Origin of the sequence: Arthrobacter sp. GMC3 (assembly GCF_002929305.1) — a bacterium.
In the GTDB taxonomy this organism is placed as follows: Bacteria; Actinomycetota; Actinomycetes; order Actinomycetales; family Micrococcaceae; genus Specibacter.
Window position 1 is genome coordinate 56,542 of sequence record NZ_PJIO01000009.1, and the last position, 56,514, is coordinate 113,055.

Here is a 56,514-nt window from a genome sequence, read left to right on the forward strand (position 1 = left end):
GAACGCCATTGCCGCACATTTCAGACAACGAACCGTCGCCATTGCGGTAGTCCATGAACCATTCGGCGTCGGGATTCCCGGCCAACACGGCCTGCCCCTCGGGCAGGTGCTTGGAGCGGACGGCACGGATCAGTCCGTCCCCGCCAATGCCACGGCGCCGATCGCACAGGTACGCCACCTGCTCCGGGCTGATCTGGTGGTCACCGTCGGGATCGGCCACCAAAACAAAATCGTTGCCGGTGCCGTGGCCTTTGGAGAAGCGCAGGCCTACGAGAGAGGCGTGGGTGTCAGTCATGGTTTAACCCTAAGGCAAAGTGACTCCAACGCAGGCCCGGGCCTTTTAGGGTGTCAGTGTGTGCCGGACAAGTTCCGCCGCGGCGTCACCAATATCAGGTTGAGCCCAGTCCAGCCAGTGAACGCGGGGATCGGCGTTGAACCAGGTCACCTGCCGTCGCGCGAACTGCCGCGTACCCACGATGGTCTCCTCCGTGGCCCGGGCCATCGTTGACTCGCCGTCAATGACCCGCAGGAACTGCTGGTAGCCCAGCGCCTTCTGCGCCGTACGGCCTTCGCGAAGACCTTCCGGGAGCAGCGCCTGGACCTCCTCTACCAACCCCCCGGCAACCATGCCGTGAACGCGGGCCGCAAGCCTCTGGTGCAGTTCTGCACGGTCCCCGTTGATGCCTATCTGAACGGTTGGCTGGACATACTTGCGTTCTGGCATGAAAGAGCTGAAGGGCCTTCCCGTCAGCTCGTGCACTTCCAGGGCCCGGACCACCCGTTTGCCGTCGCTGATGCGCGCAGCTGAAACCGGGTCCACCTGTGCCAGCCGGACGGCCAGGTGTCCCAGTCCGTGATGTTCCAACTCATCTTCCAAGCGTGCCCGGATACCCGGGTCCGTGCCTGGAAACTCCAAAACATCAACGGCGGCGCGCACGTACAGGCCCGAGCCGCCGACCAGGATGGGCAGCTTCCCGCGAGCCTGAATGTCGGCGATGGCGGCCCGGGCCAGGTCCTGGAACTGCGCAACTGTGGTGTCCTGGCGTACCGTGAGAAAGTCCATCAGGTGGTGGGCAATCCCGCGCCGCTCACCGACGGGCAGCTTGGCGGTGCCGATGTCCATGCCGCGATAGAACTGCATGGAGTCTGCGTTGACGGCTTCACCGTTGAAGCGTTCGGCCAGCTGGAGGGCCAGCTCGGATTTTCCGGATCCGGTGGGGCCGACGACGGCGACGACCGGCAGCGCCGAGCGCTCCCGGGACTCAGGAGTCGCAGTGCTCACGCCGTGCGCACGGGCAGCGTGGGCATTCCCAAGGACACACCCTTCGTCCCGCCGGTGGCCGTACCCGGCGTTGGAACACCGCACGACGCGGCCTGCGCCAGGTCCCAGGCGTCGCCTGCACGGGAGCGGCGTACTTCAATCTCGCCAACGCTGGCAGGGTCCGCCACGAGGTGGAAGGCCGCAGCACCGGTGACAGTCACGGTGACAAGATCGCCGGGGCGTGGCGTTGTGACACCTTCCGGAACGCTGAAGTGGACCAGGCGCTGGTCCCGGGCCCGGCCCGAGAGCCTGTGCGTCTGCGCAGCCTTGCGTCCTGACTGCGCGGTGACCATGACTTCCACCTGGCGCCCCACCTGCAGCGCGTTCTCCTCGGCGGAAATCCTGTCCTGCAATGCGGTCAGTCGCAAGAAGCGCTCCTGCACCACTTCCTTGGGGAGTTGGTCGGGCAAATCTGCTGCCGGGGTGCCCGGTCGCTTGGAGTACTGGTAGGTGAAGGCCGTGGCGAAGCGAGAGGCCTCGACGACGTCGAGCGTCGCCTGGAAATCCTCCTCAGTTTCACCCGGAAAGCCGACAATGATATCTGTGGAGATGGCAGCCTGCGGAATCTGTTCGCGAACCTTCTCCAAAATGCCCAGGAACTTTGCCGAGCGGTAGGAGCGGCGCATGTCCTTGAGGACTTTGTCCGATCCCGACTGCAATGGCATGTGCAACTGGGGCATGACGTTGGGAGTCTCCGCCATGGCGGCAATGACGTCGTCGGTGAACGCCGCCGGGTGAGGACTGGTGAAACGAACGCGTTCCAGCCCCTCAATGGCACCGCAAGCCCGCAGTAGCTTGCCAAAGGCGAGCCTGTCACCAAACTCCACACCGTAGGAATTCACGTTCTGACCCAACAGCGTCACCTCAATGGCGCCGTCGTCCACCAATGCCTGGACCTCCGCCAGGATCTCTCCCGGGCGGCGGTCGCGTTCCTTCCCTCGCAGGGAGGGCACAATGCAGAAGGTGCAGGTGTTGTTGCATCCCACGGAGATACTGACCCAGCCTGCGTACACGGAGTCCCGCTTGGTGGGCAGAGTGGAGGGGAAAACCTCAAGGGATTCCAGGATTTCCATCTGCGCGTCTGCGTTGTGCCGGGCGCGTTCCAGCAACACAGGCAGGGCCCCCACGTTGTGGGTGCCAAAAACCACATCGACCCAGGGGGCACGCTTTTGGACTGTCTCCCGGTCCTTCTGCGCCAGGCAGCCGCCCACGGCAATCTGCATGCCGGGGTTGCTTTCCTTGATGTGCGCAAGCATGCCCAGGTTTCCGTAAAGCTTGTTGTCGGCGTTTTCGCGGACCGCACACGTGTTGATGACAATGACGTCGGGAATGGCACCGGTGAGCACCGCGTCGCCCGAGGCATCCGTGAGGGGCTCCTGATCGATTGAGTCAACCGGAACCATGCCGGCAGCCTCCAGCAGCCCTGCCATGCGCTCGGAGTCGTGGACGTTCATCTGGCAGCCGTAGGTGCGCACCTCATAGCTGCGGGGCCGGCCGGTCAGGGAGGTTGCGGAAATATCAACGCTGTCTTGGGTCAGGGTCACCCACCCAGCTTAAGACCTGCGCGGAGTATCCACTAAACCGGTGCGAGGACGGCCGAGCGGAACATGGCAGGCCGGGTCTAGTACCAGCCCACGGCTTCCGAATGCGCCCAGGCGCCGCACGGGGAACTGTAGCGGTTTTTGATGTAGCCCAGGCCCCATTCGATCTGGGTGCGGTAGTTTGTCAACCAGTCGCTGCCCGCCGTGGCGTACTTCTCTGCCGGAAGTGACTGGGCAATCCCATAGGCGCCGCTGTAAGGGTTGGTGGCCGTGGTTAGCCAGTTGGATTCGCGGTTCCACAGCTGAACCAGGCAGGAGAACTGTCCCTGGTCCCAACCGTAAGCACCCAGTCGGCCTGCCGCGTAGGCCTGCGCGCCGGCCGGGTCGTTGACCGCCCCGCCGGGGATGACCGGCAGCACGACATCTGGTGGGGTGGTGGTGCCGCCGCCGGGATTGGGAATGGTGGGCGTGCCCGGGTTGGGAACGGGGTTCGGCGCTGCGGCCTGATCTTGTTCAGCCTTGCGCCGGGCAGCTTCGTCGGCCGCCGCCTTTTCCTTGGCGGCTTGGGCCACATTGTAGGCAGCCAACGCTGTTTGACCTTGGCGGTATTGGTTCTCCACTTCCGCCGTGGTGTTGTTTAGGGACGCCAGCTGCGCGACGAGCGTGTTGCTTTGCTCCGCTGTTGATGCCACTTGCTGTGTAACGGCGGTTTGTGCCGCCACGGCCGTATCCAGTCCGGTTTTCGCTTCGGCGGCCAATCTGTTGCGCTCACCCTGCGCGGCCTGCAGGCTCTTGGTCAGGGCCGAGGCTACCGCTTGGGCACTCTCGGCCTTGGTCTGCTTAGCCGCTGCCTGGGCGCCTACGATGTGCAAAAGATCCAAGCCGTCAAGGGACTCTTGAGAGCCAAGTGCCGAAATTGATGCCAGGACGCCCAAATTGGTTCCGCCGGACTTGTAGCTTTGCACGGCTACCGCCACGGCTTCCTGGCGATACTTGGCACCCTCCTTGGCCGCCCGCTCCGCCTGGGCAGAAAGGACGTCGACCTGGGCCGTGACGGCATCAAGCTGACGCTCGGTTAGGGCGTAACTGGCCCCCGCGGCAACGGCGGCGTTGCCTAAAAGTCCGGCCTGGTTTTCCAAACCGTCCAGCAGGCCATTGATCTTGGCAACCTGCGCCTGAGTTGCCGCCACGTTGCCCTTGGCCGACTGGACGTCAGACCAGCTGGGGAAACCCTTGGGCGGTCCATCATCTGCAAGCACGGGCGATGCGCCCGGGCCCGAGATCACCACGAACCCAACGGCGACGGCAGCGGCCGCGGCGCGGAGTGCGTAGCGTGAAAGAGTAGTCATAGGTGGCTAGCATAACGCGAACACCCGCTATTCCAAGCCAGGCTCATCTGATAGGGCGTCGTCAATAACCTGCCCAACCACCTGGTAGGCCAGATTGGGGCTGTAGCCTTTGCGCGCCAGCATGGCCACCCAGCGGCGGGTGTACTTCTCCCGCTCATCCCTGTCGGCCAGGTTTTTGCAGGCCCCCAGCTTTCGACGAACCAGAGTTCTGGCGCCATCGTTTTCATCGTCATCGCTGACCTGGGCCAAAGCGTCTTCGATCAGCTCCGGGGCAATTCCCTTCTCCGCCAGTTCGCGTTTAAGGGCACCCCGGGCCAGTGACTTGTTTCTGGCCCGGCTGCGCACCCACAAGTGGGCAAATTCGGCGTCGTCGATGAGACGTATTTCTTCGAAGCGGTCAAGGACCGATTCGATGACGTCTTCGGGGATATCGCGTTCGGCCAGCTTTTGCGCCAGCTGGTGCCGGCTCTTGGGTGAATTAGTCAGCTGGCGCAGGATAATGCTCCGGGCCACCGACGCCGGGTTGGCGTCGGGGTCCAGATCCTTCACGGTTCTCCTGGCGTTCATGGCGCGCTGTTAGAAACCGTCGACAGCTTTGAGCTTGGGAGCCTTTTCCTCTTCAGCTGCAGGCGTGAGGCCGACACCCAACTTGGCCTTGATCAGGCGTTCGAGCTCATCAGCCAGCTCAGGATTGTCCTTGAGGAACCGGCGGGAATTCTCCATGCCCTGGCCCAGCTGGTCGCCGTCGTAGGTGTACCACGAGCCCGACTTCTTGATAATGCCGTGCTCCACGCCCATGTCGATGATGCCACCTTCGCGGGAAATCCCGACACCGTAGATGATGTCGAACTCGGCGATCTTGAACGGCGGCGCCATCTTGTTTTTGACAACCTTGGCCTTGGTGCGGTTACCGACTGCCTCGGCACCTTCCTTCAGCGTCTGGATGCGCCGCACGTCAATGCGGATGGAGGCGTAGAACTTCAATGCCTTACCGCCTGTAGTGGTTTCCGGGCTACCGAAGAACACACCGATCTTTTCACGCAGCTGGTTGATGAAGATGGCTGTGGTCTTGGTCTGGCTCAGACGTCCTGTGATCTTACGCAGCGCCTGGCTCATCAAACGGGCCTGCAGACCCACGTGGCTGTCACCCATGTCGCCTTCAATTTCGGCACGGGGCACCAGAGCGGCGACGGAGTCAATGACAATGACGTCCAGGGATCCCGAGCCAATCAGCATGTCCATGATCTCCAGCGCCTGCTCGCCGGTATCCGGCTGAGAGACCAGGAGAGCGTCAACATCCACGCCCAGCTTGGCCGCGTAGTCGGGATCAAGGGCATGCTCGGCGTCGATGAACGCCGCGATTCCGCCAAGCTTCTGCGCGCTGGCAACGGCGTGCAGGGCCAAGGTGGTCTTACCGGATGATTCCGGACCGTAGATCTCCACGACTCGGCCGCGGGGCAACCCGCCAATGCCAAGGGCGACGTCTAGGGCGATGGAGCCGGTGGGAATGACTTCAATGGGCGCGCGGACGTCATCGCCCAATCGCATCACCGAACCCTTGCCGAACTGCTTGTCGATCTGGGCCAGTGCTGCTGCTAGCGCCTTTTCACGGTCTGCGGGAGCGGCCATGATTCACCTCGGTCTTTCATCTGTGCCGATTTTCGGCTCCATCAGCAACGCGGCTTGCGTTGCAAACGGTTAATGGTCTGTTGCGTTCTGTTGTTGCGACGGATCAGGCGGGGCCTTTCTCCGTTACTTCAAACGCTAGTTCAAGGCTCTGACATTGTCTGTGACGATGCCTGCCTGCGGAGCAAAATGTGGACAACTATTTTTGCTCCATCATGGTTGCCTTACATCAATTCTAGATCGAATCGAATAGATATTCGAACTTCCGTGTGGCGTGTCGGCAAGCTGACTTAGTTCTTCGGGGGAATATCCCGCCCCAGTCGTCTACCAGCGGGAACATCTTGCATCTCGCACACTGCCAGCCAGATCTCTCGGGGCTCGTAGCCGGCACTCAAGGCGTTGGCGGCTGTATTTCCACCCACTCCTTTAAGGACAAGGTCCCGGGCCAGCACGCGGGAATACCCGGCACTAAATTCATCATCCATCAATCGCCAAAACTCGCTTACTCGCACCCTCCCATTCTCTCACGGCTAACACCTTGAGAGGGTGTGGGCGACCTAGACTGGAGTCATGAACCAAGCCCCAGTACCTCCCGCCGCCGACGTTCCGGCCGTTTCCGATGAAACAAAAGTCGCCATTGAAGATCTGGAGCTCCAGCTTGGTTTCCTGTGGCGCCGGGCACGGTCCCTGAATCACGCCTTAACCCGTAGCGTGCACCCTGACCTGGAGCCGGCAGCCTACGGGCTCTTGTCGATCTTGATGAATCGTGGCGGGATGCGGTTGACGGAGCTGGCCAAGTTCATTGGTGTCGGCAAGCCCTCGGTGAGCCGTCAAATCACCTTCTTGGAAGGCCTGGGCATGGTCAGTAAAGTCTCCGATCCCACGGACGGCCGCGCTCAGTTGATCGAGCTGACACCGACAGGGATGGACAAAATGCGCGCCGTCCACACCAGCCGCCAGGAAGCATTCCACAGCTTGCTCTCCCACTGGGACACGGCGGAGCTCACCACGCTGGCAACTCTGATCGCCAAACTCAACGGCGACAGTCAAGAGGGCCCGAACTGACCGCCAGCATCGAAGGCCAGGGGGTGGGAACACAAAAGTGGATCCGCACCGCTTCGAATGGGATCCACTTTTGTGCTCGGCTCGCTTCAGGTCGCCGAAAAAATCGTTAGGGCCCGACCCTAGTGATTGCTAGCATCGGGCGGCATTGGAAGCAGGGCTTAGAAAGCGTTGGACATTAGGCCCTTGCGCAATTCATCGGAGAGTTCCTCGTTGAGGTCGCGACCATAGCGCGCCGCAAACTCCTGGGGAACAGTGTCCGGGACAGCCACGCCCTCGGCAATGGCCAAACGGTCGCTGACTTCACGAAGCATTATTGACAAAGGAACATCAAGCGCTGAACAAATGGAGGACAGCAACTCCGAAGAGGCTTCCTTCTGTCCACGCTCTACTTCGCTCAAGTAGCCCAGTGAGACGCGTGCATTGTGTGAGACTTCGCGGAGTGTGCGGCCTTGGCGCTGACGCACATCTCGAAGAACGTCGCCAATCTCGTGGCGTAATACCACCATCTTGCGCTCCTTCGGCTGATGTTTCGCCTCATCTGCCAAACCCACATCCCGCCAGCGCACTACGCCGTTTACGGATACGGGTTGTTTCACCATCGGAATCGTCTTGCTCCTCGTTACGTCGGTACATCCTTTTCGGCTGATCCGAAAAGGCTACGCCCACTTGGTGTTCTTATCCTAAGCCGATCACCAAGCATTGGGCTCACTATGACTAACTATCGGGTCACAATTTTTGTTCCCGGGCCGCATTGACAACTTGCTTAAGCAGCGCAAGTGCCTCATCCGTTGCCTGCTGGCGGATCATGGCCCGGTCGCCGCCAAAGTGATATTCGTAGGCCTGGACGGCCCCGTCAAAGGCTACACCGAGGTACACGTGCCCGACGTCTTTTCCTTGGTGCGGCAGCGGCCCGGCCACTCCAGTGGTGGAAATGCCCACCCGGGACCCCGTGATCCGGCAGGCACCCAGGGCCATGGCACAGGCTACCTGCGCGTCAACGGCGCCGTGTTCTTCCAGCAACTCAACCGGAACGCCGAGCGCCTGGATCTTGACGGAATTTTGGTAGGCGATCACGCCTCCGTTGAACATCCCCGATGCCCCGGGAATCTCAACGATGGACGCTGCCAGCTGGCCGCCGGTCAGCGACTCCGCGGTGGACACAGTCAACCCCGCTTTAGTGGCATCGGCCACCAGTTCTTCCAAGTCCATTCCAGGAACGCCCATGTGGTGGCTAAACCGTTCGGTTCCGACGCCCGGCGCTGCGCAGTTGCAGGGCCTTGATGACGTAGTCGACGCCGGTGACAACAGTGACCGCCAGGGCTATCAGCATGATGATCAACGCCACCACCGATAGCCACGGCAGGGCGGGAGTCACCGGGAGCAGGTAGACAAAGATGGCGAGCGTTTGCAGGACGGTCTTGAGCTTTCCACCCTTGGAGGCGGCCATGACACCGTAGCGGATCACGACGAAACGCAGCAAGGTGATGCCAATTTCGCGGACCAGCATCACAATAGTGACCCACCACCACAACTCCCCGACCGCCGAGAGCATGATCAGGGCCGAGCCGATCAGCAACTTATCGGCGATCGGGTCCGCGATCTTGCCGAAGCTGGTGATGAGCCCGCGCGCCCTGGCAATGTCGCCGTCGAGCTTGTCCGTGTAAATGGCCACCACAAAGACGACGACCGCCGCCCAACGCCACCAGCTGTACGCCCCGCCGTCGAGCAGGAAGAACCAGATAAAGAAGGGCACCAGCACGATCCGCAGCATGGTCAGGGCATTGGGCAGGTTCCAATTGGACGGGCTGGGAGCGGTGGGACTTGGCGCCACGGAATCATTCACAGTGCAAGGCTATCTGCAATTGTTGCCGCGAGGGTGCCGGCGGTGGTTAGCGTCCGGTCAGTGACCATGCGTCCTCACCGCCGTCCTCATCATCGTTGGGGGTGTCGGCTCCGTCGTAGTAGTTCACGGCCTCGGTCCTGTTGGCCAGGTCCTCCGCCACCAAATCGCCGCCCCAGCCGTGGTTGGCGTTGGCGTTTTCGGCCAGGGCCGCGGCAATGGTGCTCTCCGTGGAACTTTCGACGGCGTCCCCGCCGGCCTCCACGGGGCCGTCACCGCGAATCGCGGCCAGTGTTGCTGCGAGGTCGTCGGGCTTGACCAGCACGTCCCGGGCCTTGGAACCTTCCGAGGGTCCCACGACGCCGCGAGACTCGAGCAGGTCCATGAGCCGGCCGGCCTTGGCGAAGCCAACGCGGAGCTTGCGCTGGAGCATGGAGGTGGAACCGAACTGCGTGGTGACCACCAGTTCGGTGGCCTGTAGCAGGACGTCGAGGTCGTCGCCGATGTCGTCCTCGATGACCTTCTTGGGGGCCTCAGCCGCGACGTCTGTTCGGTAGGTGGCCTTGAGCTGGCCCTTGACGTGGTCAACGACCCGTTTGATCTCGGCCTCCGTCACCCAGGCGCCCTGGACGCGGATGGGTTTGGACTTGCCCATGGGCAGGAATAGTGCGTCACCTTGGCCCAGGAGCTTTTCGGCACCGGGCTGGTCGAGCACCACGCGGGAGTCCGTGACGGAGGAGGTGGCGAACGCCATGCGGGAGGGCACGTTGGCCTTGATCAATCCAGTCACCACGTCCACGGAGGGCCGCTGGGTGGCAAGGACAAGGTGGATACCTGCGGCGCGGGCCAACTGGGTAATGCGGACAATGGAATCTTCCACATCACGCGGGGCCACCATCATCAGGTCGGCGAGCTCATCGACGATCACCAACAAGTACGGGTAGGCCCGAACCACGCGCTTGGAGCCCTCGGGCGGGTGCACCTTGCCGGCCTTGACTGCCTTGTTGAACTCGTCAATATGCTTGAAACCGTAGTTGGCGAGGTCGTCGTAGCGCTGGTCCATTTCCCGCACCACCCACTGCAACGCCTCGGCGGCCTTCTTGGGGTTGGTAATGATGGGCGTGATCAGGTGCGGGACACCCTCATACGCGGTCAATTCAACGCGTTTGGGGTCAACCATGACCATGCGCACTTCATCGGGGGTGGAGCGCATCAGGATCGAGACGATCATGGAGTTCACGAAGGACGACTTACCGGCACCGGTGGCACCTGCCACCAGAAGGTGGGGCATCTTAGCCAGGTTGGCGACAACGAAGCCACCCTCCACGTCCTTGCCCACACCCATGACCATGGGGTGGTCGGTGCGTCGGGCGTTGGCCGAGCGCAGCACGTCGCCCAGGACCACGATTTCCTTGTCCGCGTTGGGGATCTCAATACCGATGGCGCTCTTGCCGGGAATGGGGCTCAGGATACGCACATCCGAGGACGCGACGGCGTAGGAGATGTTTTTGCTCAGCGCCGTCACCCGCTCCACCTTGGTGCCGGGGGCCAGCTCGATCTCGTACCGGGTCACGGTGGGTCCGCGGCTAAAGCCCGTCACGGCGGCGTCAACATTGAACTGCTGCAGGGTGTCTGTCAGGGCAGCCACAATGGCATCGTTGGCCTCGGTAGCTTCCTTCCCTGGGGGGCCAGCCGGCAGGAAGTCCGATTCGGGCAGTGTGTAGGTGACATCGCCGGAGAGCTGGAGCTGTTCGGACCGGGCGGGGATCGGTGCCGGCGGGCCCACAGGCGGGGCGGGGATGTACGCGGTGGCGGTGTCGTCACTACCGGTTGCCAGGGAACGCGCGCCGACCACACCGATGGCTTCGGTCACGGGGCTGTTGTCCGGGACGTCGTACAGTTCGCTCGTGGTGGGCAGTCCCTGACGTGCCTTGATCGCATCCGCGGCCAGTTCGTCGCGCGTGGGTCGCCGGACCCCCGGCGGCAGGGACGGGGCGGCCGACGACGCGGGCCCGCCCTCGTCGTCGAACATGTCAACAAGGGCCGTCTCGAACGCCGGATCGCCTTCGTAGCCAGGCTCAAGGGCCTCCTCGGCCTCCTTCTTGCGGCCCAGCCGCCCGCGGGGCTTCTTAGGCGCTGCGGCAGCCTTCTCGGCGGCCTTCTCAAGATCGTAAAGGTAGCTCTGGTCATGCCCGTTGGCGTCCAGTTCGCGCTGTTCGGGGCTCTCCCCCACTAGCTGGTCATACAGGCTACGCACTCGCGCAGGGATACGCCGCAGCGGGGTGGCGGTCAGGATAAGGATGCTGAAAAAGGCCAGCACGCTGTAGAGGACGACGGCGAGGACCGGGCTGGCCGCTGCCACCAGACCTCCGGCGATCATGCCGACCATGCCCCCGGCCCGGCTGACGCCGGCAAATCCGTCGGAGGCGTCGGGCATTCCCCCGGCCACATGGGCTAGGGAGCAGCCGGCCAGGATCATCAGGGCGAAGCCGATGGCCACCCGGTTGTTGCTGCGAACATTGGTGGGCTGGCGGAAAACCAGGATGGAAAAGATCAGCAGCATGGGTGGCAGCATGGCGGAAAACCAGCCAAAGGTGCCTTCGAAGACGCCGTGCACGCCTGTGGCCAGCCAACCGTTCAGACCCCACCATTCAAAGGTGGCAATGACGGTGGCGAGCAGAATGAAGAAGAGGCCGCTACCGTCGCGACGGTCCTCGGCGGGGAGGTCGCTGACGTCCGTGCCCATGCGGCGCACGGCCCCGCCCACCAGGTGTCCCAGGCCTTGCCAGGCCCCGGCCAGCATGCGCACCGGCCAGATCAGGTGAGCATCCGGTGCCGGTGCTGGTTGTTTGCTGCGGGGGCTCGTCGTTGTGGCGGACTTCGCAGGGCGCGCCGAAGCGCCGCCTTGCTTGCCGGCGGACGCGCGAGCGGGGGAAGAACGAGTCGCCATACGCCTAACGGTACCCGCTGTGGGCCCATTTTTAGCGGATTTGCTCCCGCGTGGGCCGGTTGCAAATCGAACGGGGAGTAGTTGTTGATGTTGCGCGGCAACATCAACAACTACTCCCCGTTCGACGGATGACGGCTACGCTTCCAGGACCACCGGGATGATCATGGGGCGCCGGCGAAGCTTCCGGTTGACCCAGTTGCCGATGACCCGGCGCACCACCTGCTGGAGCTGGTGCGTGGTGTGTTCGGGGCTGTTGATCACCGCTTCCTCCAGGGCCGCGGCAATCTTCGGCTTGATCTCATCAAACACCGAATCGTCCTCGGCCACACCGCGGGCGTGGATGTCCGGGCCGGTGACAATCTTGCCGGTGGAACGGTTCACCACGGTGATGATGGAGATGAAGCCCTCATCGCCGAGCGTCCGGCGGTCCTTGAGGTCCTGGTCGGTGATCTCCCCGACGCTTTGGCCATCCACGTACACAAAACCACATTCAACCTGGCCCACAATGCGGGCCGTACCGTCCACGAGGTCAATGACGGAGCCGTCCTCGGTGAGCAGGATGTTCTCCACCGGAACCCCGGATGACTGCGCGATCTTCGCGTTGGCAATCAGGTGCCTGGTCTCCCCATGCACCGGCATCACGTTCTTGGGGGTAAGGATGTTGTAGCAGTACAGGAGCTCGCCCGCGGCCGCATGGCCGGAGACGTGCACCTTGGCGGTTCCCTTATGGATGACGTCGGCGCCCAGTTTGAGCAGCCCGTTGATGATCCGGTACACGGCGTTTTCATTGCCCGGGATCAGCGAGGAAGCCAGGATGACGGTGTCGCCTTGGCCGACTGCGATCTTGTGGTCCCCGTTGGCCATTCGGGACAGCGCGGCCATGGGCTCACCCTGTGACCCGGTGGACATCAGCACCACTTGGCCATCGGGCAAGTTGTCAACGTTTTTCATGTCGACCAGCACGTCTGCCGGGACATTCAGGTACCCCAGTTTTTCGGCGATGCCCATATTGCGGACCATGGATCGGCCCACGAACGCGACCTTGCGGTGGTGCATCACTGCGGCGTTAAGTACCTGCTGGACGCGGTGAACGTGGGAGGAGAAACTGGCCACGATGATGCGCTTCTCGGCCTTGCCAAACAATGCCTCCAGGGTGGGCCCAATCTCGGCTTCGCTGGTGGTGAAGCCCGGGACGTCAGCGTTGGTGGAGTCCACCAGGAACAGGTCAACCCCTTCCTCGCCCAAGCGGGCAAAGTGGCGCAGATCCGTGGTTCGGCCATCCAACGGCAGCTGGTCCATCTTGAAGTCGCCTGTGTGCAGCACGGTTCCGCCGGCGGTGCGGATGAACACGGCCAAGGCGTCCGGGATGGAGTGGTTGACGGCAATGAATTCGCACTGGAACGGGCCCAGCTGCTCAACCTGCCCCTCCTTGACTGTCAGCGTCCATGGCTTGATACGGTGCTCCATCAGCTTGGCCTCGATGAAGGCGAGCGTCAGTTGGGAGCCGATCAGCGGGATATCGTTGCGCAGGCGCAGCAGGTAGGGGACGGCGCCGATGTGGTCCTCGTGGCCGTGGGTAAGCACCACGCCCACCACGTCCTCAAGCCGGTCCTCAATGTAGGAGAAATCAGGCAAAATGACGTCGACGCCGGGCTGGTCCTCCTCCGGGAAAAGCACCCCGCAGTCGACGATGAGCAGCTTGCCGTTCATTTCAAAGACGGTCATGTTCCGGCCGATTTCGCCGATGCCGCCCAGGGGCACAATCCGCAAAGTGCCCGGCTCCAGGGTTGGCGGGGTGCGCAGTCCTGGCTCAATCGCAGCTGTCATCGTTAGTATTCCATTCCAGCTTCCGCAAGGTCAGCCTTGATCATGGCGATCTCGGCCTCGCCCGGTTCCACGAGGGGAAGCCGGACCACCGAGTTGGACAGGATTCCCTGCCACTTAAGAATTTGCTTGACAGCTACAGCACCCTGGACGTGCCCCATGGCGGCCCTGATAACCGGGTCCAGCTCAAAGTGGAAGCGGCGGGCCGTGGCAAAGTCCCCGGCCGCTGCCGCGTCGATGAGCGCACGGAACTGCTTGGGGGCCACGTGGGCGCTCACACTGACAAGTCCGACGGCGCCGGCAGCCATCAGCGGCAGGGTCAGTCCGTCGTCGCCGGAGTACACATCGAGGTCGGTGTTGGCCATGACGCGGGTGGTCTCAGCGAAGTCGGCCTTGGCATCCTTCAGGGCGAGGATGCGCGGGTGGTCGGCCAGCTTGATGATGGTTTCGGTGCTGATGGCGACGCCGGCCCGGCCGGGGATGTCATAGAGCATCACGGGCAGCTCGGTGGAGTCGGCGATGGCCTCGAAGTGGGCCTGGATACCGGCCTGGCTGGGCTTGTTGTAATACGGGGTGACGATGAGCAGGCCGTGCACGCCAAGGGCGGCCGCGCGCTGGGACAGGCTGATGGAGTGGCGCGTGTCATTGGTGCCGGTGCCGGCAATGACCTTGGCCCGGTCGCCCACGGCCTCCAGGACCGCGGCGAACATACCCAGGTTTTCCTCATCGGTCAGGGTGGAGGTCTCACCGGTGGTGCCTGTGACAACCAGTCCGTCGCAGCCGTCGTCGACCAGCTTCTTGGCAAGGTGCGCTGCCTGCTTGTAATCCACTTCCCCGTCGGCGGTGAAGGGGGTGACCATGGCGGGCACCAGTGTTCCGAAGGGACGATTGTTAATATCAGAGGCAGACATAGCTAAAACGTTACCTGCTCGGCCATGATTTTGTTGAAAGCACGCAACGGTGACTGTGGGTTTGCATGACCCTTCGCCTCCGGCCGCGGCCGGTCAGTGATTGGCGGGCATGGCCGGGTTCGCTGCCAGGAAGGGCAGCCACTGGGACAGCACCGGCGCGGCGGGTGCCAGGGTGGTGCCATGGGCGCGCCCGGGCAGTTCCACCAGCGTGGCGTTGGGCATCAGCTCGGCGGCGCGCCGGGAGTCCGCCAGCCGCGCCGGATCCTGGGTCCCTGCCATCAGCAAAGCAGGGATGTTGATGGCGGCCACGGTGGCCTCTGCCAGGGCCGGTTCGGCCTCGGTTTGCCGGAAATAGGCCCGCAGCGCTATCGCGTCGTTAGCCAGGAAGGCCGCCCGGGTCTGCGGATCCAGGGGGTGGCCTATGCGCCGCTCCCAGCCGTCAACAAAGCCCGCCATTCCGTCTTGGCTCAGCGCGTCGTCGTACTCGGGGAAGAAGAGCTGCCCCACGCTGCCGGGTTGGATGCGAAAGGTGCCGCCCAGGGTGGTCAGTGACAGCAGACGTTCGGGGGCTGCCACGGCCAGTGAGTAGCCGATCCGGGAGCCCACCGAGTAGCCACCCACGTGGGCGCGGGGTGCTCCGGCCGCGTCCAGGACTGCCAGGGCGTCGGCCACCATCGCCGACATCTCGTAGGCTTCCTGGGTGGCTGGCTTGCCACTTCGACCGTGTCCGCGCAGGTCCATGGTGATGACCTGGTAGTTCTCACGGAAAGCCTTCGTGTAGCCGAAACCACGCCAGATGGCACGGCTGAGCGCGCTGCCGTGCAGCAGGAGAATCGGTTCCCCATCGCCCACCACGTCGTAGGAGAGTTCGACGCCGTCGTGAGGGTTGTGCGCGCTGTACACCATCAGCTGATGCCCGCCAGCACGGGTGCCGGGTTACCGGTCAAGGCATGCGCAAGTGCCGGTCCCAGGCGTTTGGCCATCAGGGCATAGCCGGCGTTGTCGGGGTGCAGGGTGTCGGGCATGCGCTCCAACGCCTCCTGTGGTGTCAGTACTTCGGTTCCGTCGATCAGTTGCAGCTGTGCATCCCCACGCTCCCGACGTACGGCCACCACCGCCGCCGTGGCTTGGCGGTAGTCGGCCAGCGTCCAGCCGACGGCGTTGGGCTTGTCCTCGCGTGGCAGCGAAAGCACGGGCGTGATGACCACGATAGGCGTGCCGGGATGCGAACGCCGGATGGTGTTCAGGAATCCGTTCAGGGCCCCTGCGTAGCTTCGTTCGGAGAAGGCGGCAGCGTTGTAGCTGTTGATGCCTACGCAGAGGGAGATCAGATCGGCGCCCGTTTGGGCGATCGTGTCAGCCACGGCGGGGTCCAGCTGGCATTCGCCGGCCAGGCCAAGGTTGGTCAGGCGCCACCCGTTGGAGAGTGCAACCAGGGCCGGCCAGGTTTCGGTGGGACCCTCGGCTTGTTGGCAGTGCGTGATGGAGCTGCCGTACGTCAGCCAGCGCGGTCCGGACTCGGCGGCGGCCACCACCGCTGCACCTTGGAAGGATGCCTGAGCAACGCCCAGCTGGCCGAAGTGCGGCAGCCACAGCTGCACCAGGGAGCCCGGTGCCAGCTGGCCCAGGTCCACGCTATGGCGGTGTGCGCCCGTAGCGGGAAGCCGGTGGGCGCGCTCGCCGTTGACCAGAACGTCGTAGGGCGCACAGTCAGGGCTACCAAAACCGTCAAGGGTCAGCGTGCCGCCGTCCGTGTGCCAGCCGGCCCGCACACCCGCCGCCATGGCGGCCCGGTCGGCTAGGAGATCGGTGGATGGCGGCAGGTACCCGGCCGGGTCCACCCGGGTGAAGGTATCACGCCCGTCCCCGTCCTTTTCAACGGCAAACATTCCGGACCATTGGGCGGCAACTGAAATCATGGTGCCTACGATACCTGCTTGGATGACCCGCCCCGCGCCGACGCCTGCCGGAACAGTGCGATGGCGTCGCGCATGGCTTTCCGGGCCCGCTTCCTGTCTCCGGAGGCATCATAGGCGCAGGAGAGCCGGAACCAGGAGCGCCAGTCCTCGGGTGCTGCCTCGGCCTCAAGCTTGTATTTCTCGAATTCCGCATCGGCGGCGGCGCGGACGATCCGTCCGCCGGGGGTGCGGGGCAGGGTGTCTTCGGGTAGTCCGCCCTCGGCCTCTAAGATGTTCGCCATCTTTTCGGTTCGGGCACCGAAAAGTACTTCACTGATGAGCGCCCAGGCCGCCACCAAGGGAAGTATGAAGTAGGAGATACCTAGCAGTTTGGCGATCCAGTCCGGGTCAGCCATCAACAAGACGGCCCGCTGCATCATGACCACCATGTAAAAGACCAGTAATAGGCAGATCAGGGCTACCCAGATTTTTGTTCGTGAAATCTTCATCTTTGCCACCGGTTCAGCCTTCAAGGTCGAGGTAGCCGTCAAGGCCAACTGTCAGTCCGGGGCGGGTGCCCACGGTGCGCACACCCAGCAGCACGCCGGGCATAAATGATTCGTGGTTGAAGGAGTCGTGCCGAATGGTCAGCTGCTCCCCCGGGCTGCCCAGCAAAACTTCCTGGTGAGCGACCAGGCCGGCCAGCCGAACGCTGTGAACCGGGATGCCGGCAACAGTGGCGCCGCGGGCGCCGTCGAGCTCGGTTTCGGTGGCATCGGGGGCGTTGGGGACGCCGGCGGCGTCGCGAGCGGCGGCCACCAACTCGGCCGTGCGCAGGGCGGTGCCGGAGGGCGCATCAACCTTGCGGGGGTGGTGCAGTTCAATGATTTCCACCGACTCAAAGTACTTGGCGGCTTGGGCGGCGAAGCGGGTGGCCAGCACAGAACCCAGGGCGAAGTTGGGGGCGATCAGCACACCGGAGTTCGGGTGCAGGGCCAGCAGAGACTCCAGCGCCGCCAGGCGGTCGGCGTTCCATCCGGTGGTGCCCACCACGGCGTTGATGCCGTGCTCCACGGCAAAGCGCACATTTGCTTCGGTGGAATCCGGGACGGTCAAATCAACGATGACCTGGGCGCCCAGTTCCAACAGCTGGTCCAAGGAGTCGCCGCGGCCCAGTGCCGCCACCAACTCCAAATCGGGTGCAGCGCCGATGGCTGCAACGGCGGCCGTTCCCATTCGTCCCTTGGCGCCAAGCACGGCCACCTTCAGCATTTCACTCATGCCTTCAAGAATACTGGCCTTCGGGGCTGTTCTTTTCCCGCGTCGCTGACCGGCTCACTGATCACATCACTGTGCGGGTCCGGCTTGGGGCATGGCTCCGGCGCCTACCCATTCAACCGTTCCATCGGTGAAGAACTGTTCCTTCCATAGCGGAACCTCGGCTTTGATCCGTTCCACGAGTGCCGAACAGACCTCGAACGCCTCGGCCCGGTGCGATGAGGCCACGGCGCAGACAAGGGCCGGTTCCCCGATTTCTAGGGGGCCCACCCTGTGGGCCACCCAGATGCGCACAGGATGTCCATCGGGGTCGGCAACGCTGGCACTCAGCGAGGTGACCACGTCATTGAGCGCCTTTTGGGCCAACGGATGCGCACTGTAGCTGAGCCGGGTAACCTGTTTGCCGCCGTCGTGGTTGCGCACCACGCCGCTGAAGCTGACCACGGCGCCGGCGCGCTCGGATTCCACGGCGGCGATGGCCTCATCGACGGAGATCGGGGATGCACTCAATTGGGCGAAAACTACCGCGTCGCTAGTGCCCATGGCCGCCTTTCAACTGCTCGCAGAGGTGTTTGATGATCGGGTCCAGCACGGCCAGCCCGTCCATGACACCGGACGGTGACCCTGGCAGATTCACGATCAGGGTGTGCCCGTTGCTGCCGGCATAGCCGCGGCTCAGCGCGGCCAGGGGCGTCTTGGCCAGTCCGGCGGCGCGGATCGCCTCCATGATGCCAGGGATTTCCCGTTCCAACAGGGGCCTTGTCATTTCTGGCGTCTCATCGGTGGGGCTCAGCCCAGTGCCGCCACTTGTTAGCACGACGGCGGGGCGCTGGCTCAGCAGCGCACGTAGAGCTGCGCCTACGGGGGCTCCGTCGGGGACCACGATCGGGGCGCTGGTATCAAAGCCTTGTTCGGCCAGCCAATCGGCGATGATGGGCCCGGTCTTGTCCTCGTAGACGCCCAGGGCGGCGCGGGTGGAGGCGATGACCACACCGGCCGAGCCTAGCGAGTTGGCCGGTTCGCAGGCGCTCATGCCCGGTTCTCCTGTTCGTCCGGGGCAGCGCTGGGAACGGCCCAGTCGCCGCTCTTGCCGCCGCTTTTGGCCAGCACCTGGATGCCGGAGATTACGGCATGCTTGTCCACCGCCTTGATCATGTCGTACACGCTCAAGGCCGCAACGGACACCGCAGTCAAGGCTTCCATCTCCACGCCTGTCACGCCACGGGTCTTCACGGTGGCCATGATGGTCACGGCGCTGAGGCCGAGCTCAAAGTCGACTGTGACCTTGGAGATGGGCAGCGGGTGGCACAGCGGGATCAGCTCCGGGGTCTTCTTTGCGCCCATGATGCCTGCCACCCGGGCTACCGCCAGCGCGTCGCCCTTAGGCAACTCACCGGCGCCCAGCAGAGCCATGACGGCGGCGGTGGTGTGCACGGTTCCGGTGGCGGTGGCCTCGCGGGTGGTCACGGCTTTGGCTGACACGTCCACCATTTGGGCGGTGCCATCGTGGCGCAGGTGGGTTAATGACGGGGAGGCTTGGGATTCAGTCACAGAAGCCATACTTCCACCTTTGCCCCTGCGTGGAGCTCGGTGACGCCCGCGGGGATGTGGATCAAGGCGTTGGCCTGCGACAGCGCCCCCAGCAAGTGCGACGACGGTCCCCCCACTTCCCGCACCGAGGAGGCCGACTCGTAGCCTGGTCCTTCGTACACCCCGCGCCGAATCTGGTGTTTTCCCGCCGGTGAGCTCATGGCGTGCGTCAAGGTGGCAAGGACCCGATACCGGGGCGCCGGGGCGCCGGTCAGTGCGGTCAACGCCGGGCGCAGGAACAGCTCGAAGGACACCACGCCACTGACCGGGTTGCCCGGGAGGCCAAGGAACGGTACCCCTTTGTAGCTGCCCAGTGCCTGCGGTCCCCCGGGTTGCAGGGCCACATGAACAAACTCGACCGCGAGTCCCGCCAACGCCTGTTTCACCACTTCGTAGGCGCCCGCACTGATCCCACCGGTGGAAATGATCAGGTCCACGGAAGGATGCGATGAACCGTCGGGATGCACCTGCCGGACAACAAATTCGTCCAGGACTTCAAGAAGCGCGTGGGGCTCGTCGCGGACTACCGGCGCCACCACAACCTCCACGCCAGCCTGGAGGAGATTTGCCCGCAGCAGCGCAGTGTTGGCATCAAAAATCTTGCCCACGGGCAGGCCGCCGGCCGCTCGCGGGTCACCCGGCAGGAGTACCTCGTCCCCGGTTGTCACCAGCAATACGCGCGGCTGGCGGCGGACCCGCAGATTCGTGCAGCCCAGCGCCGAGGCAAGGCCAACGTGTCCGGCGTTGAGAAGGGTGCCAGCGGCGACGGCGACGCTGCCCTGCTTCAGGTCGCTGCCCTGGGCGCGGACGAAAGTTCCTGCCCTGGATGCCGGAAGTGTCACGGTCTGGCCCTCCTTGAGAAACTCGGCCGGCTCAGCTTGCTCCACGGGGACCACGGCGTTTGCACCGGTGGGCATCATGGCACCGGTCATGATGGGGGCTGCAGTTCCGGGCACTAGGGCCGCGGGCAGGGTGCCAGCGGGGATGCTAGCAGCCACCGCAAAAGTGGTTGATTGTGCAAAATCAACCGTTTCCGGGTGACTTGCGGTGAGTGGGGCCGCAATGGCGTAGCCGTCCATCTGTGAGTTGGCAAAAGGTGGCAGATCCATCGGAGCAAGGAGGTCCTCGGCCAGCACCCGCCCCACGGCCAGTGTTAGCGGGACCCGGACTCCGGCGTCGTTCTGCAGGGCACCGTCCTGACCGTTCCAGGCCTTTGCCAGTTCTTCACGCACGGCAATTTCATGCTCAACTACTGTTCTGCGCATGGGGTCCTCCCGGTTCAACGCCTGAGCGTCAACATTTTTCTCATCATAGCGGCGCAGCGATCAGTGGACCGCCGGCCTGAGCCCACCTGGTATTCGGCGGGCATCCGCGGCTGGTCTACCGGCTCGAGAATTGGATGGTGTGGAATCCGCTGGCGCCGTTCGGGGCCGGTGGCGCCACCTCCGAGGTCTGGAGCACACCCGAACCATCGACCGCCCGCACCTTCAGCTCATGGTTGCCGGCGCCGGTCGACAGCGTCACCTCCCATTGCACCCAGGTGTCCTTGTTCAGCGCGGCAGCCAGCGTGGCCTCCTGCCAGGCGCCACCGTCGAGCTGGACTTGAACAGCCGAGATGCCCCGCTCCGGCGCCCAGGCAAGCCCGGCCGCCGTCGTGGATCCGGTGGACGTCGTGGCTCCGGAACGCGGCACATCAATGCGGGATGCAATCTTGATGGGCCCCATGGCGTCCCACCCCAGCGGGACCCAATAGCCTTGGTCGGCGGCAAAGGTGGTGACTTTGAGGTCCTCTAGCCATTTGGTGGCCGAAACATAGCCGTAGAGCCCCGGCACAATGAGCCTGGCCGGAAACCCGTGGACCAAAGGAAGTGGTTCCCCGTTCATGCCCACGGCGATGATGGCGTTGCGCGCATCCGTCATGGCTTCCAGCGGCGTGCCCGCAGTGAAGCCGTCGGTGCTGCGGGAGAGAACCATGTCAGCACCCGGCTTGACTCCGGCCTCGGCCAGCAAGTCCCGCACCGGCCAGCCCAGCCACCGGGCGTTGCCCACCAAGTTGCCGCCCACTTCATTGGAAACACAGCCAATAGTCACGTAGGTTTCCACCATCGGTTTTGCCAGGAGTTGGGCGAAATTGAGGGTGATTTCTTTCTCCACCATCCCGGTCACTGTTAGCTGCCACGTATCCGAGTTCACGGTTGGAACCACCAGTGCCGTGTCGATCCGGTAGAAGTTGTTGGCGTCGATGATCAGTGGGGTGATCCCGTCCACGGCAAGTTCGGCTGCCGCAGGCACGGCTGGAGCGGGCGTCACGGGTCGTGGCAACTTCACTTTCGCCCGGAGATCGGCCACCACCACGGCGGACTGGCGGACGATGACGGCGGCGCCTCCGGCGATGACCGCGACGGCGGCGCCCATCCCCATGTACGCAAGGAATGACCGGCGCGTGGGTCCGTGACCCGGGTGGGCCGTTGCCGACCCCGCAGGGTGGGTGGTGCGTTCTCCCGCAGCGGCTGCTGCGAAACCGGTCCGCAGGAAAATTGTCGATACTCGAGACAGCAGCAGGATGCCTACGATTGCGGCAACGACCGGAGCCACATATGACAGGGTCGCCGTGGTGGGCGCCATGGCAACGGCGAGGATTCCCACCACGCCAAACAGGCCGATCCCCAGCTGCCCGAGGCCGCGCCGGGCCCGTTCGAGCAGGCCCACCACCCCGGCGAGCAGGGCCATGACCACCACCATTGAGACCAGAAGCATCATCTTGTCGTGGGTGCCGAAGAGGTGAATCGCCCATTCCTTCACTCCCCCTGGGAGCAGGCCGATCACTGTTTGCCCCACAGCGCTGACGGGCGACGCCGACGGGCTGATAAACGCGGCAATCAGTTCGCCGACCGCCACGCCCACACCTACACAAACAATCCCTGCCGCTGCCCAGTATCGACGCGCTTCCATGGCACCCTTCCCGTTACGGCCACGAGATACAGCTGGCCCGGTGAACACCATTCTAGTTTCGCTGGTCCAACAAAGCTCCGGCGCACGCCCAAAAGCCGGCGATGGCGTAGCGTTGGACCATGGATACCGAACCCGTACTACTTGGCATGCCGGAAGTTCCACCGCCGGCCGGGCGTAGCGGGCGGCCCGACGCAACGGGCCAGGGCCTGATGGACCAGTTTGGCCGGGTTGCCACGGACATGCGCCTTTCGCTGACGGACAAGTGCAATCTGCGCTGCACCTATTGCATGCCGGAGGACGGGCTGGACTGGCTCAAGAAGGACAAGGTCCTGACCGCCCCGGAAATAGTCCGGCTGGTGGGTCTGGGTGTGGACCGGCTCGGTGTGCGTGAGCTTCGGCTGACAGGCGGCGAGCCGTTGGTCCGCGCTGACCTGGTGCAGATCATTGCCGCATTGCGCCGCAATCACCCGGCACTGCCCATCTCCTTGACCACCAATGGTGTGGGGCTGGCGAAGAAGGCACAGGCGCTGGCCGACGCCGGGCTGACCCGGCTCAATGTCTCCATGGACACGCTAAACCATGACGCCTTCTTGCAGCTAACCCGCAGGCCCTTCCTCGACCAGGTTTTAGCTGGAATTGAGGCAGCCGCGGCCGCTGGCCTGCGTCCCATCAAGGTCAACGCTGTGTTGCTTCGCGGCGTCAACGACGGGCACGGCGCCGAATTGTTGGCGTGGTGCCTCGAGCGCGGCTACGAGCTGCGTTTCATTGAGCAAATGCCCCTGGATGCCGACCACGGATGGACCCGCGAGGGCATGATCACCGCGGCGCAAATACGTGAACTGCTCAGCGACGCCTTTGTGCTCACACCAGACCCGCGCTCACGCGACGGCGCGCCGGCCGAACGCTTTGAGGTTCGGCGCCACGGATCGCCTGACCTGTTGGGCACCGTGGGCATTATTGCCTCGGTTACCGAACCCTTCTGTGCCGACTGCCGCCGCACCCGGATCACGGCCGAAGGCAAGGTCATGAGCTGCCTGTTCTCCCGAACGGAGGTGGACCTGCTGCCCCTGCTACGTGCAGGATCGGCGCAGTCCGACGACGACGCCGTCGCGGCCCGCTGGCAGGACGCCATGTGGGCGAAGCCGAAGGCCCACGGCATGGGTCACCCGGGACTGGGCGACGTTGACTTTGTCCAGCCCGATCGCAGCATGAGCGCCATCGGAGGATGAGCATGAAGGTACGATTTTTTGCCGCCGCCGCCGCTGCCACCGGCGTCGAGGAACAGCAGGTGGATCTGGCCGGAAGTGTGGTCACGCTGGCTGACTTGTCAACGTTGCTCGTGACAAGCTATCCGGATTCGGCCTCATCAAGTACTCCCCCGCTGGCGGAGATCCTGACTCGCTGCAGTTTCCTCGTCAACGAAGTCTCCACCCGTGACCTGACCGTGGCGCTGAAGCCGGGCGACGTCGTCGACGTCCTTCCCCCGTTCGCCGGCGGCTAGGCCGTTAAACGAGTTTCGCGCCCGTTCCCCGTTTTCGCTACCACGGCACTTGTAGCGAAAACGGGGAACGGGCGCGAAACTGACCAGGTGCTTACAGTGCCAGGCCGAAAGTCTCGGATTCCTTGAAGGGCCCGACGACGGTGATGGTCCGCGGGGAGGCGGCCAGGTCTCGGGCCAGCTCCTGAACCTGTTCGGCGGTGACCGCGCGGATGCGGCTCAGGGTCTCGTCGATGTCCAGGAATTCCCCGGAAACCAGCTCGGAGCGGCCCAGCCGGGACATGCGCGATCCGCTGTCCTCCATGCCGAGCACGATGCCGCCGGAGAGTTGGCCCAGGGCCTTCTTCAGCTCGGCGTCGGTGACTCCGTCGGCGGCCAGCTTCTCCAGTTCGTCCACCAGCAGACCAATAACCTGGCCCACCTTCTGCGGGGAACATCCGGCGTACATGCCGAAGTAGCCGGCGTCGGCGTAGGAGGAGGCGAAGGAGTAGGTGGAGTACACCAGGCCGCGCTTTTCGCGGATCTCCTGGAACAGACGTGAGGACATGCCCCCGCCCAGGACGGAATTGAGCACGCTCATCACATAGCGGCGGGGATCCGTGGCCGTCAGTGACGGGCAGCCCAGGATAACGTTGGCCTGTTCCACCTTACGGTTGACCACGTGCAGCCCGGCGGTGCCGGTGATGACGGCGGCCGTGCCGTTGCGGCGGGGAGCCGGTGCCACGCCGTCGTCCAGGGACCAGCCTGCGGTGCGCAGTGCGGCAAGGACCAGCTCACACACGGCCTCATGGTCAAGACCACCGGCGGCGGTGATAACAAGTGTTTCGGGGCGGTAGTGCTTTTGGTAGTGCGCCCAGACGGACTCACGCGGAACAGCCTTGATGGCGTCCGGAGTGCCGCCAATGGGGCGCCCCAGGGCGTGGTCGCCGAGAACGGCGGCCACAAAATGTTCATGGGCGACGTCGGTGGGGTCATCGCTGTCCATGGCGATTTCTTCCAGAATGACGTCGCGTTCCTGCTCCAGCTCGGCCGGGTCAAGCACGGCGGAGGTGACCATGTCAGCGATCACGTCGATGGCCATGGGCAGGTCGGTGTCAAGGACACGTGCGTAGTAGCAGGTGCTTTCCTTGGCCGTGGCCGCGTTCGATTCGCCACCCACCTCGTCAAAGGCGGAGGCGATTTCCAGCGCGGTACGGCGTCGGGTTCCCTTGAACAGCAGGTGTTCAAGGAAATGGGTTGAGCCGTGTTGGCCCTCGGTTTCATCCCGAGAGCCAACACCAACCCAGAACCCAATTGTCGCGCTTCGCTGCCCTGGCATGGACTCGGTCAGGACTCGCACACCCCCGGGCAGGACCGAGCGGCGCACTACGGCACCGCCCGGCGTGCCCGAGATGAGTGTGGAATCGGCTGAGGCCAGGCCGTCGGCGGCGGAGGTCAGCGGCAAAAGGGTGATAGCCATGAATTACTCAGCAGCGCCTTCGGTAACGGTCTCTTCGGAAGCGTTCTCGTCCTCGGCAACAACCGGGGAGAGTGAGAGCTTGCCGCGGTCATCGATCTTGGTGATTTCCACCTGGATCTTCTGACCGACGGAGACGACGTCGTCGACGTTGTCTACGCGCTTGCCATTGGCGAGCTTGCGCAGCTCGGAAATGTGCAGCAGACCATCCTTGCCGGGCGTGAGCGAAATGAACGCGCCAAACGTGGTGGTCTTAACAACTGTGCCCAGGTAACGCTCGCCGATTTCAGGAATCTGAGGGTTGGCGATGGCGTTGATCGCTGAACGAGCGGCGTCGGCAGACGGTCCGTTCGTAGCACCGATGTAGACCGTGCCGTCATCTTCAATGGAGATGTCAGCGCCGGTGTCTTCCTGGATCTGGTTGATCATCTTGCCCTTGGGCCCAATGACCTCGCCGATCTTGTCCACGGGGATCTTGACCGCGATGACGCGAGGAGCGAACTCGGAGAGTTCATCCGGTACGTCGATGGCGGCGTTCAAGACGCTCAGGATGTGCAAGCGGGCTTCGCGGGCCTGCTTGAGTGCTGCAGCCAAAACAGAGGCCGGGATGCCGTCGAGCTTGGTATCCAGCTGGATGGCCGTGACGAACTCGGAGGTACCTGCAACCTTGAAGTCCATGTCGCCGAAGGCATCTTCGGCGCCGAGGATGTCGGTGAGGGCTGCGTAGCGGGTCTGGCCGTCAACCTGGTCGGAGACCAAGCCCATGGCGATACCGGCAACGGGTGCCTTCAACGGGACACCGGCGTTGAGCAGCGACAGGGTCGATGCACAAACGGAACCCATGGACGTTGAGCCGTTGGAGCTCAATGCCTCAGATACCTGGCGGATGGCGTAGGGGAACTCTTCACGCGTCGGCAGAACCGGCATGAGGGCGCGCTCTGCAAGGGCACCGTGACCGATTTCGCGGCGCTTGGGCGAGCCCACGCGGCCGGTTTCACCGGTGGAGTACGGCGGGAAGTTGTAGTTGTGCATGTAGCGCTTGCGCGTTACCGGGCTCAGCGAATCAATCTGCTGTTCCATCTTCAACATGTTCAAGGTGGTGACACCCAGGATCTGGGTCTCGCCACGTTCGAAGATGGCGGAACCGTGCACGCGGGGCAGAACTTCAACCTCGGCGGTGAGCTGGCGGATGTCCGTCAGGCCACGGCCGTCGATGCGGATCTGCTCGGTGAGGATTCGCTGGCGGATGACGTGCTTGGTGACGGCACGGAAAGCAGCGGAAAGCTCCTTCTCGCGACCCTCAAAGCTTGCGGCCAAGGCGGCAATGGTCTCGTCCTTCAACGCGTCGGAGGCGTTGTCGCGGTCCTGCTTATCGGCGATGGAGAACACTGCGGCCAGCTTGGTGGCTGCGGCGGACTCGACGGCGGCGTAGGCGTCATCCTGGTAGTCAAGGAAGACGGGGAACTCAACGGTGGGCTTGGCGGCGCGTGCAGCCAAATCTGCCTGAGCTTCACACAGTGCCTTGATGAACGGCTTTGCCGCTTCCAGACCCTCAGAAACAACCTCTTCGGTGGGGGCCTGGTGGCCCTGTTCCTTGATGAGCTTCCAGGAGTTGTCGGTTGCTTCGGCTTCAACCATCATGATGGCGACGTCGTCACCGGCAACTCGGCCGGCAACAACCATGTTGAACACGGCGTTTTCCAGCTCGGAGTGCTTCGGGAAGGCAACCCACTGGGGGCCCTTGCCGTCGTCGATCAGGGCAACGCGAACGCCACCGATGGGGCCGGAGAACGGAAGGCCGGAGAGCTGTGTGGACATGGAGGAGGCGTTGATGGCCACCACGTCGTACAGGACGTCCGGGTTGATTGCCAGAACCGTGACAACGATCTGGACTTCGTTGCGCAGACCCTTCACGAAGGCCGGGCGCAGCGGGCGGTCCATCAAACGGCAAGCCAGGATGGCTTCGGTTGAGGGGCGGCCTTCGCGGCGGAAGAAGCTGCCCGGGATGCGGCCAGCGGCGTACATGCGCTCTTCCACATCAACGGTCAGCGGGAAGAAGTCGAAGCCTTCACGCGGGTGCTTGCCGGCCGTGGTGGCCGACAACAGAACGGTGTCTTCGTCGATGTAAACCATCGCGGCGCCAGCTGCCTGCTGGGCAAGGCGGCCAGTTTCAAAGCGGATAACGCGCTTGCCGTAACGGCCGTTGTCAATAACGGCCTCTGCGTACTGAATCTCGGGACCCTCCATAGAGAGTCACCTCCATTTCTTTGTAGGTGTACTTACAAACTTGGCCAGGAAGTTGCCCGCCACCATCCCAGACACTCCACCGAGTCCTGCTGTGGAGGGCTGTACTACACCCGGTCTTCGATCGAGGTCCACGGATACAAGCCACTAAGGCTTCTCCCGGAGACCACTACCGAGGACCGCGAATGCGCGGCAGTCGGGTCAATTTCAGTGCTCAAGATTTTGTGCCAGACGCGCAAGCGCCGGGCATCATGATCGTATCAACACTGTTTGTGTCAACACTGTGAAAGGCGGCCTCCCCCAAAGATTGGGAGAGGCCGCCTCACGGTCCTACTAGCGACGCAGGCCGAGGCGCTCGATGAGCGTACGGTAGCGTGCAATGTCGGTGTCCTTCAGGTAACCGAGCAGACGACGACGGCGACCAACCAGGCCCATGAGGCCACGGCGGGTGTGGTGGTCGTGCTTGTGCATCTTCAGGTGTTCGGTCAGGTCTGCAATGCGTCGTGAGAGCATAGCCACCTGAACCTCAGGCGAACCAGTGTCACCTTCGCTGGTTGCAAATGCCTGCATGATTTCTTGCTTTACAGCGGCTTCAAGTGCCACAAGTAACTCCTATGATGTGCCGTGAACGTGGTGTCAAAGTACTTTTGAAAATTCAAGAGCACAGCGGAATCCAGCCACCACGGACTGCAGCCGGATTCAATGCCTTAGTTTACGGCAGTCAACGCCGTTAAGTCGAAGCGGGGTGAGCAAACACTCATCCGGTGGCACTACAAAATCTGGCGGCTTTCGCGCACGTCCTGGTGCATTTGCGCAATGAGCGCTTCCGGGCCGGTGTACGCCACCATGCCGCGGAGCCGTTTAACGAACTCCACCACCACGTGCTGGCCGTAAAGGTCGAACGCCTCCACCGGTTCTTCGGGTCGGTCGATGACGAAGGCCTCGACCTGCCGGCTGACACCAACAAAGGTCGGGTTGGAGCCCACTGAGATTGCTGCGGGCCACCGGTGTCCCTGCTCATCGACCAGCCAGCCGGCATAGACGCCGTCGGCCGGGATGCTCCCGCACGCGTCTGGGGAAAGGTTCGCCGTCGGAAATCCCAGGACCCGCCCCCGTGCCGCGCCATGCACTACTTCCCCACTCATGCTGTGCCAGCGGCCCAGCACCTGCGCGGCCGTGTCAACGTCGCCCTGATTCAGGGCTTCACGTACCCACGTCGAGGACCAGCGGCGGTCATGGCCCTCATCGTCAACCACCACGACGTCGAACCCCAGCTGGGCGCCCAGGGTCACCATGGTTGCCAGGTCCCCTGAGTTGGCCTTGCCGAACCGCACGTCGTGGCCCACCACAACGGTGCAGGCGCCGAGGGTCTCGACGAAGACGCTACGCACAAACTCTTCGGGAGTTTGAGCGGCGAAGTCCAAGGTATAGGGAACCACCAGGACGGCGTCGAGGCCTATTTGTTCCATGGCAGCAAGCTTGTCCGCCAGTCCCATGATCTGCCCGGGGGCGGAGTCGGGGCGGTGCACCAGCGCCGGATGCGGGTCAAAGGTTAGGGCAACCGACATGGCATTGCGGCTCGCAGCAATATCGCGCACTTGCCCCAGCACGTGCTGGTGTCCGCGGTGCAAACCATCAAAGTTTCCGAGAGTGACCACGCTGGGGCCAAAACCGGACGGAACTTGATCCAAGGAGTTCCAAATGTGCACTGCTGTTCCTCACCAATTCCCTACGTGGCTTATTGCCTGTGGAAAGACTTTTTCAAGGTTACCGCGTCAGCGGTGCTGGTCCGTCCCAGGGGGCAAGCGGCGCGCGCTCGTCACCGGCAGCCAGGGAAAGAATCCAACGGTCGGACGGCGTTCCGCGGTCGTTGTAGTCGCCACGAATCTCCCCTTCGAAGCGGAAGCCGAGCTTCCAGGCCAGTTTGCGGCTGCCCCAGTTGGGGACAAGTGCGTGCCAATGCAGGTAGCTAAGGTTCAGCTCATTGAAGGCATACTCCGCCAACAGCCGGACGGCCTTTTCGGCAGCCCCGGTACCGCGGGCGTCGGGACCAAAGTTGATGCCGATGGAGGCGGCGCCAGGGGTTTTGCACTGCAAGTCCACGGTGCCCAGGAGGTGATCTGTGACGGCATCGGCCACGGCAAAGGTCAGTGTTTCCCTGCTGCGCCAGCCGTCTGCGGTGATGGTGTTGATGAAGTAGTCTGCGTGTTCGCGGGTGTAGCCCAGCGGAACCGTTGTCCAACGCACAGCATCCAGGTTGACGCAATTAAGTACCAGCTGCTCCGCGTCTGCCTCCTGCAACTCTCGAAGGACCACCGAGCCGTCGCTCAGGCGCGGCACCACCACAGCCACCTCGATGGCGTCCTCGGGAGCCGATACTTCGGCCCGTTTTCCGTCCACATGATCCTGCCACTGCTTAGCGGTTTGGGTGAACATCCAGCCGTCGGCAACCTTGCCGTCAACGTGCCCGAATCCGGGAATCTCGGCGGCCAGGACAAATCCTGAGCCTAGGGCTAGTTTGCGGCTTGGTTCATTGCCAGCCGTGGTCCGCCAGTGCAAAATTTCCAGGCCCAGGGTGCCAAAGGCGTAGCCACACAGCAACGCCACGGCGCCTGCGGCATGGCCGTGGCCCCGCCCGGCTTCTGCGAGCTTGATGCCAACAGAAGCGCTACCGCCACCTTCCGCGGGGCGGAAGACGGACTGCAGGCTGACGGTGCCAACTATTCTCTCCTCAGGCGTGCCGGATCCTGCAGCCGCGACGGCAAAACGCAACGAGGAGCCGGTGGACCACCCGTCGGCGATGTCGCCCTCAATGAGTCCGGCAGCGTCCTGCTCCGTCATCGTGGCATCCGAGCCCGCCCATTTGACGTTGAGCGCATCCCGGTTGATCGCCGCATACACCTGTGCGTCTGCGGCTGTGAACCGGCGCAGGGAGGTGCGCCCATCACTCAAGGTGGGGTTCGGCGTCGTACCGCGCGATGACCCGGCAACTTCGCTCATGACAGGAACGCTCATTTCGCGGTGGCGGTGCGGTGCCGGTACAACCACCACAGGCCGACGATGGGCAGCAGGAGCGGAATGTAGCCGTAGCCCTTGCCAAACATGCTCCAGACGGTGGCGTGCGGGAAGGCTTGGGCGTCGAAGAGGCTCAGCGCGCCGACGGCCAGGACGCCCAGGAGTTCAATGCAGATGGCGGCGGCGGCAATCCTGGCCCACGTGCGCCCCGGCTTGGCCAGCGAAATAGTGGCCACAATGTACACCACGGCGGCGAATGCCGACAGCAAGTAGGCCACCGGCGCCTCACCGAATTGGGTTGCGATTTGGTAGCCCGCGCGTGCGCTGGCGGAGATGGCAAATACGCCGTAGACGGTGATCAGGAGTCGGCCGGCACCCGAGGTTCGCCCGGGCGTCACCTGCTCGGTGGCGGTGTTGAGGGTGTTCTTCATGATCCAATTCCTTGTTGCAAGCCTTGCACCGAGAGTCCGGTGCCATACCAAATTTGCGCCATCCGCGCCATCATGACCACCACCGTCACACCCACGGCGCTCATGACGTAGTTGGACCAGAACGTCCGTTCCATCATGGCCCAGTAGAAACCGGCCACGGGTAGGGCGGCGGCCGTGAACATGTAGCCCCAGAACTCCCAGGTCTCGCCCATAATGCTCGCACCCATGGCCAGTCTGATGATTGAGGCTACGGCGTACACCACAATGAAAAGTTCGACGGCGGCCAGGGACACCAGTGTGAGATCGTTGGGTTTCTTTTTCATCACCGCCGCGACGATACAGATGATGGTCGAGGCGAGACCCACGATCATGCCGGCGATGAACCAGCCATCAACGGTCATGAGTCGGATTCCTGATCTGCCGTCGGGGCAGGCGTCGGATCAGGCGGAAAGACCAGGACGGGCTTGGCATGTTTACCGGCGTCGGCCAGCAGCGCAACGAGCGTGCCATCGGGGGAAAAGGCGGCCGCCGGGTTTTGGGCGGTGTGGAGACCTTGCTCGCTGGCTGGGATACGGCGGCCGAAGGAAAGTTCGGTGGCTTCCTCGGCGGTCAGTTCACGAACTGGCATGAGGGCGCGGGCGGCGTCGGCAATGTCCAGAATCTCCAAGTTCTCGGCCAACTGCTCCAGGGTGCGCGCCTGCTCCAGGCTGTAGGGTCCCACGCTGGTGCGGCGCAGCGCCGTCAGGTGTCCGCCCACGTTAAGGCCAGCACCAAGATCGCGCGCCAGGGCCCGGATGTACGTGCCCGAGGAGCATTCAACGGTGACATCCACGTCAATGTACTCAAGGCCCGATTCATGGTGTCCACGGCGAATCTGGTGGACGTCAAAAGAATGGATGGTCACCGGGCGCGCGGCCAGCTTTACTTCTTCGCCGGAGCGCACCCGGGCGTAGGCGCGCTCACCGTTGACCTTGATGGCACTAACACTGCTGGGCACCTGGCTGATGGCGCCGGTCAGGGCGGTAATCCCAGCCCGGATAGCGTCGTCGATAACCGCCGTCGTGCTGGCGGTGTGAGTAACTTCACCCTCGGCGTCGTCGGTGACGGTGGTGGCACCCAGGCGCATGGTGGCGTCGTAGCTTTTTGAGGTGCCCACAATGTAAGTCAGTAGCCGGGTGGCCTTATTGACGCCAACCACCAAAACTCCCGTGGCCATGGGGTCTAAGGTGCCGGCGTGGCCCACTTTTCGGGTCCCCGCCAGCCTTCGCATTCGGCCAACCACATCGTGGCTGGTCCATCCCTGCGGTTTGTCAACAATTACCAGTCCAGAAAGCACTTTTGAAGTATATCCGGCCTACGAGGCCCGAATGGGCACTTGTCCCCATCGTGAGGCCCGCAGAGATTCGCTATCATTTGAAAAGATAGTTATTAGCTCATCGCACATCACTCACTTTGGGGTCTCCATGAAAACAACGTCCACTTTGTCGCGCAAAAAAACACTTGCCGTAGTTGGCGCAAGCGCAGCCCTTCTCGTCACCTTGAGCGCCTGCATGCCGCCCACTATTGAGGTGACCAAGCCGTCCTCGCAGGCCTCCTCGGCGCAGACAAGTAGCTCCGCCGCTGAGCGGGCCAGTGATGAGAACACGGCCTCCACCAAACCCACTACCGACAAGGCGGCAGCTGCCCCCGGAAATCTGACAGCCCCAGGCACGGCCATGAAGTTTGGCGAGGTTGCCGTGGCTCAAACCAACACTGGTGCGCAGGGCAGCGAAAAGTACCGCGAAGCCACCTACGACATGGCCGTGACGAAGATCGTAGCCGGCGCCGAGGCTGATTTGTCGGAGTTCAAGGACGCCGCCAAGTTTGCCGGCCAGACGCCGTACTACGTTTTCACGGACTACAAGCTGACCGCGCTCAGTGCCCCCACGGCCGGCATCAGCCAGCCACGCGTCACCGGCCACCTCAAGGACGGAACCGAGGCGCAGAAGCTGATCGTGTTCGGCACCATGGACCAGTGCAAAAGCACCAACTTCAAAACCGAAGGCAAGGACGACGCCTTCACGCTGCTGGTTGGCTCCAGCATGACCAGCTGCACGGTCTTCCTGGCGCCGGCCGGCGACGCCGTCACCACCACTTCCATGGACGGATCGGGCTTCATCACGGCGGACTACAAGGACAATAAGTTCCGCAAAAACCCCCTCACCTGGGGCAAGTAGCTCTCCACTAGCGCCCGTTGCCGCGCCTTCGGTCAAAGATTTTTATTGACCGGGGGCGCGGCGCTGTTTTAAGCTGGGGCCACTCGCCGTGCAGTGTCGCAGGCGTAGTTGTACGGAATTCTGATTCTGGGGGCGAATCCAGTCCACCCGCTAAAGGGTGCCCCGTTCCCTTGCCAGCGATTCGCACCGCATGGCGGCTACGGGTTCGTTTGATCAACCAGCCCGTCATCACCGGGCCCTCCCACTAAGGGAAAAACTATGAGGTCAAGATTGGCAGCCTCCGCTGCCGCATGCGTTATTGCCATGTTCCTGACTGCTGGGCCAGCCCTGGCCCACACATCAAATCAGTCAGGCGACCGGCACGGCCACAACCCCCAACCCTCCCCCGTTACTGAAGTTGCCTCCCAGCTGATCAGCCCCCTGAAGGTGGCCTTCGGTCCCAACGGCAGCTATCTGGTGGCGGAGTCCTTTGCCGGTCAGCTCACCAAAATTTCAGCAAAAGGCGAGAAAAGTGTTGTGGTCAGTGCCCCCGGACAAGAAATCGCCGGTGTTTCGGTCGGTTTCGGCACCACCTACTATTTCAACAACGACCAAGGCTCGGGACCGGAACCGGGAGCGGAATTGCTCCCGGCCAGGCTCATGAGCATCGACTACAAGGGCAAAACCCGCACCATCACGGACTTGAGCAAGTTCGAGGCAGCCAACAATCCCGACGGCAACACTGTTTACGGTGTTCGCGACGCTGCCCCCGCTTGTCTGGCACAGGCCCCCTACCTGCAAAGCAAAGGTGAGGTCTTCTCCCACCCGTACTCAACGTCACCAACGCTGGGCGGGGTGATTGTCGGGGACGCCGGGGCAAACAACATTGTGTTCGTCTCCAACAGTGGCTATGTGAAGCTGATCAAGGCGCTGCCAGCCGAACCCATCACCATCGATGCGGGTGTGGTTGCCTTGGGGGCCCAAATGGGTATGGTCATCCCGGAGTGCATGCTGGGACTGAAATACTATGCCCAGCCAGTGCCCACAGATGTTGAAGTCAGTGGCACCTGGGTGTACTACACGGTTCTGCCAGGGGTCCCCGGTGAAAGCCTGGGCGTTGGCAAGGCCTACAGGACCAACCTCCTCACCGGCAAGACCCAGTTGCTGGCCGAAGGGCTGGCAGCTCCGACAGGGATTGCGGTTGGCTGGGACGGCACCGTCTACGTTTCCCAGTTGATGGGCGACGGCGTCAGCGTCATCAACAATGGCAAGGTCACCAATGTTCTGCCGGCGGCGATGGCATCAGATGTGGCCGTCAGTGGAAGAACCCTTGCCGCCTTGACGAACGCACTTGCCGAGACAGGCGGAAGCCTTCTCACCATGCGCCTGAAATAGCGCGCCGGCCCGGGCCCCGATGCCGGTGCCCGGGCCAGCAAGCTAGACCTTGACGACGGCGGAGCGGGAGAGAACCGCTCCGCCGCTGCCAAGGGCTTCAACGGCAACGTGGCTGGCATTGGCCACGGCGAATTGTGTTTCGAACCCCCGCCGCGGAATGGTTGAGCGAGCCGTCAAGGCGCTCTCCGAATCCCCTGTCAGGATCCGCCAGGAGGCAACATTGGTGGACCCGTTCCAGCTGACAAATACGGCCATCGAGGACCCGTTGCCCTGCAGGACGCCCACATCCGGAACCGTGGTGGGTGTTGCCGCCCAGGGGAACCTGTAGACCCGGTAGGAGGCATTGCCCAGGCCAACCGCCTCAAAGATCGCCTCGCCGTCGGCCGTGAACTCGGTAGTGGCGGGATCGGCACCCCACCCCACCAGGATGTTCCCGTTGGGCAGCACCTGAACATTTCCTTCGGCGTTGCCACGGTGCCCGGCGTTGGCGTATTCGGCCCGAAGCACCGCTGTCCGGGCCGTCTCGTCAATGGTCAAGAACAGGCCACGAGAAGTCCCTGAGCTGCCGTCGTCGTAGTGGTTGTCAAACACACTGATCTCGGTGGGAGAACGGCGCCGCCCGTCGTGCTGCCAAGCAAACGCTGCGTCGTCTGCCACAGCAAAATCGCTGCGCTTGCCGCCAAGTCGCCACACTAGATTGCCGGTGGCCCGCTCCAGCAGATACAGGGCGTGGGTGTGGCGCGCTGATACCAACAGGTGGCTGCCATCCTCGTCCACGGAATTCACATGGTACGGATCAAAGGCCTTTTCGGCGGTTGAGCCGTCCGCGGTGGGACTTGTGGCTGGTTTGAGGAAGGACTCATCGAGGCCAATCACCTCCACCGCGCTCCAATCCAGCAGCACCACCCCTGTCCGGACCACGATTTCCTGGACATGGCAGTCATACATATGGCCGTCCACCGGTCCGCCTACGGGGCTCAGATCCCGTTTGATGGTGGGGTAGGAAATCATCAAGGCCGTGCCGGCGTCCGTCAGCCGGAATTCGTGGAGATCGGCGGCCATGGAATTGCCGGTGTTGACCGTGGCAACAGATTTGTACGCGCTGTCTAAGATGATGCCGGAGCCTTGCCCATGCCCGCCGGTGCCTGTCCCCGACCAGTAGGTGAGCACAGGTTTTCCTTCAAATTCCTGCACGCGAAGATCTGTCATTCCCAGGCCCGAGGGCTCGATCCAAACAGGGACACCATCATTGTCCATGATCAGCCCGTTGGAGCCGTGGCCCTGCGGCGCAGTGAACAGTAAGCCATCAGCGGTTGGTGCCGATTTCCAGCTGCTTGCATGGGTGCAAGTCAGCTTGGTGCTGACAAAGCGTCGGTCGGGGATGGCGGTGGTTGCTGTGGGCGGGGTTGCCGATCCCGACGGCGAAGCCACAGGTGTGGTCTTGGCTGCCGGAATCACCCATCTACCGGCAGCTGTTCCTAGTGCCAGCCCTCCGACTCCCAACATGCTGGCCCCAAACAAAAAGCCCCGTCTGGTGACGGAGCCTTGCATCCAGGGCTGGTGTTCTGCACCTGCGGGTGGCTTCGCAGAGTCTTCAATGTCAACTGAGTCCTGTTCCATGCTCCATGGTAGTGACCTGGAGGTAAGGAACTCCAGAGAGTTTCCTGAATCTGGCCTGTGGATCCACTGAACGAAGAAGGGGCACGGCACCGGTCCGTGGATCGGTGCCGTGCCCCTGCAAGGGAACACTGATGCGGAGGCTTTTAGGCCTCGGCGTCCTCGTCGTCCTTCTTGTAAGGATCTGCCTCACCGGCGAACTCGGCGTTGGCGGAGAGTTCTGCCAGCTTGGCGTCGCGCTCCTTGGCCACACGCAGCAGCGCCTCAAGGTTGGAGGCGTTTTCCGGGATGACATCCGCCACGAACTCAAGGGTCGGGGTCAGGCGGACGGTGATGTTCTTGCCAACCTCGGCACGCAACACGCCCTTGGCGCGCTCCAAACCGATCTTGGCCTCGGACTGGGCGGTCTCGTCGCCAAAGACCGTGTAGTAGACCGTGGCATGCTGCAGGTCGTTGGTGACGCGAGCATCGGTGACTGTGAGGCCCTCAACGCGCGGGTCCTTGACGCGGCGGCGAAGAGCCTCGGCCACGACAACTTTGATGCGCTGGGCCAGTTTGGCGGCGCGGGCTGAATCAGCCATGAATAACTCCTAAAGAATAAAAGGGACCGTCGACGGCGGCCGCAGCCTATAACGGTCGACAATCCGGGGTCTTGCCCCGCACTGAGGCGAGTCTACGCCGGAAGCCGGAAAATTGTGGGGGCGCCCGGGAGTGGCATCGGGCCTGCCGTAGCGCGGAGGCTCAGGACGCAAGTCCTGAGCCTCCGCGCTAAGGGGCGGGGCGCCCCCACAACTTGGAGGCGCCCCGCCCGATTTGTCGATCCTAGACGCGCGGCTTCTCGCGCATTTCGAACGTCTGGATGATGTCCTCGGCCTGCAGGTCGTTGAACGAACCCAAGCCAATTCCACACTCGAAGTCGGTGCGGACTTCGGTTGCGTCATCCTTGAAGCGCTTGAGCGAGTCAACGGTGAGGTTGTCACCGATGATCTTGCCGGCGCGCAATACTCGTGCCTTCGAGTTACGGCGGATGGTTCCGGAGCGAACAATGGAACCAGCGATGTTGCCGTGCTTGGAGGAGCGGAACACTTCGCGAATTTCCGCGGTACCCAGCTCGACTTCCTCGTACTCGGGCTTGAGCATGCCCTTGAGAGCCAGCTCAATGTCATCGATTGCGCCATAGATGACCGAGTAGAAGCGCATGTCAACGCCTTCACGGTCAGCCAGTTCGGCAACACGCTCGGCCGGCTTGACGTTGAAGCCGATGATGATCGCGTTGTCCACGGTGGCCAGGTTGACGTCGTTCTGCGTGATGGCACCCACACCGCGGTGGATAACGCGCAGCTGCACGCCTTCGCCAACATCGATCTTGAGCAACGAATCTTCCAGGGCCTCCACGGCACCGGACACGTCACCCTTGAGGATGAGGTTAAGGGTGTCAACCTTGCCGTCAGCGACGGCTTGGTCGAAGTCTTCCAGGCTGATGCGCTTGCGACGCTTGGCCAATGCCGCGTTACGGTCTGCTGCTTCACGCTTTTCAGCGATCTGGCGGGCCGTACGCTCGTCACCTGTCACGAAGAAGGTGTCACCTGCACGGGGAACGTTGGACAGACCCAAAACCTGGACCGGACGTGAAGGTCCAGCCTCGGTGATGACGTCACCGTTCTCATCGAACATGGCACGAACACGGCCGTGAGCAGTACCGGCAACAATGGTGTCACCAACGTGCAAGGTACCGGACTGAACAAGAACAGTTGCCACGGAACCGCGACCCTTATCCAAGTTAGCTTCGATAGCAATACCGCGAGCATCCTTGTTCGGGTTGGCGCGCATGTCCAGGGCAGCATCAGCGGTCAACAGCACAGCTTCAAGGAGTTCCTCGATGTTGATGTTGTTACGAGCTGATACGTCAACGAACATGGTGTCGCCACCGTATTCTTCGGGAACCAAACCGTATTCGGTCAGCTGGCCACGGATCTTCTCCGGGTTGGCTGAATCCTTATCGATCTTGTTCACTGCAACCACGATCGGCACGTTAGCTGCCTGGGCGTGGTTGAGCGCCTCGATGGTCTGCGGCATGACGCCATCATCAGCGGCAACAACCAGAACGGCAATGTCGGTGACCTTGGCACCACGAGCACGCATGGCGGTGAACGCCTCGTGACCGGGTGTATCGATGAACGTGATCCGGCGATCGGTACCCTCGTGCTCGTGCACGATCTGGTAGGCACCGATGTGCTGGGTGATGCCACCGTGCTCGTCGGCAACAACATCCGACTTGCGGATGGCGTCCAACAGGCGGGTCTTACCATGGTCAACGTGACCCATGACGGTGACAACCGGCGGGCGGAGCTCGAGGTCGTCGTCGCCTTCAGCCTCAAGCTCGGCTTCGAAGTCGATGTCGAAGCTGCTGAGCAGTTCGCGCTCTTCATCTTCAGGGGAAACGACCTGAACCTTGTAGCCCAGCTCGGCACCCAAGAGTGCGAAGGTGTCTTCATCCAAGGACTGCGTGGCGGTAGCCATTTCGCCCAAGTGGAAGAGCACGGTCACGAGTGCTGCGGGGTTCGCCTCGATCTTGTCGGCAAAGTCCGAGATGGACGCGCCACGACGCAAGCGGATAACGGTGGTGCCGTTACCGCGGGGAACCGTTACGCCACCAAGGGAAGGAGCGCTCATCTGCTCTAGCTCTTGGCGCTTGGCACGCTTCGACTTGCGCTGCTTGCCACGGCCTGCGCCGCCCTTACCGAAAGCACCCTGGGTGCCACCGCGTCCGCGGCCACCCTTACCGAAGCCACCACCGGCGGGAGCGCCGCCAGCGGGAGCGCCACCGGGCGTAGCACCGGGAGCACCCGGACGGCCACGGCCCGGAGCACCCGGACGGTCATTGCCGCGACCGGGAGCCGCGGGGCGCTCGGTGCGGTTGGGCATCATGCCGGGTGTAGGACGTGCAGCACCGCCGGGACGGGGTGCGCCCGGACGGGGTCCACCGGCGCCGGGGGCGCCAGCCGGACGAGGAGCACCCGGGCGGGGTGCGCCGGGACGAGGTCCACCGGGGCGGGGGCCGCCCGCGCCAGCTTCGGCACTGCGCGGGGCACCCGGACGGGGCATGCCCTGAGAGGGCGCGAACGGGTTGTTGCCCGGACGCGGGGCGCCTGCTCCAGCACCTGCGGGGCGCGGGGGGCGGGCACCGTCGGTACGGTTTTCGCTGCGTGTTTCGCCACGCTCGGGGCGGCCGGAGCGCGGCATGCCCTGAGAGGAAGCGAAGGGGTTGTTACCGGGGCGGGGACCACCTGCGGCCGGAGCTGCCTTCGGTGCCGGGGCGGCGGGAGCCGCCTCAGCGGGTGCCGGAGCTGCCGGAGCCTCTGCAACAGGCGCTGCCGGGGCAGGCTTGATGCCAGGCTTGGCCGGGGTAGCGGCCTTGGGGCCGGGCACTGCGGCGGGAGCCGCAGGAGCCTTCTGCTCTGCAGCGGGCTTCTCGGGCGCGGCCGGAGCCGGCGTTGCCGCGGCTTCGGGCTTCGCCTTGGCCGGGCTTGCCGGTGCCGCAGGGCCAGGTGTGGATGCCGGTGCCGCAGGGGCACCGGGGAATGCGTCGCGAAGCTTCTTCACGACGGGGGCCTCAATGGTGGAGGACGCTGAGCGAACGAATTCGCCGAGCTCCTGCAGTTTGCTAACTGCTTCTTTTGAGGTGATACCGAGCTCTTTTGCAAGCTCGTGGACGCGGGCCTTGGCCACATTTCTCCTGTCTCGGCCCGCACCGGACAGGTACGAGACGCTTAATTCTTACTGCAACATTCCATGTCGGAATGGGCGGCGTGGAAGAGCATGTTGATGCTCATTGTTGGGCACTCATCGCTGGGTACTCATCGGGTTTCCATCGGTTTTCTGACCCGCTTTCACAAAGGGACAATGTCGTTTCGTATTTTTGTGATGCCTTCGCTTGACGCATCTGCGAGCTGTGATTCCACATCGCTGACATTGCTCACACCCGGAAGGGCTCGAACAATGGCGCGGCGCTTGATCGCCAGTTGCAAACAGTCAGGGCTGGGGTGCAGCCATGCTCCCCGGCCAGGCATACGACGTCGTAAATCAACCAGCGCTTCCGGTTGCCCGGTTTCGCTGGCTGATCGCACTAGCCGTACTAGATGTTCACGGGCGGCAGTTCGCTTGCAACCAATACAGGTACGCACAGATGAGGAAGAGGCAGGAGTTTGACTCCCCGCTTCAACTTCAATCTTTACCAACTGTGCGGTGCCTTACGAAAATTTGGTGCACGCAGCCCTTCGGCCCGGTCAATGCCATTCTACCGCCTTGGAGCGCCGCTTAGCTATTCGGCGACAGCGTCAGAGATGATGTCGATACGCCATCCTGTCAGCTTGGCTGCCAGGCGGGCGTTCTGCCCTTCCTTGCCAATGGCCAAAGATAGCTGATAATCAGGGACGATGACTCGCGCGGAACGCGCATCCTCGTCAACGATCGTGACTGAAATCACCTTGGAGGGTGAGAGTGAGCTGGCAATGAAAACGGCCGGATCCTCGCTGAAGTCAACGATGTCGATCTTTTCATCGTTGAGCTCGGTCATGACGGCACGGACTCGTGAGCCCATCTCACCAATGCACGCGCCCTTGGCGTTTACGCCGAGCTTGTGAGCCATGACAGCCATCTTGGTGCGGTGTCCGGCTTCACGCGCCAGGGCGACGATTTCCACGGTGCCGTCAGCAATTTCCGGAACTTCCATTTCGAAAAGCTTGCGGACAAGGCCGGGGTGTGAACGTGACAGCGTGATAGAAGGACCTTTTTGTCCACGGTGCACATCAACCACAAAGGCGCGCAGGCGGTTTCCGTGGCGGTAGTTCTCACCCGGTACCTGCTCATTGGGGGGCAGCACACCCTCAACAGCACCCAGGTTGACCTGGATCATGTTGGGGTTATTGCCCTGCTGGATCTGCCCGGCAACGAGCTCGCCCTCTTTGCCCTTGAATTCACCAAGGACGCTTTCGTCCTCAACATCACGCAGGCGCTGCAGGATGATCTGGCGTGCCGTGCTGGCCGCGATCCGGCCAAAGCCTGCTGGAGTATCGTCAAACTCGCCGATTTTCTCGCCGTCGTCATCGATTTCAGCAGCCCAAATGGTGACGTGGCCGTTCTTCCGGTCCAGCTCGGCACGTGCCTGCTCGAAAGCCCCAGGGGACTTGTGGTAGGCCATCAGCAGTGCCTGCTCAATGGTGGGGATCAGCAGATCCAACGGGATCTCGCGTTCACGCTCCAGTACTCGCAGCGCGCTCATATCGATATCCATAGTCAGCTTTCCTCTCCATCGGCCGCGTCGCCGCCGGCCGCCTCAAATTCCAAATCAAGCTCGGCCTCATCCAGGCGAGCAAATTCAATCTCCACTACGCCGCGGCGAATGGTTGTAAACAGCAATTTTTCGGGTTCGCCTTGTTTGGCTTTCATGCCCTTTTTTACTGGCAGTTCCGGTAGAAGCTGAACTCCGTCATCCTCTACCGCCAGGATGCGCCCCATCAGGTTGTCCCGGTCAATGACATTGACCTTCACCATGCGTCCCAGGGCACGCCGCCAGTGGCGGGGTTCTGTGAGCGGGCGGGTGGCCCCTGGGGAGGAAATTTCCAGGTCGTAGGCCTGCCCGTTGTCGCGGGGGTCAGCATCCATGGTTTCCGAGAGCGCCTTGGAGACTTGCGAAATTGCGTCAAGTCCGACGCCGCCGACTTCAGTCTCCGGCAGGTCCACCACTACTGAAACGGTGCGGTGTGCCCCTGCCATCTGGACTTTGACATCTTCAAGGTATAAACCGGCCGCCTCTACGGTGGGCGCCAGCATGGCATGAAGCCGCTGCGCTTCCGCGATGGGGTCGACGAGCTGGTGAAAGTTCCCCGAGCTTTGGGCCGCTTTGGGCCTATCCGGCTTGGTCATTGAACGCCCGCCTCCCTTAAATGATGTTGTAAACATATAGACTACCGAGTTTCCCCGCCTGCCGCTGAACGTTTTTGCTGTGAGTAAGAACGCATTAGGCCCACAAATGGGGGCAAACAGAGCCTCTCGGGGTGCATTGGCGTCGATGAACGTGAGATCATCAACAGTTGTGACTAATTCGAGTTCCTCGGCCGTGCCTTCCGCTGACATTCCCGCCGACGGCATCGTCGTGCCCCCGACCGGTTCGGCCAAACCACGTCGCACAGGCAGCCGACGGGTGTCACTGCCCGCCGGGGCGCCGTCCAAGGCAGCCTCAGCGGCCCCCGCGCTACTGATTTTTGGCTCCGACGGCAAGCCCCTCCCCCAGGCAACTGATGATGTCGCTCCTGTCGCTGCCACTGACACCGCGCCAAGCGCCGACGGCGTCGCCGAAGCAACCACGGAAGGCGAGTCCGCTCAGCAGGAACAGGACGAGGCACCTGCGGAGGCCAAGGACGCCGCTGTTTCGGCGGACTCCTCGGAGGCTACAGAGGTTGCGTCCAAGCCCGACGACGCCCAAGAGCTTGAGAACCAGTCCCCCGCCGAGCCACAGGCAGCTGATGCCGAGGCTGCCGACGTTGTGGTGGAACCCCAAGTTTCGCCGATCTCGGCGCCCCCAGCTGATGCGGAGCCTGTGGACGCTGAAGAGGTTGTTGCGGAGCCCGGCGACCAGCCTGACTCAGAGCCCGAGGACACTGAACAGGTTGTTGCGGAGCCCGACGTCCAGCCTGACTCAGAGCCCGAGGCCGAGACCCAGGCACCCGTTGAAGCCGCTTCTCCGGCTGCTTCCGACGCCGTAGACCAGAGTCCGGCGGCGCCAGAGACTGCCACCGAGCCCGAATCACCCTCAGTGTCCGAGCAGCAGCTCGACTCCGTTCCGAAGGCACCCTCGCCGGCCGAAGCAACTCCTAAAGATGATGCGCCCTCGATTCCGGCACCTGAAATAGAGGACGCACTTGGAACTGGCACCGAGCCTGCAATTGAAGCGGAGTCAGCTGCACCCGAAGCCGCTGCGGATGTTGAGCTTGACGCCGTTGCAGAACCCGAGTCCATTAAGGCGCAGCTGCCCGACGCCTCAGCAGTCGTAGAAATTGAGCCCGTGGCTGAGGCGCCGGCCCCCGAAGCGCTGACGGCCGTTGCCGCTATTGACCCTGAGGCCGGGGACGTTCCGGAGCAGGCACCAAGCGTTGACTCCCCCGCAACAGAGCCGGATCTGGAACCGGCACCAACAACAATTGTTGCTCCGGAAGAAGTTACTCCGGGCCTTGCCGTCGAATCCTCTCCCGTCTCCCGCCGTGAACGGCGCCTTGCGGAACAAAAAGCACTCGACGCCGTCGTACCGGCCCGACGGACGGCTATCCCGGCCGCCCCCGTTCCCCAGACGACCCCAGCGCCCCTGCCGGTACTCCAGCCGGGGAAACCGTCAAAGAAGCGTAACAAGTTGTGGGCATACCTTCGCGGCGGCCTCCTCTTTGTCGCCATCGCTGCCGTGGTCCTCGGTCTGGGAACCGTGGTCACAGGCCAGCACGCTCCCGTGGACGGACCCAGTGCCACCGAAACTACACGCCAACAGGTGTGGGCGGAGTCGAAGGCGCTGCTAGTTACCGCCCAGGAACTGTCCAATTCCGCAACGAACGACGACTCCCGGGCGTTGCTGACATCGACAGTGACCGCCTTGGAGATCCAGATCGCAGCGCTGGCCAACGGCTTGCCCAACGAATCCACCGCGCCAAGTCCATCAGCCAGCCCCGCACCTGTTGCAACTACACAGGGCTTAGCCACAGCCCTGGCCGCAAACGCCAACGTACTCCTTGGTGCCGCCGTGACTGCGGAGGGTTCCATGGGCAGGGTCTTTGCCTCGGCTGGCACCGGTCAGCTGCTGCAGGCAACCGCCCTCAGCCTGGCCAACGGACTACCGGCACCCAGCTCACCCTTCCTGTCCGAGACGACTGACAACGATTTGCCGTCGGTTCCTGTGTGCAACACGCTTTTGAAACCACAGCCGGGGGTCAGCTCCGATGCGGCCCTCATCGCTGCCGCAGAGGGTGAACTGAAGGCCATCTTCGCCTACCAGGTGTCCACGACGCGCCTAGCCGAGCCGACCTTCAGCAAGTCAAAGCAGCTTTTGGCCGGACACCAACTACGTCTTGAGCTGTTGAATCGCGAACTTGCCTTGCGCTGCTTGCCACAGGTGGCTCCCGTCCCCGGATTTGTGCTGGATTCTGCGTTCACCGCCACCCCGAAAAAGGCGCTCTCAGATTTGGAGGGCCAGCTCACCGTGCTTTACGGCGACACGGCCGCATTGAGCAAGCCGCATCAGGATGCGGCAGCGGAAACGGGGGTTGCCGGAACCAAGGAATCCGCCTACACCGCGAACGCCTCGGCGCTACGCGAATTGTCAGTCAAGTGGCTACTCGGCTCTGCCATTAATCAGCAGTTCTGGGGCGGCACTTCCGCTCCCCTGCCGGGTATTTCCGGCACGGCACCCAGCTCGCCAGCAACCGGCCCGGCAAGCAGCGCACCCTAGGCCGGTCAATCCGGTCCCAGACACCAGCACCCCGGGGTAGAAATAAGCCCAGCCTAGCCTCAACGAGGACATCCTCACCTTGCTGGCAGCGGAAATCCGATGGTGCTTTGCTTCATGTATGGCTACCACTCAAGAAGTATTGACCGAACCGGATCTGCCACGTTCCGGGTCCATTGCACAGCGCCTGAATTGGCTGCGCGCGGGCGTTTTAGGTGCCAACGACGGGATAGTCTCGGTCGCCGCAGTGGTGGTGGGCGTTGCGGGTGCCACAGCCAGCTCGGGACCTATTCTCACCGCCGGGATGGCGGCATTGGTGGGCGGTGCCATCTCCATGGCCTTGGGCGAATACGTCTCCGTCAGCAGTCAAAGCGACAGCCAAAAACACATGATTGCCCAAAAACGCCGCCAGCTTAACCAGGAACCCGCTAAATCCCTGGCTACCCTGGCCCGAATCTACGAGGACAAGGGACTTTCCCGCCAAACGGCCGAACAGGTTGCCGCCGAACTCACCGACCACGATGCCTTGAGCGCCCACCTGGCCGCGGAAATGAACCTCGACGAGGACGACGTCGTCAGTCCCTGGCACGCGGCGTTCGCCTCCGCCATCGCTTTCACTTTGGGTGCGATCCTGCCCATGCTTGCCATCTTGCTCCCGCCCGAGTCCATCCGAGTCCCTGTCACCTTTGTGGTGGTCTTGATCGCGCTGGGTATCACGGGCTGGATCGCCGCAGGTATCGGCGGCGGTTCCAGGCTTCGCGCGGCCACCCGGGTGGTGGTCGGCGGGGCCATGGCCCTGGCTGCAACGTTCGCCATAGGCAATCTGCTCGGTGCCAGTGGCCTGGTGGGCTAGCGGATAAACTTGCTGGTATGCCGACCACAGTGAAAATCCCCGAGGATCTGCGCGCACGGCATTCCCGGACAAGGGAAGGCCGGGCCTGGCTGTCTGACCTGCCGGATCTGATAGTCGCTGCCCTCACCCGGTGGAACCTAGCCGTGGACTTGCCAGCCGGGGTCCAGCCGTGGAATGGCCATACCGGAATCGTGATTCCCGTGCGCACAGCGTCCCGGGACGCCGCCGCCCTGAAGATCGCCTTCCCCTTTGAGGAGGCCCTGTTGGAGCCGGTGGCCCTGACATTGTGGAACGGCCACGGCATGGTGCGAATCCTCGAGCACGACACCAGCAGTTGCTCCATGGTCATCGAACGTCTCGATGCGGAAAAATCCCTCCTCACGGTTGAGATGGATGACGCAATTGAGGTGTGGGGCAGCACCGTTCGCCGCCTGAGCATCGCCCCGGACATCCGTGAGGGCTGGGACCAGATCCCGCACGTTGCCGCGACCGCTGAACAATATTCCGATGACCTTCCGGCCCGCTGGGAGGACCTCAACCAGCCGTTTCCGCGCTGGTTGCTGGAGGCAGCCCTTGAGGTGTGCCAGACGCGAGGTGCAGTTTCGCGCCGTCGCGCCAACGATGTTCTGGTCCACACTGACCTGCACTACCTGAACGTTCTGGCCACCCTGGACGGAACCGGGTACCTCGCCATTGACCCACAGGCGCAGATTGGCGACGCAGAATTCGCAGTGGCCCCGTGTCTTTGGAACCGACTCCGGGACCTGCCCGCCCGAGATGCCGAGGCCGGGCTCCGGCGTCGTGCCGGAAGTCTTTGCGCCGCCGCCGGGCTGGATGAGTCAATCGCGGCCGAATGGGCTGTGGTGCGCGAGGTGGAGAACGCACTGTGGTACTTGGAGACGCCCGGGCACCTTGGCGATGCCCAGCGTTCGCTGTGGGTGGCCAGCACTATGGCCGGGCGGACCATGCCAGGGTTGCCGGCCGCACATGATCTGAAAATGTTGGACTGATCCCCGCGACCTTCCACACAGATATCAGGCGCCGAGGACGTTCTCGTTCCAGACGTCGGCACCAAGCTTGATGATCAGGACCGTGACAACCACCAGAAACACGACGCGGATGAACTTGTTGCCTTGTTTCACAGCCGTTCGGGCACCGAGGTAACCGCCTGCCATGTTTGCCCCGCCAAGCACCAACCCCACGCCCCACAGGACCGAGCCGTGCGGTGCGAAGAACATCAGTGCCCCCGCGTTAGTGGCTAGGTTGACGATTTTGGCCTTGGCGCTGGCCTCTAGGAACGCATATCCCATGAGGCTGACGAGCGCTATGACCAAAAAGGAACCCGTCCCGGGGCCGATCAAACCGTCGTAGAAGCCGATTGCCCCGCCAATGCAGACGGCAACTACGTAGTGCCTGTGTCCGGAATGGCGCAGGGCCGTCAGCTCACCAATGTTGGGTTTGAAGGCTGTGAAGATCAGCACGACCACCAGGGCGATGACGATGATGGGTTTGAAGACGGAGCCAGGCAAAATGGTAGCGACCACGGCCCCGCCCAGGCTGCCTAACAAGGCGACGGCGGCCATGGGCAGTGCCGTGCGCAAGTCCGGTTTGACGCGCTTGTAGTACGTGAGCGAGCTGGTGGCTGTGCCGAAGATGGAGCCCATCTTGTTGGTGGCCAAGGCCTGCACCGGGGAGATGCCTGGGATCATGAGCACCACGGGCAGCTGCAGCAGCCCTCCCCCGCCCACCACGGCGTCGATCCAGCCAGCAGCAAACCCGGCCACAATAATGAGCAGGATCGTCGCCGTAGTGATGTCTTCAAAACCGGAAATCATGTTCACCTCAACGAAACGTTGGCGGAGGGGCGCAGCCCCGCGACGGACCCATGAGGTACAGGATCCAGCATTTTTTGTAGGCGACGTAAAGGAGACGCCAAAGGCCGCCCGCGGCCGTGGCGTCGGATAGTCGCCGGAAAAATGCCGGGTCCTGTACCGCAGTCAACGAGGACGAGCGGCCTGACGGCTACTGCTTGTCGAGGATGTACTGAACTGCTTCGGCGACAGGAACGTTCTCGGCCACGCCGGTGGCGCGGTCCTTGATTTCCACGACGCCGTCCACCAGTCCGCGGCCCACGGCCAGGATGGTGGGAACTCCGATGAGCTCGGCGTCGCCGAACTTCACACCGGGGGAAACCTTGGGGCGGTCATCGTAGATGACCTCCAGTCCGGCTTTCTCCAGATCTGCGGTCAGCTGTGCGGCCGCGTCGAAGATTTCCTCGCCGCGGCCCACTGCCACCACGTGGACGTGGGCGGGTGCAACGTTTGCGGGCCAGATCAGGCCCTTGTCGTCGTGGTTGGACTCGGCAAGTGCCGCAACGGCGCGGGTGACGCCGATGCCGTAGGAGCCCATCGTGACAACGGCAAGCTTGCCGTTCTTGTCCAGGACTTTCAGGCCCAGGGCTTCGGCGTACTTGGTGCCGAGGGCGAAAATGTGCCCCATTTCGATTCCGCGTGCAGTTTCCAAGGGGCCGGAACCGTCGGGGGCGGGATCGCCTTCGCGGACCTCAACGGCCTCGATGGTGCCGTCCCAGGCGAAGTCGCGGCCGGCCACGAGGCCGAACACGTGCTTGCCGGCCTCGTTGGCGCCGGTGATCCAGGTGGTGCCGGCGACGACGCGCGGGTCGACAAGGTACAGCAGCTTGGTGGTGCTTTCGGCGCCGAGCACGGCAGCGTCCAGGGTCAGGCCCGGGCCGATGTAGCCCTTGATGAGCCCTGCGTTCTTCTTCAAGTCCGCTTCTCCGGCAGCTTCCACACCAACTTCACCGCCTACTTCGAGGTGGGCGCCGATGTTTGCTTCGATGCGCTTCAAGTCCACGGCACGGTCACCGGGGACGCCAATGACGACGATCTGGCGTTCACCGGTGGGCAAGTCGATGGCCAGAACCACGTTCTTGAGCGTGTCCGCAGCGGTCCAGGGACCTTCGGCGCGGGGTGCCATCTCATTGGCTGCGGCCACCAAGGTGTCGATGGTGGGGGTGTCCGGGGTATCCCGCACGATGGCGGCGGGCGCGTTGGTGAAATCGATGTCGTCGGGGACCACGGTGGTGACGGCCTCAACGTTGGCCGCGTAGCCGCCGGCGGAGCGCACGAAGGTGTCCTCGCCGATGGCCATGGGGTGCAAGAATTCTTCGCTCCTGGAACCACCCATGGCGCCGGCGGTTGCCGCCACCGGAATGATTTCCAGGCCGAGGCGCTCGAAAATGCGCAGGTAGGTTGCGCGGTGGGCCAGGTAGCTGGCGTCCAGTCCGGCGTCGTCAATGTCGAAGGAATAGGAGTCCTTCATGATGAACTCGCGGCCACGGAGCAGGCCTGCGCGGGGGCGGGCCTCGTCGCGGTACTTGTTCTGGATTTGGTAGAGACTCAAGGGCAGGTCCTTGTACGAGGAGTACAGGTCCTTGACCAGGAGCGTGAACATTTCCTCGTGGGTAGGTGCCAACAAGTAGTCGGCGCCCTTACGGTCCTGGAGGCGGAAAATGCCGTCGCCATATTCAAGCCAGCGGTTGGTGACTTCGTAGGGTTCCTTGGGCAGCAGGGCCGGGAAGTGAACTTCCTGGGCGCCCATCGCGTCCATTTCCTCGCGCACAATGGCCTCCACTTTGCGCAGCACGCGCAAGCCCAGCGGGAGCCAGGTGTAGATGCCCGGTGCGGCGCGTCGGATGTAGCCAGCTCGCAGCAACAGCTTGTGGCTATCCACTTCAGCGTCGACGGGATCCTCACGCAATGTGCGAAGGAAGAGGGTGGAAAGGCGAAGTGCCACGCGAAGTTTCCGTTTCTTGAGCAGTTAATCGCCCGCCACCAAAAGGCGGGCATGTACTAATCTACCGGTTCAGGCAAAGGAGCGGCGCCCCGGCACCAGCAAATGCGGCTAGAACCGGGGCGCCTGAGACCCCTACGTGGTGGGCCCACACGCCCGAGGGACCCGCGACGAGCTTGCGAGTCGTGGGAGGGCGTGGGGACTAGCCGGCTTTGCCTTCCAGGGCCACGAGAACGCCTGCCACGGCAAAGAACTTGTTGCTGCCCAGATCACGGATGGTCTTGATCCCCAGCAATTCTTTCAAGGCTGCAGCCTTTGCATCGGTGATACCCGCCAAAGCGGCCGGTGATGCGTCAAGGATGTCCTTGAGCGGCTTGTCTTCAAATTCCTTGTCAAGTGCTTTGGCCAAATTAACCGAAACTGCCATGTCGCGATTCCTCTCATAGGCATTCACAAGTTCCACATGCGTGGGTGGCACACCAGATGGCGTGTCCATTGCCAAGCTATGCGAATAAACCCAGCAGTTCAAGCATTTCCCGTCCGGGTGTTGCCACCAACAGCTGCCGCAGGAAACCGTGGACACGAACGGGCCATAGGTCTAGTTTTAATTCATCACGTGATGAATTCCTCTTTCCCTTGGAGTCGTTTGTGTCTCACAGAGCAGCCCTGCCGGACCCCCACCTGCCGCCCACCACGCCTGCCCCGGCAGCCCCCATTTCGGCGTCAGTACCCTGCGTCAGCGTCGCGGGGTTAACCGTGCACCGAGGAAAGCTGGACGTACTCCGAGATCTCTCCTTCAGCATTCCCGAGGGCCGCATCACGGGACTGTTGGGACCCTCTGGAAGCGGGAAAACCACTCTAATCAGGGCCTTGGTGGGAGTTCAGAGAATCACCGCGGGCCAGGTGAACGTGCTGGGGCGTCCGGCTGGCGAGGCCTCCTTGCGGCACGACGTCGGCTACGTCACCCAGGCTGCCAGCGTCTACAAGGACCTGAGCGTGCTGGATAACGTGCGCTATTTCGGGGCCATGCACGGACGAAGCCGGGCGGATGCGCTGGAGGCGGTGAACGCCGTCGGACTTACAGACTTTGCCAAACGCCGGGCCCAAGACCTCTCCGGAGGGCAGTTCAGCCGGGTATCCCTAGCTTGCGCACTCGTGTCCAAACCAAAACTTCTAATCCTCGATGAGCCCACGGTAGGGCTGGATCCGGTGTTGCGCGCTGATCTCTGGACCCAGTTCGCGGCCATGGCCGCCGCCGGCACTACTCTGGTCATTTCCAGCCACGTCATGGAGGAGGCCGGCCACTGCGATTCGCTGCTGTTGCTGCGTGAAGGCAAGTTGCTGGCCCAGCTCACCCCGGACCAGCTGCGCCAGCAAGGCAACACAGCGGACCTTGAATTGGCGTTCCTGCGGCTCATCCAGGCAGATCAACAACACCACACCACGGCCGGTCGGGAGGGGACCTCATGAACGCGAAAATGATGTGGGCCACGTGCGTGCGGGTACTGCAACAGCTCAGGGGTGACCCTCGCAGCGTGGCCCTGATCTTGGTGGTACCCGCCGTGCTGCTGGCGTTGGTTTACTGGCTGTACGAGAATGAGACGCTGCCCCCGGGTGTGCCGCGCACTTTTGACCGCGTGGGGCTGATGATGCTGGGCATTTTCCCGTTCGTGGTGATGTTCCTGATCACCTCCATCACCATGCTGCGCGAACGCACCTCCGGCACCCTTGAGCGGCTGCTAACGACGCCCATTCACAAGGGGGACCTGCTCTTCGGCTACGCACTGGCGTTTTCCATCATGGCCGCTTTGCAGGCGCTGGTGGCGAACGCCGTGGCGTACTGGGTATTCGGCATGAGCCTCAAAGGCAACAGTGGGTGGGTGGTGCTGATTTCGGTGCTGACGGCAGTTCTCGGCGTCGCGCTGGGGCTGCTGTGTTCGGCCTTCGCCACCACCGAGTTCCAGGCCGTCCAGTTCATGCCCGTGGTGGTGATCCCCCAAATCCTGCTGTGCGGGCTCTTTGTGGCCCGCTCGGAAATGAACACCGTCCTTCAGGCCATCGCCAATGTACTTCCCCTGAGTTACGCGGTGGACGGTTTGCAGCAGATCGCCGCCCATGCCGACGTCACCGGTGATCTGGTCACGGATCTGGTGGTGGTGGCCGCCTTCGTTGTCGCCGTGTTGCTCCTTGCTTCCCTGACCTTACGACGCCGGTCGGCCTAGTCCCCGATGAAATCCCCACCGGTGCGCGGCCGCCGTCAAGGACGCTCCACCTCAAGGGAGCTAATTCTGGCCAGCGCCCGCAAACTTTTTGCCGAGCGCGGCTTCACCGCGACGAGCTTGCGTGAGATTGCCCGCGACGCCGGGGTGGACCCGGCTCTGGTGCACCACTACTTTTCAGGCAAGGACGAGCTTTTCAACGCCTGCGTGGAACTGCCGGCGGATCCCGGAGAGGTACTGGCAGATGCGAGCAAGACACCCGCCGCCGAACGCGGCGAGGCCCTCCTGAGGGCCCTGCTGACGCTGTGGGACTCCTCCGCACAACCAGCCCTGGTGGCCTTGCTGCGCAGCGCCACCGGTTCCACACCCCAAAGCTCATTGGTGCGAACGGTGTTGTTCAAAAGGGTCCTGAGCCAGGTTTTGGCCGGTTTGCCGGGAAACGACGACGAACTCGCCCTTCGTGGTTCGCTGGCGGCCAGCACGGTCATGGGACTGATGATGGCCCGCTACCTGCTGCGGATACAGCCGCTAACTTCTGCCACGCACGATGAATTGGTGGCCTGGTTTGCCCCGACGTTGCAAAACCACCTGATCGGACCCCTGCCTGATACATCCAACACCCCTGCCCGTCATGGTCCCGGACCGGAAAGCGCCGACGGCGTCTTTTAGCCCCGCTACACCTTGGAGTCCTTGTGGCCAGCGAGGGTTTCCTGGCACCAGGCAAGCCAGGCCTCCTCCAAAACGATTCCCGCCCGCAGCACGGCCAATCGCAGCTCATCCGCCGTGGAGGCAGCTATTCCTGGTGGAAAGTCGCTCGCCTCGATATCCCGGTACTGCTCCAACACGGTGTGGTGAAGTACCTGGTGACGAGCAATTTCATGGGTCATATCCACTGTTCCCAGCACTGCCGCTGCCCGAAGGCGCACCATCAGCGCCGCGCGCATGGGCTGCGGGTCCGCTTCCAGGCTGCTCCATCGTTCCAATTCGGTGCGCCCCTGCTCCAGCACGTCGAAGTGCCGTTGGCTCCCCCGCGCCGTCGCCAGCCCGCGGGCGGCAATCAATCCCCGCTCTTCGAGCTTGCCCAGTTCACGGTAAATCTGTTGGTGCGTGGCGTGCCAGAAATGGCCGATGGACTTATCGAAGCGCCTGGCCAGTTCCGCCCCGGTGCAGGGTTTTTCCAGGAGTGAGGTCAGCAGTGCATGGGGCAGTGACATGGGCTAGATCCTTGCGGCCAGCCGGGTGCCCTGGTCGATGGCACGCTTGGCGTCCAGTTCCGCCGCCACATCGGCTCCACCGATCAGATGGACCACGGCGCCACCGGCTTCCAGTGCTGCCTGCAGCTCGCGCTGGGGTTCTTGGCCGGTGCACAGGATCACGGTGTCCACGGCCACCACAGTGTCGGTGCCGTTCACGCGCAGGTGGAGTCCGTCGTCGTCAATCCTTTGGTACTCCACCCCCGGAACCATCTGCACGCCCTTGGATTTAAGCTCGGTGCGATGAATCCAGCCCGTCGTCTTGCCCAGGCCGGCGCCCACCTTTGTTTCTTTGCGTTGAAACAGGGCCACCCGACGTTCGGGCACGACGGGTTTGGGCTCGGCCAGGCCGCCAGCACCGTGATAAGCGGGATCGATCCCCCACTCCTGGTAGAACTTTTCGGCGACCAGGGTGGCGCTGGGGCCGTGGGCGGTGATGTACTCCGCCACATCGAAGCCGATGCCACCGGCACCCAAAATGGCGACGTTGACGCCCACCGGCTTTTTCTCCCGCAACACTTCCAGATAGCTCAGCACACTGGGGTGCTCGACGCCGTCGAACTCCGGGGTGCGCGGAACCACTCCCGTGGACAGCACCACTTCGTCGAAGCCTTCACCCAGCAGAGCCTGGGCAGTGGCACGGGTGTTCAGGCGCAGCTCGATGCCGCGGAGCTGGATCTGCCGGTTGAAATATCTGATGGTTTCGTTGAATTCCTCCTTGCCCGGAATCTGCTTGGCAAGATTGAACTGGCCACCGATCTCGGCGGCCGACTCAAAGAGTGTCACGTGGTGCCCACGCTCGGCAGCGGTGACGGCGAAAGCCAACCCCGCGGGTCCGGCACCCACCACGGCAAGCCGCTTTGGTGCCATGGCCGGCTCTATGATGAGTTCGGTCTCGTGGCAGGCCCTCGGGTTCACTAGGCACGAGGAAGTTTTGCCGCCAAAAGTGTGATCAAGGCAGGCCTGGTTGCACGCGATGCAGCTGTTGATTTCATCGCTTCGGCCGTCCTGGGCCTTGCGCATGAACAACGGGTCGGCAAGGAAGGGGCGCGCCATGGAGACCATGTCTGCGGTGCCATCCGCCAAGAGCTGCTCTGCGACGTCGGGCGTGTTGATCCTGTTCGTCGCGATCAGCGGGATTCCCACCGATCCCATGACCTTTTTGGTCACCCAGGCAAAGCCGGCGCGCGGCACCGAGGTGGCAATGGTGGGGATGCGGGCCTCGTGCCAGCCAATGCCGGTGTTGATAATGGTGGCGCCGGCCTTTTCAACGGCCTGCGCCAGTTGGATGACCTCGGCTAGCGTGGATCCGCCTTCCACAAGGTCAAGCATGGAGAGCCGGTAAATGATGATGAAGTTCGCGCCTACGCGTTCACGGGTGCGGCGCACGATCTCCACTGGGAACCGCATCCGGTTTTCGTACGAGCCGCCCCATTCATCGGTGCGGTGGTTTGTCCGCTGGGCCACGAATTCATTGATGAGGTAGCCCTCGGAGCCCATGATTTCCACACCGTCGTACCCGGCGCCCTGGGCCAGACGTGCGGCGGAGGCAAAGTCCTCGATGGTTTGCTCCACCTCCTCGCTACTGAGGGGATGCGGGGCCAAGGGGCTGATCGGGGCCTGCACGGCACTGGGGGCCACCAGTTCTGCGTGGGCGGCATAACGCCCAAAGTGGAGAAGTTGCAAAGCGATCTTGGCACCGGCGGCGTGGACGGCATCGGTGATGACCACGTGCTGTGCTGCCTCCTGCGGCGTGCTGATCTTGGCGCCACCCTTCATGGGCCGTCCGGCGTCGTTGGGAGAAATACCGCCGGTAACCATCAGCCCAACGCCGCCACGGGCCCGCTCGGCATAAAACGCGGCCATCCGCTCAAAACCGCCCGGGCGTTCCTCCAGACCCACGTGCATTGAGCCCATCAACACGCGGTTAGGTAGTGTGGTGAAGCCCAAATCCAGGGGGGCGAACAGGTGAGGATAGGTACCAGAAGACATTTCAACGCTCCTTTGCGCAACAAGTTGCATAAGCGTATCTCATGATGCGTCGAAGGACTTGGGCCCACGCTCGTCATCCCTGAACGTTGGGGGCGTGGGACTCAGAAGAGTACGGTGGCGAAAGTGCCCACCTGCTCGAATCCAACTTTGGCGTAACTTGCCCGCGCGCGAGCGTTGTAGTCGTTGACGTACAGGCTCGTCACTGGCGCTAGGGCCTGTGCAAGGTCCACGACGGCGGCCATATAGCCGGCGCTGAGGCCCAGCCCGCGGTAGCGCGGGTTCATCCACACACCTTGAATTTGGGTTGCCTTGGCTGTGACGGCGCCAAGATCGGCTTTGAAGATTACCTCACCGTTCGGCTCGCAGTGGCTGAAGGTGTGGCCGTTGTTCAGTAGCCAGGCAACGCGGCGCCTGTAGTTTTCCTCGCCGCCAAGGTAGGGCGAGTACCCCACTTCTTCCTCGAACATGGCTGCTGCGGCAAGTAAGATTTCCTCAAATTGTCCGCTTCGTCCGACGGCCAGGTCAGGATTTGCTGTCAAGGGGGAGGGTTCGGCCAAGGTGAGGAGGGGCTGGTTGACCCGGACCTCCTGCGCACTGATTCCAGCGTTGGACAGTTCAGCCATGATGCCCAACACGGCCTCCGCCGGGCCAAAGATGGAGGCGTGCACCTGCCAATGTGCCACCAGCCACCGGGCGTAGTAGGTGCTTTGGGCTGCGGTCACCTCGATCGGGACCACATTGGAACCGACCCAACACGCCGAGGCCAGGTCACCGCCGTCGTGCTCGAAAAAACCCAGAATCACCGATCCTGGTTGGCTGGGCACGGCGCTACCGCCGTGGCCGAGCAACGAGTCGATGAAGACGTTGGCCACGGGATCGCGCGCGACTAAAGCCCGGAGCGCGTCCGTGTCCTCGCGAACAAGGACGCGCACCGGTCCGGTGTCAGTGCCTCTACGAGACGCTAACCACGGGGCCACCCTGGAGCGGATTGTCGCCATCGGACTCCATCTCTTCAGCAATTCTCATGGCTTCTTCAATCAGGGTCTCAACAATCTGGTCCTCGGGAACGGTCTTGATGACCTTACCGCGGACAAAGATCTGTCCCTTGCCGTTGCCGGAAGCAACACCCAGATCAGCCTCGCGAGCCTCGCCGGGTCCGTTGACAACGCAGCCCATGACGGCGACGCGCAGCGGTACTTCCATGCCTTCCAGACCGGCCGTGACCTGCTCGGCAAGGGTATAGACATCCACCTGGGCGCGCCCACAGGACGGGCAGGAAACAATTTCCAGCTTGCGGGGGCGCAGGTTCAGCGACTGCAGGATCTGGTTGCCCACCTTGATCTCCTCCACAGGAGGGGCGGAGAGGGACACCCGGATGGTATCGCCGATTCCCTTGGAGAGAAGCGCGCCGAAGGCAACGGCGGACTTGATGGTGCCCTGGAATGCAGGGCCCGCCTCGGTGACGCCCAGGTGCAGGGGCCAGTCGCCCTGTTCGGCCAACATTTCATAGGCCGCCACCATGATCACGGGGTCGTTGTGCTTGACGGAAATCTTGAAGTCGTGGAAGCCATGTTCCTCGAACAGCGACGCCTCCCACATAGCCGATTCCACCAGGGCCTCGGGGGTGGCCTTGCCATACTTTTTGAGGATGGAGGGCTCCAGCGAACCTGCGTTCACACCAATCCTGATCGAGGTGCCGTGGTCCTTGGCGGCCTTGGCAATTTCCTTGACCTGATCATCAAACTTGCGGATGTTGCCCGGGTTCACCCGAACGGCGGCACAGCCTGCCTCAATGGCGGCAAAAACGTACTTGGGCTGAAAGTGGATGTCCGCGATAACCGGGATCTGCGACTTTTTGGCGATGATGGGCAGGGCATCTGCGTCATCTTGCGCCGGGCAT

General features: G+C 63.0%; 54 protein-coding genes (2 of these 54 cut by a window edge). 11 read left to right on the forward strand and 43 right to left on the reverse strand.

Annotated elements, in window-relative coordinates:
* From dapF to CXQ94_RS14890, 7 genes are all read right to left on the reverse strand, one after another.
* Positions 1-295: the 5' end (the start) of a diaminopimelate epimerase gene (gene dapF, locus CXQ94_RS14860; protein WP_104091360.1), read on the reverse strand. Its footprint begins 638 nt before the window's first position; only the first 295 of its 933 coding nucleotides appear in the window; its start codon is at positions 293-295; its stop codon lies beyond the left edge, outside the window.
* Positions 296-340: 45 nt separating this feature from the next.
* Positions 341-1,282 carry a tRNA (adenosine(37)-N6)-dimethylallyltransferase MiaA gene (miaA, locus tag CXQ94_RS14865; RefSeq protein WP_181034239.1) on the reverse strand — a complete coding sequence of 314 codons (942 nt, stop codon included), beginning with the start codon at positions 1,280-1,282 and terminating at the stop codon, positions 341-343.
* Entirely contained in the window at positions 1,279-2,865 is a 1,587-nt protein-coding gene (gene miaB / locus CXQ94_RS14870) for a tRNA (N6-isopentenyl adenosine(37)-C2)-methylthiotransferase MiaB (protein ID WP_104091361.1), read from the reverse strand. The genes miaA and miaB overlap by 4 nt, the downstream gene beginning before the upstream one ends.
* Positions 2,866-2,942: 77 nt before the next feature.
* Complete coding sequence (locus CXQ94_RS14875) at positions 2,943-4,211, reverse strand: transglycosylase (protein ID WP_104091362.1); 1,269 nt, start codon at positions 4,209-4,211, stop codon at positions 2,943-2,945.
* A 27-nt stretch (positions 4,212-4,238) separates the two neighbouring features.
* On the reverse strand, positions 4,239-4,778 hold the full coding sequence (locus CXQ94_RS14880) for a regulatory protein RecX (protein WP_104091363.1): 540 nt from the start codon (positions 4,776-4,778) through the stop codon (positions 4,239-4,241).
* A 9-nt stretch (positions 4,779-4,787) separates the two neighbouring features.
* Positions 4,788-5,840, reverse strand: coding sequence for a recombinase RecA (gene recA, locus CXQ94_RS14885; protein WP_104091364.1), 1,053 nt, complete (start codon positions 5,838-5,840; stop codon positions 4,788-4,790).
* A 287-nt stretch (positions 5,841-6,127) separates the two neighbouring features.
* Positions 6,128-6,349, reverse strand: a complete 222-nt coding sequence (locus CXQ94_RS14890; protein WP_104091365.1) for a DUF3046 domain-containing protein — start codon at positions 6,347-6,349, stop codon at positions 6,128-6,130.
* Positions 6,350-6,407: 58 nt separating this feature from the next.
* Between CXQ94_RS14890 and CXQ94_RS14895 the strand changes: the two genes are divergently transcribed.
* Entirely contained in the window at positions 6,408-6,902 is a 495-nt protein-coding gene (locus tag CXQ94_RS14895) for a MarR family winged helix-turn-helix transcriptional regulator (protein ID WP_104091366.1), read from the forward strand.
* Positions 6,903-7,060: 158 nt separating this feature from the next.
* Here CXQ94_RS14895 and CXQ94_RS14900 read toward each other — a convergent pair whose 3' ends face one another.
* The 15 genes from CXQ94_RS14900 to CXQ94_RS14970 form a co-directional block, all read right to left on the reverse strand.
* A complete protein-coding gene (locus CXQ94_RS14900) occupies positions 7,061-7,501 on the reverse strand; it encodes a helix-turn-helix domain-containing protein (RefSeq protein WP_104091367.1) in 441 nt (146 codons plus the stop codon).
* A gap of 127 nt (positions 7,502-7,628) precedes the next feature.
* On the reverse strand, positions 7,629-8,111 hold the full coding sequence (locus CXQ94_RS14905) for a CinA family protein (RefSeq protein WP_258067108.1): 483 nt from the start codon (positions 8,109-8,111) through the stop codon (positions 7,629-7,631).
* Positions 8,112-8,133: 22 nt separating this feature from the next.
* Positions 8,134-8,745 carry a CDP-diacylglycerol--glycerol-3-phosphate 3-phosphatidyltransferase gene (gene pgsA, locus CXQ94_RS14910; protein ID WP_258067109.1) on the reverse strand — a complete coding sequence of 204 codons (612 nt, stop codon included), beginning with the start codon at positions 8,743-8,745 and terminating at the stop codon, positions 8,134-8,136.
* 46 nt (positions 8,746-8,791) lie between these two features.
* Entirely contained in the window at positions 8,792-11,692 is a 2,901-nt protein-coding gene (locus tag CXQ94_RS14915; RefSeq protein WP_104091370.1) for a DNA translocase FtsK, read from the reverse strand.
* 135 nt (positions 11,693-11,827) lie between these two features.
* A complete protein-coding gene (locus tag CXQ94_RS14920; protein WP_104091371.1) occupies positions 11,828-13,519 on the reverse strand; it encodes a ribonuclease J in 1,692 nt (563 codons plus the stop codon).
* Positions 13,520-13,521: 2 nt separating this feature from the next.
* Positions 13,522-14,427 carry a 4-hydroxy-tetrahydrodipicolinate synthase gene (gene dapA / locus CXQ94_RS14925; protein WP_104091372.1) on the reverse strand — a complete coding sequence of 302 codons (906 nt, stop codon included), beginning with the start codon at positions 14,425-14,427 and terminating at the stop codon, positions 13,522-13,524.
* Between the two features lie 93 nt (positions 14,428-14,520).
* Positions 14,521-15,333 (reverse strand): alpha/beta fold hydrolase, encoded by an 813-nt coding sequence (locus CXQ94_RS14930; RefSeq protein WP_104091373.1) that lies wholly within the window; start codon positions 15,331-15,333, stop codon positions 14,521-14,523.
* Positions 15,333-16,346: a GDSL-type esterase/lipase family protein gene (locus CXQ94_RS14935; RefSeq protein WP_219817059.1), complete on the reverse strand. Its 1,014-nt coding sequence runs from the start codon at positions 16,344-16,346 to the stop codon at positions 15,333-15,335. The genes CXQ94_RS14930 and CXQ94_RS14935 overlap by 1 nt, the downstream gene beginning before the upstream one ends.
* 5 nt (positions 16,347-16,351) lie before the next feature.
* The gene (locus CXQ94_RS14940; RefSeq protein WP_104091522.1) at positions 16,352-16,834 is read right to left on the reverse strand and encodes a hypothetical protein; all 483 of its coding nucleotides are present in this window, start codon (positions 16,832-16,834) and stop codon (positions 16,352-16,354) included.
* 13 nt (positions 16,835-16,847) lie between these two features.
* Positions 16,848-17,606 carry a 4-hydroxy-tetrahydrodipicolinate reductase gene (gene dapB / locus CXQ94_RS14945; protein ID WP_104091374.1) on the reverse strand — a complete coding sequence of 253 codons (759 nt, stop codon included), beginning with the start codon at positions 17,604-17,606 and terminating at the stop codon, positions 16,848-16,850.
* A 66-nt stretch (positions 17,607-17,672) separates the two neighbouring features.
* On the reverse strand, positions 17,673-18,146 hold the full coding sequence (locus CXQ94_RS14950; RefSeq protein ID WP_104091375.1) for a molybdenum cofactor biosynthesis protein MoaE: 474 nt from the start codon (positions 18,144-18,146) through the stop codon (positions 17,673-17,675).
* Positions 18,136-18,636, reverse strand: coding sequence for a molybdenum cofactor biosynthesis protein B (locus tag CXQ94_RS14955; RefSeq protein WP_104091376.1), 501 nt, complete (start codon positions 18,634-18,636; stop codon positions 18,136-18,138). The genes CXQ94_RS14950 and CXQ94_RS14955 overlap by 11 nt, the downstream gene beginning before the upstream one ends.
* Positions 18,633-19,163, reverse strand: coding sequence for a cyclic pyranopterin monophosphate synthase MoaC (gene moaC / locus CXQ94_RS14960; protein WP_104091377.1), 531 nt, complete (start codon positions 19,161-19,163; stop codon positions 18,633-18,635). Before moaC ends, CXQ94_RS14955 begins: the two co-directional genes overlap by 4 nt.
* The gene (gene glp, locus CXQ94_RS14965) at positions 19,151-20,458 is read right to left on the reverse strand and encodes a gephyrin-like molybdotransferase Glp (RefSeq protein ID WP_104091378.1); all 1,308 of its coding nucleotides are present in this window, start codon (positions 20,456-20,458) and stop codon (positions 19,151-19,153) included. Before glp ends, moaC begins: the two co-directional genes overlap by 13 nt.
* Positions 20,459-20,573: 115 nt before the next feature.
* Positions 20,574-22,145, reverse strand: a complete 1,572-nt coding sequence (locus CXQ94_RS14970; protein WP_258067110.1) for a molybdopterin-dependent oxidoreductase — start codon at positions 22,143-22,145, stop codon at positions 20,574-20,576.
* Between the two features lie 146 nt (positions 22,146-22,291).
* Here CXQ94_RS14970 and moaA point away from each other — a divergent pair, with 146 nt between their 5' ends.
* Together moaA and CXQ94_RS14980 are read left to right on the forward strand one after the other, a co-directional pair.
* Positions 22,292-23,374: a GTP 3',8-cyclase MoaA gene (moaA, locus tag CXQ94_RS14975; RefSeq protein ID WP_104091523.1), complete on the forward strand. Its 1,083-nt coding sequence runs from the start codon at positions 22,292-22,294 to the stop codon at positions 23,372-23,374.
* A gap of 2 nt (positions 23,375-23,376) precedes the next feature.
* Entirely contained in the window at positions 23,377-23,646 is a 270-nt protein-coding gene (locus CXQ94_RS14980; RefSeq protein WP_104091380.1) for a MoaD/ThiS family protein, read from the forward strand.
* Positions 23,647-23,737: 91 nt separating this feature from the next.
* On the opposite strand, the gene CXQ94_RS14985 is transcribed toward CXQ94_RS14980, so the two are convergent.
* The 8 genes from CXQ94_RS14985 to truB form a co-directional block, all read right to left on the reverse strand.
* The gene (locus tag CXQ94_RS14985; RefSeq protein ID WP_104091381.1) at positions 23,738-25,102 is read right to left on the reverse strand and encodes a pitrilysin family protein; all 1,365 of its coding nucleotides are present in this window, start codon (positions 25,100-25,102) and stop codon (positions 23,738-23,740) included.
* Between the two features lie 3 nt (positions 25,103-25,105).
* Positions 25,106-27,346 carry a polyribonucleotide nucleotidyltransferase gene (locus tag CXQ94_RS14990; protein ID WP_104091382.1) on the reverse strand — a complete coding sequence of 747 codons (2,241 nt, stop codon included), beginning with the start codon at positions 27,344-27,346 and terminating at the stop codon, positions 25,106-25,108.
* 330 nt (positions 27,347-27,676) lie between these two features.
* Positions 27,677-27,946 (reverse strand): 30S ribosomal protein S15, encoded by a 270-nt coding sequence (gene rpsO / locus CXQ94_RS14995; protein WP_062290695.1) that lies wholly within the window; start codon positions 27,944-27,946, stop codon positions 27,677-27,679.
* A gap of 167 nt (positions 27,947-28,113) precedes the next feature.
* Positions 28,114-29,052: a bifunctional riboflavin kinase/FAD synthetase gene (locus tag CXQ94_RS15000; RefSeq protein ID WP_104091383.1), complete on the reverse strand. Its 939-nt coding sequence runs from the start codon at positions 29,050-29,052 to the stop codon at positions 28,114-28,116.
* Positions 29,053-29,110: 58 nt separating this feature from the next.
* Positions 29,111-30,343: a GNAT family N-acetyltransferase gene (locus CXQ94_RS15005; protein ID WP_181034240.1), complete on the reverse strand. Its 1,233-nt coding sequence runs from the start codon at positions 30,341-30,343 to the stop codon at positions 29,111-29,113.
* Positions 30,344-30,354: 11 nt separating this feature from the next.
* Positions 30,355-30,789, reverse strand: a complete 435-nt coding sequence (locus CXQ94_RS15010; RefSeq protein WP_104091385.1) for a hypothetical protein — start codon at positions 30,787-30,789, stop codon at positions 30,355-30,357.
* Positions 30,786-31,190, reverse strand: a complete 405-nt coding sequence (locus CXQ94_RS15015; RefSeq protein ID WP_104091386.1) for a hypothetical protein — start codon at positions 31,188-31,190, stop codon at positions 30,786-30,788. The genes CXQ94_RS15010 and CXQ94_RS15015 overlap by 4 nt, the downstream gene beginning before the upstream one ends.
* Positions 31,187-32,125, reverse strand: a complete 939-nt coding sequence (gene truB / locus CXQ94_RS15020; protein WP_104091387.1) for a tRNA pseudouridine(55) synthase TruB — start codon at positions 32,123-32,125, stop codon at positions 31,187-31,189. Before truB ends, CXQ94_RS15015 begins: the two co-directional genes overlap by 4 nt.
* 127 nt (positions 32,126-32,252) lie before the next feature.
* On the opposite strand from truB, the gene CXQ94_RS15025 reads away from it, so the two are divergent.
* Together CXQ94_RS15025 and CXQ94_RS15030 are read left to right on the forward strand one after the other, a co-directional pair.
* On the forward strand, positions 32,253-33,005 hold the full coding sequence (locus tag CXQ94_RS15025; RefSeq protein WP_104091388.1) for a hypothetical protein: 753 nt from the start codon (positions 32,253-32,255) through the stop codon (positions 33,003-33,005).
* A 258-nt stretch (positions 33,006-33,263) separates the two neighbouring features.
* A complete protein-coding gene (locus CXQ94_RS15030) occupies positions 33,264-34,379 on the forward strand; it encodes a ScyD/ScyE family protein (protein ID WP_104091389.1) in 1,116 nt (371 codons plus the stop codon).
* A 42-nt stretch (positions 34,380-34,421) separates the two neighbouring features.
* On the opposite strand, the gene CXQ94_RS15035 is transcribed toward CXQ94_RS15030, so the two are convergent.
* The 6 genes from CXQ94_RS15035 to rimP all read right to left on the reverse strand — a co-directional run bounded on the left by CXQ94_RS15035 (position 34,422) and on the right by rimP (position 41,921).
* Positions 34,422-35,999 carry an arylsulfotransferase family protein gene (locus CXQ94_RS15035; RefSeq protein ID WP_104091390.1) on the reverse strand — a complete coding sequence of 526 codons (1,578 nt, stop codon included), beginning with the start codon at positions 35,997-35,999 and terminating at the stop codon, positions 34,422-34,424.
* A gap of 143 nt (positions 36,000-36,142) precedes the next feature.
* Positions 36,143-36,577 carry a 30S ribosome-binding factor RbfA gene (gene rbfA / locus CXQ94_RS15040; RefSeq protein ID WP_104091391.1) on the reverse strand — a complete coding sequence of 145 codons (435 nt, stop codon included), beginning with the start codon at positions 36,575-36,577 and terminating at the stop codon, positions 36,143-36,145.
* 241 nt (positions 36,578-36,818) lie between these two features.
* Entirely contained in the window at positions 36,819-39,725 is a 2,907-nt protein-coding gene (gene infB / locus CXQ94_RS15045; RefSeq protein ID WP_104091392.1) for a translation initiation factor IF-2, read from the reverse strand.
* A 161-nt stretch (positions 39,726-39,886) separates the two neighbouring features.
* Positions 39,887-40,180: a YlxR family protein gene (locus CXQ94_RS15050; RefSeq protein ID WP_258067119.1), complete on the reverse strand. Its 294-nt coding sequence runs from the start codon at positions 40,178-40,180 to the stop codon at positions 39,887-39,889.
* A 137-nt stretch (positions 40,181-40,317) separates the two neighbouring features.
* Positions 40,318-41,289: a transcription termination factor NusA gene (nusA, locus tag CXQ94_RS15055; RefSeq protein ID WP_104091394.1), complete on the reverse strand. Its 972-nt coding sequence runs from the start codon at positions 41,287-41,289 to the stop codon at positions 40,318-40,320.
* A gap of 2 nt (positions 41,290-41,291) precedes the next feature.
* A complete protein-coding gene (rimP, locus tag CXQ94_RS15060) occupies positions 41,292-41,921 on the reverse strand; it encodes a ribosome maturation factor RimP (protein ID WP_104091395.1) in 630 nt (209 codons plus the stop codon).
* 169 nt (positions 41,922-42,090) lie between these two features.
* On the opposite strand from rimP, the gene CXQ94_RS15065 reads away from it, so the two are divergent.
* The 3 genes from CXQ94_RS15065 (at position 42,091) to CXQ94_RS15075 (ending at position 46,347) form a co-directional block, all read left to right on the forward strand.
* Positions 42,091-44,487 (forward strand): DUF4439 domain-containing protein, encoded by a 2,397-nt coding sequence (locus CXQ94_RS15065; protein WP_181034241.1) that lies wholly within the window; start codon positions 42,091-42,093, stop codon positions 44,485-44,487.
* Between the two features lie 118 nt (positions 44,488-44,605).
* A complete protein-coding gene (locus CXQ94_RS15070) occupies positions 44,606-45,337 on the forward strand; it encodes a VIT family protein (RefSeq protein WP_104091397.1) in 732 nt (243 codons plus the stop codon).
* Between the two features lie 17 nt (positions 45,338-45,354).
* Positions 45,355-46,347, forward strand: coding sequence for an aminoglycoside phosphotransferase family protein (locus CXQ94_RS15075; RefSeq protein ID WP_104091398.1), 993 nt, complete (start codon positions 45,355-45,357; stop codon positions 46,345-46,347).
* A 24-nt stretch (positions 46,348-46,371) separates the two neighbouring features.
* On the opposite strand, the gene CXQ94_RS15080 is transcribed toward CXQ94_RS15075, so the two are convergent.
* The 3 genes from CXQ94_RS15080 to CXQ94_RS15090 form a co-directional block, all read right to left on the reverse strand.
* Entirely contained in the window at positions 46,372-47,172 is an 801-nt protein-coding gene (locus CXQ94_RS15080) for a TSUP family transporter (protein ID WP_104091399.1), read from the reverse strand.
* A gap of 187 nt (positions 47,173-47,359) precedes the next feature.
* Positions 47,360-49,153 (reverse strand): proline--tRNA ligase, encoded by a 1,794-nt coding sequence (locus CXQ94_RS15085; protein ID WP_104091400.1) that lies wholly within the window; start codon positions 49,151-49,153, stop codon positions 47,360-47,362.
* Positions 49,154-49,352: 199 nt separating this feature from the next.
* On the reverse strand, positions 49,353-49,577 hold the full coding sequence (locus tag CXQ94_RS15090; RefSeq protein WP_104091401.1) for a hypothetical protein: 225 nt from the start codon (positions 49,575-49,577) through the stop codon (positions 49,353-49,355).
* A gap of 287 nt (positions 49,578-49,864) precedes the next feature.
* On the opposite strand from CXQ94_RS15090, the gene CXQ94_RS15095 reads away from it, so the two are divergent.
* The 3 genes from CXQ94_RS15095 to CXQ94_RS15105 are packed head-to-tail and all read left to right on the forward strand — an operon-like array spanning position 49,865 to position 52,038.
* The gene (locus CXQ94_RS15095) at positions 49,865-50,620 is read left to right on the forward strand and encodes an ABC transporter ATP-binding protein (RefSeq protein ID WP_258067120.1); all 756 of its coding nucleotides are present in this window, start codon (positions 49,865-49,867) and stop codon (positions 50,618-50,620) included.
* Complete coding sequence (locus CXQ94_RS15100; RefSeq protein ID WP_181034242.1) at positions 50,617-51,372, forward strand: ABC transporter permease; 756 nt, start codon at positions 50,617-50,619, stop codon at positions 51,370-51,372. The genes CXQ94_RS15095 and CXQ94_RS15100 overlap by 4 nt, the downstream gene beginning before the upstream one ends.
* A gap of 6 nt (positions 51,373-51,378) precedes the next feature.
* On the forward strand, positions 51,379-52,038 hold the full coding sequence (locus CXQ94_RS15105) for a TetR family transcriptional regulator (protein WP_104091404.1): 660 nt from the start codon (positions 51,379-51,381) through the stop codon (positions 52,036-52,038).
* A 5-nt stretch (positions 52,039-52,043) separates the two neighbouring features.
* On the opposite strand, the gene CXQ94_RS15110 is transcribed toward CXQ94_RS15105, so the two are convergent.
* From CXQ94_RS15110 to ispG, 4 genes are all read right to left on the reverse strand, one after another.
* Positions 52,044-52,583, reverse strand: coding sequence for a PadR family transcriptional regulator (locus tag CXQ94_RS15110; RefSeq protein ID WP_104091405.1), 540 nt, complete (start codon positions 52,581-52,583; stop codon positions 52,044-52,046).
* 3 nt (positions 52,584-52,586) lie between these two features.
* Positions 52,587-54,614, reverse strand: coding sequence for an FAD-dependent oxidoreductase (locus tag CXQ94_RS15115; protein ID WP_104091406.1), 2,028 nt, complete (start codon positions 54,612-54,614; stop codon positions 52,587-52,589).
* Positions 54,615-54,715: 101 nt separating this feature from the next.
* Complete coding sequence (locus tag CXQ94_RS15120) at positions 54,716-55,546, reverse strand: DUF4081 domain-containing GNAT family N-acetyltransferase (RefSeq protein ID WP_306418909.1); 831 nt, start codon at positions 55,544-55,546, stop codon at positions 54,716-54,718.
* Between the two features lie 19 nt (positions 55,547-55,565).
* Positions 55,566-56,514, reverse strand: the 3' portion of a protein-coding gene (ispG, locus tag CXQ94_RS15125; RefSeq protein WP_104091407.1) for a flavodoxin-dependent (E)-4-hydroxy-3-methylbut-2-enyl-diphosphate synthase. 215 nt of this gene lie beyond the right edge of the window; only the last 949 of its 1,164 coding nucleotides appear in the window; its start codon lies beyond the right edge, outside the window — the gene reads right to left on this strand; it ends in the stop codon at positions 55,566-55,568.

Bases quoted from the DNA above. Each gene is read 5' to 3' on its own strand.
- CXQ94_RS14875 (WP_104091362.1), bottom strand. From the start codon at position 4,211: ATGACTACTCTTTCACGCTACGCACTCCGCGCCGCGGCCGCTGCCGTC.
- CXQ94_RS14880 (WP_104091363.1), bottom strand. From the start codon at position 4,778: ATGAACGCCAGGAGAACCGTGAAGGATCTGGACCCCGACGCCAACCCG.
- recA (WP_104091364.1), bottom strand. From the start codon at position 5,840: ATGGCCGCTCCCGCAGACCGTGAAAAGGCGCTAGCAGCAGCACTGGCC.
- CXQ94_RS14895 (WP_104091366.1), top strand. From the start codon at position 6,408: ATGAACCAAGCCCCAGTACCTCCCGCCGCCGACGTTCCGGCCGTTTCC.
- CXQ94_RS14900 (WP_104091367.1), bottom strand. From the start codon at position 7,501: ATGGTGAAACAACCCGTATCCGTAAACGGCGTAGTGCGCTGGCGGGAT.
- CXQ94_RS14905 (WP_258067108.1), bottom strand. From the start codon at position 8,111: ATGGACTTGGAAGAACTGGTGGCCGATGCCACTAAAGCGGGGTTGACT.
- CXQ94_RS14915 (WP_104091370.1), bottom strand. From the start codon at position 11,692: ATGGCGACTCGTTCTTCCCCCGCTCGCGCGTCCGCCGGCAAGCAAGGC.
- CXQ94_RS14920 (WP_104091371.1), bottom strand. From the start codon at position 13,519: ATGACAGCTGCGATTGAGCCAGGACTGCGCACCCCGCCAACCCTGGAG.
- dapA (WP_104091372.1), bottom strand. From the start codon at position 14,427: ATGTCTGCCTCTGATATTAACAATCGTCCCTTCGGAACACTGGTGCCC.
- CXQ94_RS14930 (WP_104091373.1), bottom strand. From the start codon at position 15,333: ATGGTGTACAGCGCGCACAACCCTCACGACGGCGTCGAACTCTCCTAC.
- CXQ94_RS14935 (WP_219817059.1), bottom strand. From the start codon at position 16,346: ATGATTTCAGTTGCCGCCCAATGGTCCGGAATGTTTGCCGTTGAAAAG.
- CXQ94_RS14940 (WP_104091522.1), bottom strand. From the start codon at position 16,834: ATGAAGATTTCACGAACAAAAATCTGGGTAGCCCTGATCTGCCTATTA.
- dapB (WP_104091374.1), bottom strand. From the start codon at position 17,606: ATGAGTGAAATGCTGAAGGTGGCCGTGCTTGGCGCCAAGGGACGAATG.
- CXQ94_RS14950 (WP_104091375.1), bottom strand. From the start codon at position 18,146: ATGGGCACTAGCGACGCGGTAGTTTTCGCCCAATTGAGTGCATCCCCG.
- CXQ94_RS14955 (WP_104091376.1), bottom strand. From the start codon at position 18,636: ATGAGCGCCTGCGAACCGGCCAACTCGCTAGGCTCGGCCGGTGTGGTC.
- moaC (WP_104091377.1), bottom strand. From the start codon at position 19,163: ATGGCTTCTGTGACTGAATCCCAAGCCTCCCCGTCATTAACCCACCTG.
- glp (WP_104091378.1), bottom strand. From the start codon at position 20,458: ATGCGCAGAACAGTAGTTGAGCATGAAATTGCCGTGCGTGAAGAACTG.
- CXQ94_RS14970 (WP_258067110.1), bottom strand. From the start codon at position 22,145: ATGGAAGCGCGTCGATACTGGGCAGCGGCAGGGATTGTTTGTGTAGGT.
- moaA (WP_104091523.1), top strand. From the start codon at position 22,292: ATGCCGGAAGTTCCACCGCCGGCCGGGCGTAGCGGGCGGCCCGACGCA.
- CXQ94_RS14980 (WP_104091380.1), top strand. From the start codon at position 23,377: ATGAAGGTACGATTTTTTGCCGCCGCCGCCGCTGCCACCGGCGTCGAG.
- CXQ94_RS14985 (WP_104091381.1), bottom strand. From the start codon at position 25,102: ATGGCTATCACCCTTTTGCCGCTGACCTCCGCCGCCGACGGCCTGGCC.
- CXQ94_RS14990 (WP_104091382.1), bottom strand. From the start codon at position 27,346: ATGGAGGGTCCCGAGATTCAGTACGCAGAGGCCGTTATTGACAACGGC.
- CXQ94_RS15005 (WP_181034240.1), bottom strand. From the start codon at position 30,343: ATGAGCGAAGTTGCCGGGTCATCGCGCGGTACGACGCCGAACCCCACC.
- CXQ94_RS15010 (WP_104091385.1), bottom strand. From the start codon at position 30,789: ATGAAGAACACCCTCAACACCGCCACCGAGCAGGTGACGCCCGGGCGA.
- CXQ94_RS15015 (WP_104091386.1), bottom strand. From the start codon at position 31,190: ATGACCGTTGATGGCTGGTTCATCGCCGGCATGATCGTGGGTCTCGCC.
- CXQ94_RS15025 (WP_104091388.1), top strand. From the start codon at position 32,253: ATGAAAACAACGTCCACTTTGTCGCGCAAAAAAACACTTGCCGTAGTT.
- CXQ94_RS15030 (WP_104091389.1), top strand. From the start codon at position 33,264: ATGAGGTCAAGATTGGCAGCCTCCGCTGCCGCATGCGTTATTGCCATG.
- CXQ94_RS15035 (WP_104091390.1), bottom strand. From the start codon at position 35,999: ATGGAACAGGACTCAGTTGACATTGAAGACTCTGCGAAGCCACCCGCA.
- rbfA (WP_104091391.1), bottom strand. From the start codon at position 36,577: ATGGCTGATTCAGCCCGCGCCGCCAAACTGGCCCAGCGCATCAAAGTT.
- nusA (WP_104091394.1), bottom strand. From the start codon at position 41,289: ATGGATATCGATATGAGCGCGCTGCGAGTACTGGAGCGTGAACGCGAG.
- rimP (WP_104091395.1), bottom strand. From the start codon at position 41,921: ATGACCAAGCCGGATAGGCCCAAAGCGGCCCAAAGCTCGGGGAACTTT.
- CXQ94_RS15070 (WP_104091397.1), top strand. From the start codon at position 44,606: ATGGCTACCACTCAAGAAGTATTGACCGAACCGGATCTGCCACGTTCC.
- CXQ94_RS15075 (WP_104091398.1), top strand. From the start codon at position 45,355: ATGCCGACCACAGTGAAAATCCCCGAGGATCTGCGCGCACGGCATTCC.
- CXQ94_RS15080 (WP_104091399.1), bottom strand. From the start codon at position 47,172: ATGATTTCCGGTTTTGAAGACATCACTACGGCGACGATCCTGCTCATT.
- CXQ94_RS15090 (WP_104091401.1), bottom strand. From the start codon at position 49,577: ATGGCAGTTTCGGTTAATTTGGCCAAAGCACTTGACAAGGAATTTGAA.
- CXQ94_RS15100 (WP_181034242.1), top strand. From the start codon at position 50,617: ATGAACGCGAAAATGATGTGGGCCACGTGCGTGCGGGTACTGCAACAG.
- CXQ94_RS15105 (WP_104091404.1), top strand. From the start codon at position 51,379: ATGAAATCCCCACCGGTGCGCGGCCGCCGTCAAGGACGCTCCACCTCA.
- CXQ94_RS15110 (WP_104091405.1), bottom strand. From the start codon at position 52,583: ATGTCACTGCCCCATGCACTGCTGACCTCACTCCTGGAAAAACCCTGC.
- CXQ94_RS15115 (WP_104091406.1), bottom strand. From the start codon at position 54,614: ATGTCTTCTGGTACCTATCCTCACCTGTTCGCCCCCCTGGATTTGGGC.